Annotated in this window: 54 protein-coding genes and 1 pseudogene; 27 read left to right on the top strand and 28 right to left on the bottom strand. The window is 67.6% G+C overall.

Annotated features, from left to right (window positions below):
- The 6 genes from A5736_RS19955 to A5736_RS19930 form a co-directional block, all read right to left on the bottom strand.
- A partial coding sequence (locus A5736_RS19955) for an adenosylhomocysteinase (RefSeq protein ID WP_139333449.1) occupies positions 1-407 on the bottom strand: 407 nt, incomplete at its 3' end.
- Positions 408-526: 119 nt separating this feature from the next.
- Positions 527-1,123 (bottom strand): TetR family transcriptional regulator, encoded by a 597-nt coding sequence (locus tag A5736_RS19950; RefSeq protein ID WP_139333452.1) that lies wholly within the window; start codon positions 1,121-1,123, stop codon positions 527-529.
- A 26-nt stretch (positions 1,124-1,149) separates the two neighbouring features.
- Positions 1,150-1,332, bottom strand: coding sequence for a rubredoxin (locus A5736_RS19945; RefSeq protein WP_076057702.1), 183 nt, complete (start codon positions 1,330-1,332; stop codon positions 1,150-1,152).
- Complete coding sequence (locus tag A5736_RS19940; protein WP_076248152.1) at positions 1,329-1,502, bottom strand: rubredoxin; 174 nt, start codon at positions 1,500-1,502, stop codon at positions 1,329-1,331. Before A5736_RS19940 ends, A5736_RS19945 begins: the two co-directional genes overlap by 4 nt.
- Positions 1,499-2,755 carry an alkane 1-monooxygenase gene (locus tag A5736_RS19935; RefSeq protein WP_076248163.1) on the bottom strand — a complete coding sequence of 419 codons (1,257 nt, stop codon included), beginning with the start codon at positions 2,753-2,755 and terminating at the stop codon, positions 1,499-1,501. The genes A5736_RS19940 and A5736_RS19935 overlap by 4 nt, the downstream gene beginning before the upstream one ends.
- Before the next feature lie 89 nt (positions 2,756-2,844).
- Positions 2,845-4,341 carry an APC family permease gene (locus tag A5736_RS19930; protein WP_076248150.1) on the bottom strand — a complete coding sequence of 499 codons (1,497 nt, stop codon included), beginning with the start codon at positions 4,339-4,341 and terminating at the stop codon, positions 2,845-2,847.
- Positions 4,342-4,432: 91 nt separating this feature from the next.
- On the opposite strand from A5736_RS19930, the gene A5736_RS19925 reads away from it, so the two are divergent.
- The gene (locus A5736_RS19925; protein WP_139333451.1) at positions 4,433-5,830 is read left to right on the top strand and encodes an NAD(P)/FAD-dependent oxidoreductase; all 1,398 of its coding nucleotides are present in this window, start codon (positions 4,433-4,435) and stop codon (positions 5,828-5,830) included.
- Here A5736_RS19925 and manA read toward each other — a convergent pair whose 3' ends face one another.
- From manA to A5736_RS19905, 4 genes are all read right to left on the bottom strand, one after another.
- A complete protein-coding gene (gene manA, locus A5736_RS19920; protein ID WP_076248146.1) occupies positions 5,831-7,057 on the bottom strand; it encodes a mannose-6-phosphate isomerase, class I in 1,227 nt (408 codons plus the stop codon).
- A gap of 7 nt (positions 7,058-7,064) precedes the next feature.
- Positions 7,065-8,189 (bottom strand): TobH protein, encoded by a 1,125-nt coding sequence (locus tag A5736_RS19915; RefSeq protein WP_076248144.1) that lies wholly within the window; start codon positions 8,187-8,189, stop codon positions 7,065-7,067.
- Positions 8,186-9,583, bottom strand: coding sequence for a phosphomannomutase/phosphoglucomutase (locus A5736_RS19910; RefSeq protein ID WP_076248142.1), 1,398 nt, complete (start codon positions 9,581-9,583; stop codon positions 8,186-8,188). Before A5736_RS19910 ends, A5736_RS19915 begins: the two co-directional genes overlap by 4 nt.
- A 121-nt stretch (positions 9,584-9,704) precedes the next feature.
- Positions 9,705-10,145 (bottom strand): DUF3499 domain-containing protein, encoded by a 441-nt coding sequence (locus A5736_RS19905; RefSeq protein ID WP_076248140.1) that lies wholly within the window; start codon positions 10,143-10,145, stop codon positions 9,705-9,707.
- Positions 10,146-10,343: 198 nt separating this feature from the next.
- Between A5736_RS19905 and A5736_RS19900 the strand changes: the two genes are divergently transcribed.
- Positions 10,344-10,766, top strand: a complete 423-nt coding sequence (locus A5736_RS19900) for a metallopeptidase family protein (protein ID WP_076057693.1) — start codon at positions 10,344-10,346, stop codon at positions 10,764-10,766.
- A gap of 39 nt (positions 10,767-10,805) precedes the next feature.
- Here A5736_RS19900 and A5736_RS19895 read toward each other — a convergent pair whose 3' ends face one another.
- On the bottom strand, positions 10,806-11,141 hold the full coding sequence (locus A5736_RS19895) for a WhiB family transcriptional regulator (protein ID WP_076125646.1): 336 nt from the start codon (positions 11,139-11,141) through the stop codon (positions 10,806-10,808).
- 376 nt (positions 11,142-11,517) lie between these two features.
- Here A5736_RS19895 and cofD point away from each other — a divergent pair, with 376 nt between their 5' ends.
- From cofD to A5736_RS19875, 4 genes are read left to right on the top strand one after another with little or no spacing between them, the layout of a single operon-like run.
- The gene (cofD, locus tag A5736_RS19890; RefSeq protein WP_076248138.1) at positions 11,518-12,519 is read left to right on the top strand and encodes a 2-phospho-L-lactate transferase; all 1,002 of its coding nucleotides are present in this window, start codon (positions 11,518-11,520) and stop codon (positions 12,517-12,519) included.
- Positions 12,516-13,880 carry a coenzyme F420-0:L-glutamate ligase gene (locus A5736_RS19885; RefSeq protein WP_076248135.1) on the top strand — a complete coding sequence of 455 codons (1,365 nt, stop codon included), beginning with the start codon at positions 12,516-12,518 and terminating at the stop codon, positions 13,878-13,880. Before cofD ends, A5736_RS19885 begins: the two co-directional genes overlap by 4 nt.
- A gap of 10 nt (positions 13,881-13,890) precedes the next feature.
- A complete protein-coding gene (locus tag A5736_RS19880) occupies positions 13,891-15,480 on the top strand; it encodes a class I SAM-dependent methyltransferase (protein WP_076248133.1) in 1,590 nt (529 codons plus the stop codon).
- A complete protein-coding gene (locus tag A5736_RS19875) occupies positions 15,477-16,010 on the top strand; it encodes an NUDIX hydrolase (RefSeq protein WP_175611342.1) in 534 nt (177 codons plus the stop codon). The genes A5736_RS19880 and A5736_RS19875 overlap by 4 nt, the downstream gene beginning before the upstream one ends.
- Positions 16,011-16,085: 75 nt before the next feature.
- Here A5736_RS19875 and A5736_RS19870 read toward each other — a convergent pair whose 3' ends face one another.
- The 3 genes from A5736_RS19870 to rfbD are packed head-to-tail and all read right to left on the bottom strand — an operon-like array spanning position 16,086 to position 18,986.
- Positions 16,086-17,165 carry a sugar phosphate nucleotidyltransferase gene (locus A5736_RS19870; protein WP_076125636.1) on the bottom strand — a complete coding sequence of 360 codons (1,080 nt, stop codon included), beginning with the start codon at positions 17,163-17,165 and terminating at the stop codon, positions 16,086-16,088.
- A gap of 13 nt (positions 17,166-17,178) precedes the next feature.
- The gene (locus tag A5736_RS19865) at positions 17,179-18,084 is read right to left on the bottom strand and encodes a glycosyltransferase family 2 protein (RefSeq protein WP_076125633.1); all 906 of its coding nucleotides are present in this window, start codon (positions 18,082-18,084) and stop codon (positions 17,179-17,181) included.
- Complete coding sequence (rfbD, locus tag A5736_RS19860; RefSeq protein WP_139333448.1) at positions 18,081-18,986, bottom strand: dTDP-4-dehydrorhamnose reductase; 906 nt, start codon at positions 18,984-18,986, stop codon at positions 18,081-18,083. The genes A5736_RS19865 and rfbD overlap by 4 nt, the downstream gene beginning before the upstream one ends.
- Positions 18,987-19,070: 84 nt before the next feature.
- Here rfbD and A5736_RS19855 point away from each other — a divergent pair, with 84 nt between their 5' ends.
- From A5736_RS19855 to A5736_RS19835, 5 genes are all read left to right on the top strand, one after another.
- Positions 19,071-20,543 carry an LCP family protein gene (locus A5736_RS19855; RefSeq protein WP_371328397.1) on the top strand — a complete coding sequence of 491 codons (1,473 nt, stop codon included), beginning with the start codon at positions 19,071-19,073 and terminating at the stop codon, positions 20,541-20,543.
- Positions 20,544-20,583: 40 nt separating this feature from the next.
- Complete coding sequence (locus A5736_RS19850; protein ID WP_371328396.1) at positions 20,584-21,282, top strand: TIGR03089 family protein; 699 nt, start codon at positions 20,584-20,586, stop codon at positions 21,280-21,282.
- An 84-nt stretch (positions 21,283-21,366) separates the two neighbouring features.
- Entirely contained in the window at positions 21,367-21,642 is a 276-nt protein-coding gene (locus A5736_RS19845) for a DUF1490 family protein (RefSeq protein WP_076125628.1), read from the top strand.
- Positions 21,643-21,700: 58 nt separating this feature from the next.
- Positions 21,701-23,809 (top strand): manganese-exporting P-type ATPase CtpC, encoded by a 2,109-nt coding sequence (gene ctpC, locus A5736_RS19840; RefSeq protein ID WP_139333450.1) that lies wholly within the window; start codon positions 21,701-21,703, stop codon positions 23,807-23,809.
- Positions 23,810-23,920: 111 nt separating this feature from the next.
- The gene (locus A5736_RS19835; RefSeq protein WP_076248126.1) at positions 23,921-25,132 is read left to right on the top strand and encodes a CoA transferase; all 1,212 of its coding nucleotides are present in this window, start codon (positions 23,921-23,923) and stop codon (positions 25,130-25,132) included.
- Positions 25,133-25,142: 10 nt separating this feature from the next.
- Here the strand turns inward: A5736_RS19835 and A5736_RS19830 are convergent, their stop codons facing one another.
- From A5736_RS19830 to A5736_RS19805, 6 genes and pseudogenes are all read right to left on the bottom strand, one after another.
- On the bottom strand, positions 25,143-25,583 hold the full coding sequence (locus A5736_RS19830) for a response regulator (protein WP_076125621.1): 441 nt from the start codon (positions 25,581-25,583) through the stop codon (positions 25,143-25,145).
- The gene (locus A5736_RS19825) at positions 25,580-27,103 is read right to left on the bottom strand and encodes an ATP-binding protein (protein ID WP_254848413.1); all 1,524 of its coding nucleotides are present in this window, start codon (positions 27,101-27,103) and stop codon (positions 25,580-25,582) included. Before A5736_RS19825 ends, A5736_RS19830 begins: the two co-directional genes overlap by 4 nt.
- Before the next feature lie 74 nt (positions 27,104-27,177).
- Positions 27,178-28,341: a PP2C family protein-serine/threonine phosphatase gene (locus A5736_RS19820; protein ID WP_076125778.1), complete on the bottom strand. Its 1,164-nt coding sequence runs from the start codon at positions 28,339-28,341 to the stop codon at positions 27,178-27,180.
- 216 nt (positions 28,342-28,557) lie between these two features.
- A complete protein-coding gene (locus A5736_RS19815; RefSeq protein ID WP_076248121.1) occupies positions 28,558-29,727 on the bottom strand; it encodes an acyl-CoA dehydrogenase in 1,170 nt (389 codons plus the stop codon).
- Between the two features lie 74 nt (positions 29,728-29,801).
- The gene (purE, locus tag A5736_RS19810; protein ID WP_076248119.1) at positions 29,802-30,317 is read right to left on the bottom strand and encodes a 5-(carboxyamino)imidazole ribonucleotide mutase; all 516 of its coding nucleotides are present in this window, start codon (positions 30,315-30,317) and stop codon (positions 29,802-29,804) included.
- A pseudogene (locus A5736_RS19805) lies at positions 30,315-31,620 on the bottom strand (5-(carboxyamino)imidazole ribonucleotide synthase); the annotation flags it as partial. The pseudogene A5736_RS19805 and the gene purE, both read right to left, overlap by 3 nt.
- A gap of 109 nt (positions 31,621-31,729) precedes the next feature.
- Here A5736_RS19805 and A5736_RS19800 point away from each other — a divergent pair.
- A complete protein-coding gene (locus A5736_RS19800) occupies positions 31,730-32,386 on the top strand; it encodes a GtrA family protein (protein WP_076125611.1) in 657 nt (218 codons plus the stop codon).
- Here A5736_RS19800 and A5736_RS19795 read toward each other — a convergent pair.
- From A5736_RS19795 to A5736_RS19785, 3 genes are read right to left on the bottom strand one after another with little or no spacing between them, the layout of a single operon-like run.
- Positions 32,341-32,859, bottom strand: coding sequence for a PH domain-containing protein (locus A5736_RS19795; RefSeq protein ID WP_076118993.1), 519 nt, complete (start codon positions 32,857-32,859; stop codon positions 32,341-32,343). The two genes, A5736_RS19800 and A5736_RS19795, sit on opposite strands and share 46 nt — an antisense overlap.
- A 20-nt stretch (positions 32,860-32,879) precedes the next feature.
- Positions 32,880-33,713 carry a biotin--[acetyl-CoA-carboxylase] ligase gene (locus A5736_RS19790; protein WP_076125609.1) on the bottom strand — a complete coding sequence of 278 codons (834 nt, stop codon included), beginning with the start codon at positions 33,711-33,713 and terminating at the stop codon, positions 32,880-32,882.
- Between the two features lie 24 nt (positions 33,714-33,737).
- Positions 33,738-35,330 carry an MFS transporter gene (locus A5736_RS19785; protein ID WP_083667593.1) on the bottom strand — a complete coding sequence of 531 codons (1,593 nt, stop codon included), beginning with the start codon at positions 35,328-35,330 and terminating at the stop codon, positions 33,738-33,740.
- A 226-nt stretch (positions 35,331-35,556) separates the two neighbouring features.
- Between A5736_RS19785 and A5736_RS19780 the strand changes: the two genes are divergently transcribed.
- From A5736_RS19780 to A5736_RS19750, 7 genes are all read left to right on the top strand, one after another.
- Complete coding sequence (locus tag A5736_RS19780; RefSeq protein WP_076125604.1) at positions 35,557-37,197, top strand: acyl-CoA carboxylase subunit beta; 1,641 nt, start codon at positions 35,557-35,559, stop codon at positions 37,195-37,197.
- Positions 37,194-37,433 (top strand): acyl-CoA carboxylase subunit epsilon, encoded by a 240-nt coding sequence (locus A5736_RS19775; RefSeq protein ID WP_083667585.1) that lies wholly within the window; start codon positions 37,194-37,196, stop codon positions 37,431-37,433. Before A5736_RS19780 ends, A5736_RS19775 begins: the two co-directional genes overlap by 4 nt.
- Positions 37,430-38,086 carry a nucleoside triphosphate pyrophosphatase gene (locus tag A5736_RS19770; RefSeq protein WP_076248116.1) on the top strand — a complete coding sequence of 219 codons (657 nt, stop codon included), beginning with the start codon at positions 37,430-37,432 and terminating at the stop codon, positions 38,084-38,086. Before A5736_RS19775 ends, A5736_RS19770 begins: the two co-directional genes overlap by 4 nt.
- A 185-nt stretch (positions 38,087-38,271) precedes the next feature.
- Complete coding sequence (locus A5736_RS19765; RefSeq protein WP_139333447.1) at positions 38,272-39,708, top strand: serine hydrolase; 1,437 nt, start codon at positions 38,272-38,274, stop codon at positions 39,706-39,708.
- A 38-nt stretch (positions 39,709-39,746) separates the two neighbouring features.
- Positions 39,747-40,655 (top strand): class I SAM-dependent methyltransferase, encoded by a 909-nt coding sequence (locus A5736_RS19760; RefSeq protein ID WP_076248113.1) that lies wholly within the window; start codon positions 39,747-39,749, stop codon positions 40,653-40,655.
- Between the two features lie 155 nt (positions 40,656-40,810).
- Positions 40,811-41,740 carry an SAM-dependent methyltransferase gene (locus A5736_RS19755; RefSeq protein ID WP_076248157.1) on the top strand — a complete coding sequence of 310 codons (930 nt, stop codon included), beginning with the start codon at positions 40,811-40,813 and terminating at the stop codon, positions 41,738-41,740.
- A gap of 11 nt (positions 41,741-41,751) precedes the next feature.
- Positions 41,752-42,972, top strand: a complete 1,221-nt coding sequence (locus tag A5736_RS19750; RefSeq protein ID WP_076248111.1) for a peptidoglycan DD-metalloendopeptidase family protein — start codon at positions 41,752-41,754, stop codon at positions 42,970-42,972.
- Positions 42,973-42,984: 12 nt separating this feature from the next.
- On the opposite strand, the gene A5736_RS19745 is transcribed toward A5736_RS19750, so the two are convergent.
- The gene (locus A5736_RS19745) at positions 42,985-44,016 is read right to left on the bottom strand and encodes a hypothetical protein (RefSeq protein ID WP_254848412.1); all 1,032 of its coding nucleotides are present in this window, start codon (positions 44,014-44,016) and stop codon (positions 42,985-42,987) included.
- A gap of 144 nt (positions 44,017-44,160) precedes the next feature.
- Entirely contained in the window at positions 44,161-45,144 is a 984-nt protein-coding gene (locus A5736_RS19740) for an NAD-dependent epimerase/dehydratase family protein (RefSeq protein ID WP_076248109.1), read from the bottom strand.
- A gap of 96 nt (positions 45,145-45,240) precedes the next feature.
- Here A5736_RS19740 and A5736_RS19735 point away from each other — a divergent pair, with 96 nt between their 5' ends.
- From A5736_RS19735 to A5736_RS19720, 4 genes are all read left to right on the top strand, one after another.
- Positions 45,241-46,131: a sulfurtransferase gene (locus tag A5736_RS19735; protein WP_076125589.1), complete on the top strand. Its 891-nt coding sequence runs from the start codon at positions 45,241-45,243 to the stop codon at positions 46,129-46,131.
- Positions 46,131-46,550: a SufE family protein gene (locus A5736_RS19730; RefSeq protein WP_076057664.1), complete on the top strand. Its 420-nt coding sequence runs from the start codon at positions 46,131-46,133 to the stop codon at positions 46,548-46,550. Before A5736_RS19735 ends, A5736_RS19730 begins: the two co-directional genes overlap by 1 nt.
- A gap of 131 nt (positions 46,551-46,681) precedes the next feature.
- The gene (locus A5736_RS19725) at positions 46,682-48,478 is read left to right on the top strand and encodes an acetyl/propionyl/methylcrotonyl-CoA carboxylase subunit alpha (RefSeq protein ID WP_076248108.1); all 1,797 of its coding nucleotides are present in this window, start codon (positions 46,682-46,684) and stop codon (positions 48,476-48,478) included.
- A 195-nt stretch (positions 48,479-48,673) separates the two neighbouring features.
- Positions 48,674-49,093, top strand: coding sequence for an STAS domain-containing protein (locus tag A5736_RS19720; RefSeq protein ID WP_083667583.1), 420 nt, complete (start codon positions 48,674-48,676; stop codon positions 49,091-49,093).
- Here the strand turns inward: A5736_RS19720 and A5736_RS19715 are convergent.
- A complete protein-coding gene (locus tag A5736_RS19715) occupies positions 49,056-49,844 on the bottom strand; it encodes an RNA polymerase sigma factor SigF (protein WP_076125584.1) in 789 nt (262 codons plus the stop codon). The genes A5736_RS19720 and A5736_RS19715 overlap by 38 nt on opposite strands.
- On the bottom strand, positions 49,841-50,278 hold the full coding sequence (locus A5736_RS19710; protein WP_076125582.1) for an anti-sigma factor: 438 nt from the start codon (positions 50,276-50,278) through the stop codon (positions 49,841-49,843). Before A5736_RS19710 ends, A5736_RS19715 begins: the two co-directional genes overlap by 4 nt.
- A gap of 437 nt (positions 50,279-50,715) precedes the next feature.
- Between A5736_RS19710 and A5736_RS19705 the strand changes: the two genes are divergently transcribed.
- Together A5736_RS19705 and usfY are read left to right on the top strand one after the other, a co-directional pair.
- Positions 50,716-51,096, top strand: coding sequence for a phage holin family protein (locus A5736_RS19705; protein WP_076125580.1), 381 nt, complete (start codon positions 50,716-50,718; stop codon positions 51,094-51,096).
- A gap of 64 nt (positions 51,097-51,160) precedes the next feature.
- Entirely contained in the window at positions 51,161-51,475 is a 315-nt protein-coding gene (gene usfY / locus A5736_RS19700; RefSeq protein WP_076248106.1) for a protein UsfY, read from the top strand.
- Between the two features lie 13 nt (positions 51,476-51,488).
- On the opposite strand, the gene A5736_RS19695 is transcribed toward usfY, so the two are convergent.
- Positions 51,489-51,872, bottom strand: a complete 384-nt coding sequence (locus A5736_RS19695) for a hypothetical protein (RefSeq protein ID WP_076057658.1) — start codon at positions 51,870-51,872, stop codon at positions 51,489-51,491.
- A gap of 360 nt (positions 51,873-52,232) precedes the next feature.
- Between A5736_RS19695 and A5736_RS19690 the strand changes: the two genes are divergently transcribed.
- Together A5736_RS19690 and A5736_RS19685 are read left to right on the top strand one after the other, a co-directional pair.
- Positions 52,233-52,901, top strand: a complete 669-nt coding sequence (locus tag A5736_RS19690; RefSeq protein ID WP_076125576.1) for a TetR/AcrR family transcriptional regulator — start codon at positions 52,233-52,235, stop codon at positions 52,899-52,901.
- A gap of 39 nt (positions 52,902-52,940) precedes the next feature.
- On the top strand, positions 52,941-53,616 hold a 676-nt coding region (locus A5736_RS19685; protein ID WP_139333446.1), incomplete at its 3' end, for a DEAD/DEAH box helicase.

Here is a 53,616-nt window from a genome sequence, read left to right as displayed (position 1 = left end):
TGCTCGGCGGCCCACCAGTACTCCTCGAGCGTCTCGCCCTTCCACGCGAACACCGGCACGCCCTTGGGCTCCTCGGGGGTGCCGTGCGGGCCGACGACGATCGCCGCGGCGGCGTGGTCCTGGGTGGAGAAGATGTTGCACGACGCCCAGCGGACTTCGGCGCCCAGCGAGACGAGGGTCTCGATCAGCACGGCCGTCTGCACCGTCATGTGCAGCGAGCCCGAGATCCGCGCGCCCTTGAGCGGTTGCACTTCGGCGTACTCGCGGCGCAGCGACATCAAACCCGGCATCTCCTGCTCGGAGAGCTCGATGTCGCGCCGGCCGTACTCCGCCAGCGACAGATCGGCGACCTTGAACTCGATGCCGTTGCGAACGTCGGGGGTGAGCGCGTTTTCGGTCGTCGTCATAGCGTGTTTCATCCTTCTTGGGCTTCTTAAGGCGCACCGGATTCAAGCGGTACTTAGCTTAGGTATGTTCTTCCGCCACTGTAGTCGCCGCCGCGGCGGCCCCAGGGATCAGGGAAGGATCAGGGAACCTTGACGACCCCGTGACGCTCCGCGAAGGGCGTCATCAGCCGCGCCAGATCCCGTGCCACGTCATAGTCGGCCTCGGGGGGCATGGACACGTAGCTCATCGCGAGCCGGACGATCGCCCGCGCCAACACACCGGCGTCCTCTTCACTGGTGGCCAACCAGCTTTCGGTGAGCGCGGTGGTCAGCCGCGCCGACGCGCGCGTGATGATGGGCGCGCTGTCGGTGGTGATGATCTGCAGCAGGTCGGGCTTGGCGACGCCGGTCAGCAACGAGATCACCAACGGGTCGGCCGCCGACTCCGCGAAAAAGGAACGAAAGCCCTGCAGGAACGCTTCGTAGATGTTGCCGACGTTGGCGTCGATGGCGGCATGGACGGCGTCGACCAGGCGATCGGCCAGGCGCAGGGCGTACCCCTGCGCCAGGCCCTGCCGCGAGCCGAACTCGTTGTAGATGGTCTGCCGGCTGATGCCGGCGGCGCGGGCCACGTCGGAAAGCGTGATGGCGGACCAGTCTCGCGTCTGCAGCAATTCCCGCATCGCGTCCAGCACCGAGTCGCGCAATAGGGCGCGGGACGCCTCGGCGTACGGCATCCGCTTCACAGGCGCGACGATAGTGCTCAAGACCGGGCGACCTCCACCATTTCGAAGTCGGACTTCGCGGCACCGCAGTCGGGGCAGCTCCAGTCCTCGGGGATGTCGTCCCATCGGGTGCCGGGCGCGATGCCGTCCTCCGGCCAGCCCTTGGCCTCGTCGTACTCGAATCCGCATTGGACGCAGATGAAGAGCTTGTAGTCGCTCACTGATTCACTCCTATCTCTTCGAAATCGACCTTCTCGCGCACTGCGCAGTCGGGGCAGCACCAGTCGTCGGGGATGTCGCTGAAGGGCGTACCCGGGGGAAACCCTTCCCGCGGAGCGCCTTTCGCTTCGTCGTAGGTGTAGTCGCAACCGGGGCATCGGTAGGCGATCATGCCGCGACCCCTTGGGAGACGCCGTACCGCGCCAGCAGCTTCGCGCGCAGCCGCGGCTGCAGGTTGACCCGGGTGATGTCGCCGTCGTAGTGCTCGAGCACCCGATGATCCATCACCCTGCGCCACAGCGGCGGGAAATAGGTCAGCCCAATCATCGACGCATAGCCGCTGGGCAGGTTCGGCGAGCCCGCCATGCTGCGCAGCGTCTGGTATCGCCGCGTCGGATTGGCGTGGTGATCGCTGTGCCGCTGCAGGTGATACAGGAACAGGTTGGTGACCACGTGGTCGGAGTTCCAACTGTGCACCGGCGCGCAGCGCTCGTAGCGGCCGTTGGCGTTGCGTTGCCGCAGCAGCCCGTAGTGCTCGAGGTAGTTGACGTTCTCGAGCAGGCTGAAGCCGAAGACCGCCTGGATGACGACGAACGGGAGCAGCGCCGGCCCGAACACCGCGATCAGCGCGCCCCACAACACCAACGACATCGCCCAGGCGTTCAGCACGTCGTTGGACGGGTACGTCTTGGGATTCCACGGGCTCGAGCCCTGCCGTCGTATCCGTCGCGCCTCGAGGGAAACGGCGGAGCGCAGACTGCCAAAGACGCTGCGCGGCAAGAACTCCCAGAACGTCTCGCCGAAGCGGGCCGACGCCGGGTCCTCCGGGGTGGAGACGCGCACGTGGTGGCCGCGGTTGTGCTCGATGTAGAAGTGGCCGTAGCAGGTCTGCGCCAGGGTGATCTTGGACAGCCATCGCTCCAGCGCGTCCTTCTTGTGCCCCATCTCATGCGCGGTGTTGATGCCGACGCCGCCGAGCACACCGACGGACAGCGCCAAGCCGATCTTGCCCGCCCAGCCCAGTCCGCCGTCGAAGCCGAGCCAGTGCAGGTTCGACGCGGTGAACAGGTAGGCGGCCAGCACCACGCTGAGGTATTGGAACGGGATGTAGATGTAGGTGCAGTAGCGGTAGTACTTGTCGTTCTCCAGCCGCTCCATCATCTCGTCGGGCGGGTTCTGGCCGTCGGGCCCGAAATGCAGATCGAGGATGGGCAAAAGGACGTAGAGCAGGATCGGCCCGATCCACAGCGGCGCCTGCGCGGCGGCGTGCCAGCCGAGCTGATTCAACCCCCAGATGATCGGCAGCATCACCAACAACGCGGTCGGGGCGATCAGTCCCATCAGCCACAGGTGGCGCTTCTTGTCCCGCCAAACGGGCGCGTCAGCCGATGCTTCGGGCCCGCTCGCCGGCCTGAGTGTGGTCATATGCCAAACCTCCTTGTAGTCATGCCACGTCATGCCACATTGAAGTTGGACAATACGCCGCTCTGCGTCTCCTGTCTAGACACAGAGCGCTATTTTGTAAAGGCATCTGCCTCTGGTGCCTGCTCGACGTCCCGGCGGCCCTGCACCGAATGCCAGCGGCCGTAGCCGACGTAAATCGCGGTCCCGATCACCAGCCACACCGCGAAGCGAACCCAGGTGAGCGCGGTGAGGTTGACCATCAGCCACACGCAGGCGCATATCGACGCGATCGGAAGCCACGGCACGCCCGGGGCCTTGAATCCGCGGTGCAGGTCCGGCCGGGTCCGGCGCAAGACGATGACACCGGCGGACACCAGGACGAACGCGAACAGCGTCCCGACGTTGACCATCTCCTCGAGCTTGTTGATCGGGAACACCGCGGCCGTCGCCGCCACCACCACCGCGACCAGCGCGGTGATCCGGACCGGTGTTCCGCGCGAACCGGTCTTGGCCAGCGGGCGCGGCAGTAGCCCGTCGCGCGCCATCGCGAAGAGCACCCGGCACTGCCCGAGCATCAGCACCATCACGACGGTGGTCAGGCCGGCCAACGCCCCCACGGAGATGATTTTGCTGGTCCACGTCAACCCGTTCGCGGTGAACGCGGTAGCCAGGTTCGCGGACTTGCCGCCGGTGGCGGTCTTGAGCTGGGTATAGGAGACCATTCCGGAAAGCACCACCGAGACCGCGACATACAGAACCGTCACGATCGCCAGCGACGCCAGGATCCCCTTCGGGACGTTGCGCTGCGGTTCCTTGGTCTCCTCGGCCATGGTCGCGACGATGTCGAAGCCGATGAACGCGAAGAACACGATCGACGCCCCCGCCAGGACGCCAAACCAGCCGTAGTGACTGCTGTGCGCCCCGGTCAGCAGCGACAACACCGACTGGTTGACGCCCGACGCTTCGCCTCCGACTTCCGGCTTCGGAATGAACGGCGAATAGTTCGCCGGTTTGATGTAGAAGGCGCCGACCACCACGACCAGGATCACCACCGACACCTTGATGGCGGTGATCACCTGGGAGAACCTCGACGACAACTTGGTCCCCAAGGCGATCAGGGTCGACACCAGCCCGACGATCACCAGCGCGCCCCAGTCGACGTCGACCGATCCGAAATGCACTGTGCCCCCTGCGAATCCGAACACCGTGCCCAGGTAGCTCGACCAACCCTTGGAGACGACGGCCGCGCCGACCGCCAACTCCAGCACCAGGTTCCAGCCGATAATCCAGGCGACGAACTCCCCGAAGGTGGCGTAGGAGAAGGTGTACGCGCTGCCCGCCACCGGCAGCGTCGACGCGAATTCGGCGTAGCACAACGCCGCCAGCGCGCACGCGACCGCGGCGATCACAAACGAGATCCAGATCGCCGGCCCGGTAATGTCGCCGGCTGTCGACGCGGTGACCGTGAAGATGCCCGCGCCGATCACCACGGCGACCCCGAACACCGCGAGATCCAACCAGGTCAGGTCCTTGCGTAGCCGGGTGCCCGGCTCGTCGGTGTCGGCGATCGACTGTTCGACCGACTTCATGCGCCACCGATTGGCCATTTGCCCGCCCCTTCCGTCACCCATTGGTCCGCACCCTAGTGGGTAGTCTGCGGGGATGCCCCACAGCGCAGCAAACACGCGGAACCACGCGGTGGTCATCGGGGCGAGCATCGCCGGGCTGTGCGCCGCGCGGGTTCTCTCGGATTGCTATGGCGCAGTCACCCTTTATGAGCGGGACGAGCTGCCGAGCGTGCCGGCGAACCGCGCGACGGTGCCCCAGGACCGGCACCTGCACATGCTGATGGCCCGCGGGGCCATCGAGTTCGAGAACCTGTTCCCGGGCCTGCTGAAAGACATGGTGGCCGCGGGCGTGCCGATGCTGGAGAACCGCCCGGACTGCATCTACCTCGGCGCGGCGGGGCACGTCCTGGGGACGGGGAGCACCCTGCGCGACGAGTTCACCGCGTACGTGCCCAGCCGGCCGCACCTGGAGTGGCAGTTGCGCAGGCGAGTGGAAGACCTCGACAACGTCAAGATCGTCCGGCGCTCGGTGGCCGAGCCGCGGTTCGAGCCCGCCCGGCAGCGGGTGACCGGCGTGCTGCTGGACCCCGCCGACCGCCAGGCGGGCGAGCCGGAGTTCGTGCGCGCCGACCTCGTGGTCGACGCGGCCGGTCGGGGCACCCGGCTGCCAGTGTGGTTGTCGCAGTGGGGATATGCGCGGCCCACCGAGGAAATCGTGGACATCGGCATCAACTACGCCACCCACCAGTTCCGCATCCCCGACGGCCTGATCGCCGAAAAGGTGGTCGTCGCCGGCGCTTCCCATGACGAGTCGCTGGGGCTCGGGATGCTGTGCTACGAGGACCGGACCTGGGTGCTCACCACCTTCGGCGTGGCCGACGCCAAGCCGCCGCGGACGTTCCCCGAGATGCTGGCGCTCGCGGACAAACTGCTGCCGGACCATTTCACCGACGCACTGGCGCGGGCCGAACCCCTCGGCGAGCCGGCATTCCACGCCTTTCCGGCCAGCAGGTGGCGCCGCTATGACAAGCTGGACCGCTTCCCCGCCGGGATCATCCCGTTCGGCGATGCCGTCGCCAGCTTCAACCCCACCTTCGGGCAGGGGATGACGATGACGTCACTGCAGGCCGGTCATCTGCGGCGGGCTCTGCAATTCCCGGACAGCGAACTGGCCGCGGAACTCAACCGGGCCACGGCCAAGACCACCTTCCCGGTGTGGACGATGAACGGCATCGGCGACGTCGCGTTCCATCACGCCGAAACGAAGGAGCCCGCCCCGTGGTGGTGGCGTCCCTCGGGCGCGCTGTTCGACCAATTCCTCGGGGCCGCCGAAACCGAACCCGTTCTCGCGGAATGGTTTTTGCGCCGGTTCTCGCTTCTCGACAGCCTCTATATGATCCCGCCGCCACGGATCGTGGGCCGTACCGTGGCGCACAACATGCGGCTGTGGCTGCGCGAGCGCCGGCAAGCCGTGGCGATCGCGAGCGCGGCAGAGCCGGGCGAAGCGGGTCGCCACCATCAGGGCTAGTCACAGCCCCACGGTCGCCCTGAACAGCTTGGCGGGCTCTCGCGCCACCAGCCGGATGGGGCCGTCGTCGGCCGCCACCCACGCCGCCATTCCGCGTTCCAGCGTCAGCGATCCCGACTTTGCGTGCACCGTCGTGGAGCCCTCGCTGCACAACAGGATCTGCGGCCCTTCGTGGCTGCACGACGCGTCGACTTCGTGGCCGAGGTTCTCGCCGTCGAGCACCAACAGCGCGACCGCGAACTCGTCGGTCGGCGTTTCGTAGATCAGCCCGAGACCTTCGCGGTGGGTCGACGCTCGCAACCGCTCTTCGGCGGTGGGGGCGAAGTCCAGCACTCGCAGCAGTTCGGGCACATCGACGTGCTTGGGGGTCAACCCACCGCGTAACACGTTGTCGGAGTTGGCCATAACCTCCACCCCGAAACCGCGCAGATAGGTGTGCAGGTTGCCGGCCGGCACGAAGATCGCCTCGCCCGGTTCCAGCGTGATGCGGTTGAGCAGCAGCGCCGCCAGCACACCGGCGTCGCCCGGATAGCGCTCCCCGAGTTCGAGCACCGTCTTGGCCTCGGCGGCGAATTCCGTTGCGCCCGTGCTGACGTACTGGATGGCGCCGTCCAGCACGGCGGGCACCAGCACGTCGAGGTCGGGCTGCGGCGCGGTGATCCAGGTGGTGAACAGCGCGCGCAGCCCGTCGGCGTCGGACTGGTCGTTGAGCAGATCGATGTATGGGTCGAGGTCGGAAACCGCAAGCGCCCGCAGCAGCTCGACGGTGCGCGACGCCGGGCGAAATCCGGCCAGCGCCTCGAACGACTCCAGCGCCACCAGCAACTCGGGCTTGTGCGAGGTGTCGCGATAGTTGCGCACCGGCGAGGACACCGGAATTCCCAACCGTTCCTCACGCAGGTAACCCTCGACCGCCTGCTCGGCGCTCGGGTGGGCCTGCAGGGACAGCGGCTCGTCGGCGGCCAGCACCTTGACCAAGAACGGCAGCACATCACCGAAGCGGGCGCGCGAGCATGGACCGAGCTGTCCCTCGGGGTCGGCGACCAGCGCCTCCATCAACGAGATTTCGCCCTGCTCCGTTTCCAGCCACGCCGGGTCGCCCGGGTGGGCGCCGAACCAGAGTTCGGCTTCCGGGTGCGCGGCCGGCACCGCACGCCGGGTGAATTCGGCGATGGCGGTGCGCGATCCCCATGCGTACGTCCGTAACGCCCCGCGAAGCAGTTCCACTTGTTTTCTATCCCCGCGCCAGTCTCAAGTAAACGGCGGCCATCTCCAGCCGAACGGCTAATACTGCCAGTTGCTGCTCGGTGCGTGCGGCACCACCCGGAGCGGACGCCCCGACCAGACCGGCGGACCCGCCCACACCCCCGGGCGCTTCGGGCACATCCTCGGCCGCGATGAGGTAGACCTCGTTCAGCCCGGCGACGCGCGCGGCCACCACCGTGCGCTCGCCGGCCAACGTGAGCGCGAGCACCCGGAGTCGCTCGGGCAGTGGTCCGTCGATTTGCTCGTCATGAAAGAGAGCGTCCACGGCGGACGGCGCTTCGCCAAACCCGGACCCCGACTCCGAGCTCGCGCGCAGCGCCACCACCGCATCCGCAAGCCCGGTCGCCGCCGTGACGTGGTGGGCGATCCGCAACAGCACCGAACTGCCGTGGCGGGCCAGCGCCAGCGTCGCGGCGCAGTCGCCGGCCAGCGCCACTCGGGCGTCGGAGATGCGCGCGGCAATCATCTTGGCCGGGTTGGTGAATAGCTCGCGGGCTGCACTGTTGCGCAGCGCCTCGGCGTCCAGCTCGTCGGCGAGCAGCGCCAGATCGATGTCGGGTGCGGGGTCTACACATTTCAGCACGGCCAGGCCGGCGGCCAGGTAGCGCGGCAGTCCGAACTCGTCGGGAACCGACAGGCGCGGCCCAAGCACCGCGGCGCGCCCGGCCGTGGAGTCGCGCAGCGGGCCCTCGTACGGCGCCGCCACGACGACCCGCGCGCCGCGGCGCACCCCGGTCGCGGCGGCCCCGACCAGCGCGGGGTCGCCGGGGTCGTCGCCCGCGACGATCAGCACGTCGAGCGGGCCGATCCACGGCGGGGCGTCGTCGGCGAGCGCGATCGGCGCCGACGCTGCGCCGCCCTGCGTCGCGGCCAGCAGCGTCCCCGCGGTCTCGGCGGTCCCGCGGCCGGCCACCCAGATGATGCTGCGCGGCCGGTCGTCGACGCGCAGCGAATCCAGTGCGCCTTCCTCGGCGGCGGCGGCAACGGCGCGAACCTGCGCGCCGGCCGACGACGCGGCCCGCAGCAGGCCGGCCCGGTCGGCGCCGAGCAGGCCGTCGGTGTCCTCGAGATCGATTGCTCCGGTGGCGTTCACCGGGCGGCCTCTGGGGTTTGGGTTTCGGCGGCGATCTCGGCGCTGACCTGTTGAACCACCGCGTCGACGTCCTCGGTGCTGCGGCCCTCCACGTTGAGCCGCAGCAGCGGCTCGGTGTTGGAGCTGCGCAGGTTGAACCAGCTGCCGTCGCCCAAATCCACGGTCACCCCGTCCAGGTGGTCGATCGAGTGAATCCGGCTGCCGAACGACTTCAGCACGGCGTCCACGCACCGCGACGCGTCGTCGACTTTGAAGTTGATCTCGCCCGACGATTCGTAGCGCTGGTAGTCGGCGGTCAACTCCGACAGCGGCCGATGCTGCTCGCCGAGGGCGGCCAGCACGTAAAGCGCCGCCAGCATCCCGGAATCGGCGCCCCAGAAGTCGCGGAAGTAGTAGTGCGCCGAGTGCTCGCCGCCGAAAATCGCGCCGGTCTCGGCCATCAATCCTTTGATGTAGGAATGCCCGACCCGCGAGCGCAGTGGGGTGCCGCCGCGCTCGGTGACCAATTCGGACACGGCGCGCGAGGTGATCACGTTGTGGATAACGGTGGCGCCGATCTCGCGACCCAGCTCGCGGGCGGCCACCAGGCTGGTCACCGTCGACGGCGAAACCGGCATCCCGCGTTCGTCGACCACGAAGCAGCGATCGGCGTCGCCATCGAAGGCCAGCCCAATATCGGCGCCGGTCTCGCGCACGTAGCGCTGCAGGTCCACCAGGTTCGCCGGGTCGAGCGGATTGGCCTCGTGATTGGGGAACGAACCGTCGAGCTCGAAGTACAACGGCAACAACGTGATCGAGTCGATCGCGCCCAGCACGGCGGGCGCGGTGTGCCCGGCCATGCCGTTGCCGGCGTCCACCGCCACCCGCAATGGACGCAGCCCCGAGGTGTTCACCAGTGAGCGCAAAAACTCGCCGTAGTCCGCGAGCACGTCCCGATCGGAGATATCGCCCGGCGGCCCGTCATACGTCGGTACTCCGGCGATCACTTCGCCGCTGATCACCTGGAGCCCGGTGTCCGCGCCGACGGGTTTGGCCCCCGCCCGGCAGAGCTTGATGCCGTTGTAGGCCGCCGGGTTGTGGCTCGCGGTGAACATCGCGCCGGGGCAGTCCAACAATCCCGAAGCGAAATAGAGCTGATCGGTGGACGACAAACCGATGCGCACGACGTCGAGGCCCTGGCTGTTGACCCCGGCCGCGAAGGCCGCGGCGAGCGACGGCGAGCTATCCCGCATGTCGCGGCCGATGACCACCCGCTGCGCCCCGTCGGCGCGCATCAACCTGGCGAACGCGGCGCCGACGTCGGCGACCAACGAATCGTCGATCTCCTCGCCCACCAGCCCGCGTACGTCGTAAGCCTTGATGACACGGCGGATAGCCGCGGCGGGCCGGGACATGCGGAGGCTCCTGACGACTACTTGCTTGGACTCTTCTTGGACTCTTGGCAGCCAGCCTATCGGCCCGCCAAGGTTACGGGTCCAAACGGTGCGCGGTGCTAGTCGCCGGTGTTAATCGCGGCTAGTCACTGGGGTCGGGCAGCACGCGCAGATGCCCGCGGCGGCGTCCGGAACGCTGCTCGGGCGGCGCGAGCAGACCGCCGCTGGGCGCGGTGGCATGGGCCCCGGCGGGGCGCAGAGCCGGGTCGGCGGAGAAGCCGTTCATCGCGGTTGCGCCGCCATAGGGCACCCCGCCACCGCCCGGGACCTCGCGCACCGCGTCCGCCAGCGCCACCAGGTCGTCCTCATCGGGATTGGGCAGCGGGCCGGCGTGGCGCACCAGTTCCCAGCCGCGCGGCGCGGTGATCCGGCCGGCATGGCCGACGCACAGATCCCAGGAATGCGGTTCGCGCGCGGTGGCGAGCGGGCCTACCACTGCCGTCGAGTCCGAGTAGACGAACGTCAAGGTCGCCACGGCATAGTGCGGACACCCGGGCCGGCAACAGCGACGGGGAACGTTCACGACGAAAGGCTATCGTGGACAAACGCCGCGGAAGCGCCGGACACGCGCAACCGTTCGACCCCCGATGTTCAACCGTTACCATCGGGCCCAGTGAATGATTCCCGCGGCGATTCGCGCAGCTCCCCGCGCGGTGGCTGGTCTCAGGGCCCGTCGGGGGGCCGCTCGGCTGCACACCGGGCCACGCGGCGGGGCCGCGATATGCGCGGTCCGCTGTTGCCGCCGACGGTACCGGGATGGCGCAGCCGCGCCGAGCGGTTCGACATGGCGGTGCTCGAGGCATACGAACCCATCGAGCGGCGCTGGCAAGACCGGGTGTCGGAGCTCGACGTGGCCGTCGATGAGATCCCGCGTATCACCGCCAAGGACCCGGAGAGTGTGCAGTGGCCGCCCGAGGTCATCGCCGATGGGCCGATCGCACTGGCCCGCTTGATACCGGCGGGCGTCGACGTCCGCGGCAATGCGACACGCGCGCGAATTGTGTTGTTCCGCAAGCCGATCGAGAGACGGGCGAAGGACACCGTCGAACTTGGCGAGTTGCTGCACGAAATCCTGGTTGCTCAGGTGGCCATCTATCTGGACGTGGAACCCTCGGTCATCGACCCGACGATCGACGACGAATGACGCTGGGCGGGGTCAGATTTGGGGCGGGTCTGAAGCGGGTCAGATGATGCCGCGCTTGAGGCGACGGCGCTCGCGCTCGGACAGACCACCCCAGATGCCGAAGCGTTCGTCATGCGCCAGGGCGTATTCCAGGCACTCATGACGCACCTCGCAACCCAGGCAGATCTTCTTGGCCTCGCGGGTGGAACCACCCTTCTCGGGAAAGAAGGCCTCTGGATCGGTTTGCGCGCACAGCGCGCGGTCCTGCCATTGATCGGCGGTCGGCGGCAGGGGCTCGGGTTCGAATGCCACTGGGGCATCGGGAACCACGGTCAGGTGCGGACGCGCAATTGGCGCCGGCGTCGCACCAATGGTGGTGTGCGGTGTGCTTGTCATAACGCCCCGAAGGTGTTCATAAGACATGCGTCGTCCGCCTCCTCAGGTTGATTTTGAGAGAGTGATTTGTTGCCACTGTTCTGATGTACAGACAATTCGAACAAGTGATCGAATCTCGGTCTGCGACACCGGAACCGGCCGGCCAACCGGGAAATGACACTGATGTGATTAGACACGGGTTGAGCTGCCCGGTCAAGCACTTCGGCGCATTTCCATATCATCTCGTGATCAAATTTCGGCGTTTCTGTTGTTATTGACGCTCGGCGTGTCGGTCACAACTGTCCCAAGTTTCCCAATTGTGCTGGTCGAAATGGGCTTTTATGGCCCACTTGGTGGCCGGCATGCCGTGCGTCGCCGGCCGGTACTGTCGTGCGGTGTGAAGGTCACCGTGCTGGTCGGTGGGGTCGGTGGCGCCCGGTTCCTGCTTGGCGTCCAGCAGCTGCTCGGCCTGGGTCAGTTCGCGGCGCAACAGCGCCCCGATGCTGAAACCACCAGCCACGAGCTAACCGCGATCGTCAACATCGGTGATGACGCGTGGATCCATGGCTTACGTGTCTGCCCGGATTTGGACACCTGCATGTATACCTTAGGTGGAGGCGTCGATCCACAACGGGGTTGGGGTCACCGCGACGAAACCTGGCATGCCAAAGAGGAATTGGCGCGTTATGGCGTGCAGCCGGACTGGTTCGAACTCGGCGACCGCGATCTTGCCACCCACTTGGTGCGCACCCAGATGCTGCAGGCGGGCTACCCGCTGTCGCAGATCACCACGGCGCTGTGCGACCGCTGGCAACCCGGCGCACGATTGCTGCCGGCCACCGACGACCGTTGCGAGACACACGTGGTGATCACCGATCCGGCGGACGGCAGCCGCCGCGCGATCCACTTCCAGGAGTGGTGGGTGCGCTACCGGGCGCGGGTGCCGACCCACAGCTTCGCCTTCGTCGGCGCCGAAAAGGCCAGCGCCGCAACCGAAGCGGTCACCGCCATCGGCGACGCGGACGTCATCCTGCTGGCGCCGTCCAACCCGGTGGTCAGCGTCGGCGCCATCCTGGCCGTCCCGGGCATCCGCGGCGCGCTGCGGGGAGCCAGCGCCCCGGTCGTCGGCTATTCGCCGATCATCGGCGGAAAGCCGTTGCGCGGCATGGCCGATGCGTGCCTTTCCGTGATCGGGGTCGAATCCACCGCGGAAGCGGTCGGCCGGCACTACGGGGCGCGTCGCGACACCGGCATACTGGATTGCTGGCTGGTGCACGAGGGCGACCAGGCCGACATCGAGGGGATCGCGGTGCGCTCGGTGCCGCTGTTGATGACCGACCCGCAGGCGACGGCCGAAATGGTCGGCGCCGGGCTGGACCTTGCGGGCGTGACGGCGTGACCGACCGTTCAAAAGAGCATGGCACCGCCGCGGCGATCGAGATCCTGCCCGTGCCCGGGCTCCCCGAGTTCCGGCCCGGCGACGACCTGAGCGCGGCGCTGGCCGCCGCGGCGCCCTGGCTGCGCGACGGCGACGTCGCGGTGGTCACCAGCAAGGTCGTGTCCAAGTGCGAGGGCCGGCTGGTGCAGGCGCCGCGGGACGCCGAGGAGCGCGATCGGCTGCGGCGCAAGCTGGTCGACGACGAGGCGGTCCGCGTGCTCGCACGCAAGGGCCGGACCCTGATCACCGAGAACCGGCTCGGGCTGGTGCAGGCCGCCGCGGGCGTGGACGGTTCCAACGTCGGCGGCGACGAGCTCGCGCTGCTGCCCGTCGACCCCGACGCCAGCGCTGCCGCGCTGCGCGCCGGCCTGCGCGAGCGGCTCGGCGTCGACGTCGCCGTGGTCATCACCGACACGATGGGCCGCGCCTGGCGCAACGGTCAGACCGATGCGGCCGTCGGCGCGGCGGGTCTGACTGTGCTGCACGGCTATTCGGGGGCCGTCGACCAGCACGGCAACGAACTGATCGTCACCGAGATCGCGATCGCCGACGAGATCGCGGCCGCCGCCGACCTGGTCAAGGGCAAACTGACCGCCGTTCCGGTGGCCGTGGTGCGCGGGCTACCCAAGCGCGTCGTGTCCGACGACGGCACCACCGCCCGGCAGCTGCTGCGCCCCGGCGAGGAAGACCTGTTCTGGCTCGGTACCGCCGAAGCGATCGAGTTGGGTCGTCGGCAGGCCCAACTGTTGCGCCGATCGGTGCGCCGGTTCAGCGGCGAGCCGGTGCCGCCAAACCTGGTGGAGGCCGCCGTCGCCGAGGCCCTCACCGCGCCGGCCCCCCACCACACCCGCCCGGTGCGGTTCGTGTGGCTGCGGACTCCGGCCACCCGGGCCCGGCTATTGGACCGGATGAAGGACAAGTGGCGCGCCGACCTTGCCGGCGACGGCCGGCCCGCGGACTCGATCGAACGCCGGGTTGCCCGCGGCCAGATCCTTTACGACGCACCCGAGGTCGTCATCCCGATGTTGGTCCCCGACGGCGCGCACAGCTATCCCGATGCCAACCGCACCGGCGCCGAGCACACGATGTTCACGGTCGCCGTCGGCGCGGCCGTGCAGGCGCTGCTGGTCGCGCTGGCGGTGCGCGGGCTGGGCAGCTGCTGGATCGGCTCGACGATCTTCGCCGCCGACCTGGTCCGCGCCGAGCTCGAGCTGCCGTCCGATTGGGAGCCGTTGGGCGCCATCGCGATCGGCTACCCCGCGGAGCCGACCGGATTGCGCGACGCGGCGCCGGACGCCGGGGATCTGTTGATCCGCAAGTGATACTGGGCCGATGACGACGTTCGCGGGCAAGGCGGCGGCCTCGGCCGACAAGGTTCGCGGCGGCTACTACACCCCGGCCCCGGTGGCCCGGTTCCTGGCCCGCTGGGTGCGGGAAGCCGGCCCGCGCATCGTGGAACCGTCCTGCGGCGACGGCCGAATCCTGCGCGAGCTCGCCGCGCTCGGCGCCCGGGCACAGGGCGTCGAACTCGTCGCGGGCGAGGCGGTCAAGGCGCGGCAGTTCGCTCCAGTCGACACCGAAAACCTGTTCACCTGGCTCGCGAATACCGAGGCCGCCGACTGGGACGGGGTCGCGGGAAACCCGCCCTACATCCGGTTCGGCAACTGGGCATCCGATCAGCGGGAGCCGGCTCTGGAGCTCATGCGGCGCGAGCGCCTGCGCCCCAGCAGGTTGACCAACGCCTGGGTGCCCTTCGTCGTCGCCGCCACCGTGCTGGTGCGCGACGGCGGGCGCGTGGGCCTCGTCCTTCCCGCCGAGTTGCTTCAAGTCGGCTACGCCGCGCAGTTGCGCGACTTTCTGCTGAGCCGGTTCTCTGCGATCACGCTGCTGACATTCGAGCGGTTGGTGTTCGACGGGATCCTGCAGGAGGTCGTATTGTTCTGCGGCGTCGTCGGTTCCGGGCCGGCGCGGATACGCACGGTCCATCTCAGAGACGCCGAAGCCCTGGCCGATGCCGAGCTTGACGTCGAGTCGGCCCCGGCGCTGTTGCACGAAAAGGAGAAGTGGACCAAGTATTTTCTGGACCCCGCGGCGATCCGGCTGCTGCGCACGCTCAAGGGATCCGACACCCTGACCCGGCTCGGCTCTGTGGCCGACGTGGACGTCGGCGTCGTGACCGGGCGCAACAGCTTCTTCACCCTCACCGATGCGCAAGCCCGCGAACTCGCACTCACCCCGCACTGCGTCCCGCTCGTTTCGCGCAGCGCGCAGCTCACCGGCCTGGTATACGACACCGACTGCCGCGCAAGCGATCTCGCGGCCGGACACCGGACCTGGTTGCTCGACGCTCCCCGCGATCCGAGCGATCCCGCCCTGCTCGCGCACATCGCCGCGGGTGAGGCGGCCGGCGTGCACCGCGGCTACAAGTGCTCGATCCGCACGCCCTGGTGGGGCACGCCGTCGTTGTGGATTCCCGACCTCTTCATGCTGCGCCAGATCCACAGCGCGCCACGGCTGACCGTCAACGCCGTCGCGGCGACGAGCACCGACACCGTGCATCGGCTCCGGCTCGCCCCACACGTCCACTCCCAGATAGACGCGTGCGCGGTTGCCGCCGTGTTCCACAACAGCGCGACGTTTGCCTTCGCCGAGATCATGGGCCGCAGCTACGGCGGAGGGATTTTGGAGTTGGAGCCGCGGGAAGCCGAGCAGCTGCCCATTCCCCCGCCGGCCTACGCCGGCGCCGAACTCGCCTGCGACGTCGACCTTTTGTTGAAGGCCAACGAGATCGACAAGGCACTCGACCTGGTGGACCGTCGAGTCCTGATCGACGGGCTCGGCTGGTCGCCGGATGTGGTGGCGCAGTGCCGGTCGGCATGGGCGGCGCTGCGCGCTCGCCGGAGCAAGCGAGGCTCCCGGTGAGCGTTCGGGACTCCGCGCTCTCGATTCTCACCGAGTGGCGGGCGCCCGATCCGGGACAGGACTCGTTGCGGCACGCCGTGCTGGCGTTCGTGCACGGCCATGCCGACGCCTGCCGTCGGGAGTGCGTGCCCGGACACGTCACCGCGTCGACGTTGGTCCTCGACGACAGCGGCACCCGGGTGCTGTTGACCCTGCACCCCCGCGTCGGCCGCTGGGTGCAACTCGGCGGGCACTGCGACGAGGAGGACCCCGACATCGTGTCCGCGGCGCTGCGCGAGGCCACCGAGGAATCGGGCATCGCCGGCCTGCGCATCGCGCCCGAGCTGGCCGCGGTGCATGTGCACCCCGTGGTGTGCTCGCTGGGCGTGCCGACGCGGCACCTCGACCTGCAATTCGTCGCGCAAGCGCCGCCCGGCGCGCAGATCGCGATCAGCGAGGAGTCGGACGACCTGCAGTGGTGGCCCGCCGACGCGTTGCCGGACGGTACCGACCACGCGCTGGCCTACCTCGTCGCCCGCGCGACTCATTAACCGCCCAGCGTGCGGCTAGCCGCACATTCGACGCCGAGCGTGCGGCCAGACGCACGTTCGGCGCACAAGGGAAACCTAGACGTCGGACGAGTAGCGAATGCCGCCGTCGGGAATGGAGATGCCCGGCCAGACCCGGGCGCCGCGCAGCAACTCGCAGCGCGCGCCGATGTCGGCGCCGTCGCCGATCACGCCGTCGCGGATCAGCGCCCGCGGACCGACGCGAACACCGAAGCCGAGGATCGAACGCTCGATCACGCTGCCCGCCTCGACCTTGACGCCGTCGAAGATCACCGCGCCGTCCAGCCGCACACCCGGGCCGATCTCGGCGCCACGGCCGACGACGGTGCCGCCGATCAACAGCGCGCCGGGCGACACCGCCGCGCCGTCGTGCACCAACTGCTCGCCGCGGTGGCCGTGCAGGGCCGGCGACGGGGCGATGCCGCGCACCAGATCCGACGATCCGCGCACGAAGTCTTCCGGGGTGCCCATGTCGCGCCAGTACGTGGCGTCGACGTAGCCGCACACCTTGACGTCCGGGTCGGCCAGCAGCGAGGGGAACACCTCGCGTTCGACCGAAACCTCGCGGCCGCGCGGAATCCGGTCGATGATGTGGCGTTCGAACACATAGGTGCCCGCGCTGATCTGATCGGTCGGCGGATCCTCCGACTTCTCGACAAAAGCGACGACCCGGTTCCGCTCGTCGGTGGTCACACAGCCGTAGGCCCGCGGGTCGCCCACCCGCACCAGGTGCAGGCTGACGTCGGCGGAGTTGGTCCGGTGGAAATCCAGCAGCTGGCCCAGGTCGGCGCCGGAGAGCACGTCGCCGTTGAACACCATCACGGTGTCGTGCCGCAGCTGGCCGGCGATGTTGGCGATCGCGCCGCCGGTGCCCAGGGGGCGCTCCTCGGTCACGTAGTCGATCTGCAGGCCCAGCTTGGAGCCGTCGCCGAACTCGGCCTCGAACACCGCGGCCTGATACGACGTGCCCAGGATGACGTGCTCGATGCCCGCCGCTGCGATCCGCGACAACAGGTGGGTGAGGAACGGCACCCCCGCGGTCGGCAGCATCGGCTTAGGCGCCGACAGGGTCAGCGGCCGCAGCCGGGTGCCCTTGCCGCCGACCAGCACCACCGCGTCGATTTGATTGCCTGCCAACGGGTTAGCCAACTCAGTGCCGCCCTTCTGCCAGTCGCTGCCTGCGGGACGTGCGCCGTGAACTGCGCACCATCAGACGAGAACGAACCGCGAGCGATCCCCGCAATGTCCAGCGCAGGGGCGCGCGCAACCAACCCGCGTGTCGGTCGGCGAGAAAAAGGTAGGTGCTCTTGTGGTGGGCCGCGAGGTGGCTGGCCGGGTCATGCCCGGTGGAGTGGCCGCGATGGTGCAGGACTTCCGCCGACGGGACGTAGACGCTCGACCAGCCCGCCTTGCCGAGCCGGTCGCCGAGGTCGACGTCCTCCATATACATGAAGTAGCGCTCGTCGAAGCCGCCGACGCTGCTGAACGCCGACCGGCGCACCAGCAGGCACGAGCCCGACAGCCAGCCCACTGGCCGTTCGCTGGGCTCGAGCCGCTCCTGGCGGTATGCGGCCGTCCACGGGTTGCGCTTCCAGAACGGCCCGACCACGGCGTGCATGCCGCCACGGATCAGGCTGGGCAGATGCCGCGCCGACGGATACACCGAGCCGTCCGGATCCCGAATGAGCGGACCCAGCGCGCCCGCGCGCGGCCAGCGGGTCGCGGCGTCCAGCAGCGCGTCGATGCTGCCCGGACCCCACTGCACGTCGGGGTTGGCCACGATCACCCAGTCGTCGACCCACGGCTGGCCGACCTCGTCGAGGTGGGCGACGGCGCGATTGATCGCGGTCCCGTAGCCGAGGTTGGCGCCCGTATCGAACAGCCGGACGTTGGGATAGCGCTCGACGGCGGCCTGCGGCGTTCCGTCGGTGGAGCCGTTGTCGGCCAGCACCACGCTGACCGGACGCTCGGTGGCCAACGACAACGAGGCCAGGAACCGCTCCAGGTGCGGGCCCGGCGAGTAGGTCACCGTCACGACCGGCAGGACGTCAGTCACGCGTAGAGCGTATCGGTCGATCCCTGGCCCGAGGCCGCCAGCGCCGCGACAAGCGCTGCACGCCAGTGCCTTAGCGGCCGCAGGCCCGCCGCCGCCGACTGCCGGCTCGACAGGGCCGAATAGCTCGGCCGCGGCGCCGGCCGTGGAAAGTGTGCGCTGCTGACCGGGCGCACCCGCGCCGGATCGGCGCCGCATTCCTCGAAGACCGCGCGGGCCAGCTCGAATCGCGAGACCGCGCCCTCGTTGGCGGCGTGCAGGACGGGGCCGGGCACGCGGTCGTCGGCGATCTGCAGCAGCGCGTCGGCCAGGTCGCCGACGTAGGTGGGCGAGCCGACCTGGTCGTCGACCACGTCGACGGGGCCGTCCCCGGCGGCCAGCCGGCGCATGACGGCGACGAAGTCCCGGCCGGTGCCGCCGGTGTACACCCAGGCGGTGCGCACCACGACCGCGTCGGGCAGTGCCGCCAGCACGGCGCGTTCCCCGGCGAGCTTGGTGCGGGCGTATACGCCCTGCGGCGCGGTGTCGTCGCCGGGTTCGAAGGGGCGGGATGCGGCGCCCTCAGGGCCGAGGTCGGCGTTGAACACGAAGTCGGTGGAGACGTGGATCAGTCGGGCGCCGGCGCCCGCGCAGGCCCGGGCGATGTGTTCCGGGCCGGTGGCGTTGACCGCGTACGCGGCCGCCTCGGCGCTCTCGGCACCGTCGACGTCGGTGTACGCCGCGCAGTTCAGCACGACGTCGCCGTCCCGCACGATCCGCTCGGCCGCGGCCGGGTCGGTGATGTCCCATTGCGACGAGCTCAGCGCCAGCACGTCGCGGCCCTGGGCGGCGGCCCGGGCCGCCAGGCGGCTGCCGAGCTGCCCCCCGGCACCGGTGATGACTAGCCTTCCTGAGCCGCCCGACATGCCTCGAGTCTGGCATGCGCCGAGAAGCCCGGGCCACGCCGCGGCCGGCTACCCGAGAAGCGGGTGTGTCACAAGTAACCTAATGTGATGCCTGTGCAACGTGTGGTTCGTGCGGTTGCCACTGCCCTGGCCGTCCTGGTCGTCATCGGCACGGGGGTCGCCTGGAACAACGTTCGGTCCTTCGAAGACGGCATCTTCCACATGTCGGCACCCTCGCTGGGCAAGGGCGGCGACGACGGCGCGATCGACATCCTGCTGGTCGGCATGGACAGCCGCACCGACGCCCACGGCAACCCGTTGTCCGCCGAGGAACTGGAAACGCTGCGCGCCGGCGACGAGGAAGCGACCAACACCGACACCATCATCCTGGTCCGGATACCGAACAACGGGAAGTCGGCCACCGCGATCTCGATTCCGCGGGACTCCTACGTCGCCGCCCCCGGATTGGGCAAGACGAAGATCAACGGCGTCTACGGCCAGACCCGGGAGGCCAAGCGGGTCAGCCTCGTCAAGGCCGGCGCGTCCGCCGCCGAAGCCGCGGCGCAGGGCACCGAGGCCGGCCGCGATGCCCTGATCAAGACCGTCGCCGACCTCACCGGGGTCACCGTCGACCACTACGCCGAGATCGGGCTGCTCGGGTTCGCGTTGATCACCGACGCGCTCGGCGGCGTCGACGTCTGCCTCAAAGAGCCTGTGTTCGAACCACTCTCGGGCGCCGACTTTCCCGCCGGCCAGCAAAGGCTCGACGGTCCGCAGGCGCTCAGCTTCGTCCGCCAGCGCCACGAGCTGCCGCGCGGCGACCTGGACCGCGTGGTGCGTCAGCAGGTGGTGATGGCCTCGCTGGCCCACAAGATCATCTCGAGCAAGACGCTGTCCAGCCCGGCGACGGTGAAGCGTTTGCAGGCCGCCGTCCAGCGCTCCGTGGTGATCTCCCAGGGCTGGGATGTCATGGATTTCGTCCAGCAGATGCAGAAGCTGGCCGGGGGCAATGTCGCGTTCGCCACCATCCCGGTCCTCGACGGCGCCGGCTGGAGTGACGACGGCACGCAAAGCGTGGTGCGGGTGGACGCACACCAGGTCGCGGACTGGGTGGCCGGCCTGCTGAACGATCAGGCTCAGGGCAAGACCGAGGAGCTCGCGTACACGCCCGCCAAGACCACGGCCAGCGTCGTCAACGACACCGACATCAACGGGCTGGCCGCTGCGGTGGCAGATGTGTTGAGCTCCAAGGGGTTTGTCACCGGTACCGTGGGCAACAACGACGGCGGGCATGTGCAGGGCAGCCAGGTGCGGGCCGCCAAGACCGACGACCTGGGCGCGCAGGAGGTGTCCAAGGAACTCGGCGGGTTGCCGGTCGTCCCGGATACGTCGCTGGCACCCGGAGCGGTCAAGGTGGTGCTGGCCAACGACTACACCGGTCCGGGCTCCGGGCTGTCCGGCAGCGGAACGATCATGCCCGCCAAGCTTTCCGACCAAGCGGCCGCCGCCGACCCCAATGTCCCGGCGCCCTCGCCGATCCTCACCGCCGGCTCGGACAAGCCGGAGTGCATAAACTGACCAAGCGGTGCATGAATCGACGCTAACAACACTTTCTGGGATGATCCTGGATCCGATGTTGCGGGCCGACCCGGTCCGTCCGCGCATCACTTACTACGACGACGCCACCGGCGAGCGCATCGAGCTGTCCGCGGTGACGCTGGCGAACTGGGCCGCCAAGACCGGCAACCTGCTGCGCGACGAGCTCGGCGCCGGCCCGGCCAGCCGGATCGCGATCCTGTTGCCGGCCCACTGGCAGACCGCGGCGGTCTTGTTCGGGGTGTGGTGGATCGGCGCCGAGGCGGTGCTCGGCGCGGGCGACCCGGCTGACTTGGCGCTGTGCACCGCCGACCGGCTGCAGGAGGCGGACGGGCTCGTCGAGCCCGGGGCCGAGGTGGCGGTGCTGTCGCTGGATCCGTTCGGCCGCGCGGCACCCGATCTGCCGATCGGTGTCACCGACTATGCGACCGCGGTGCGGGTGCACGGCGACCAGATAGTTCCGGAGCACCATCCCGGTCCCGCACTGGACGGCCGGGCCGCCGAAGAAATTCTGACCGACTGTGAGAGTTCCGCGGCGGCAAGCGGTTTGACGTCGAAGGATCGCGTGCTGTCCACCGCGTCGTGGCCCGGGCCTGCCGAGTTGGTGGATCACCTGCTGGCCATCATGGCCGTGGGCGGGTCGCTGGTGCAGGTCGCCAATCCCGATCCCTCGGCTCTGCAGCGCCGGATCGAGACCGAAAAGGTAACCCGCGTCCTCTGAACCCAATCCATATTGATATCGCAATATTTCGATGTTACGGTCGGGAAAGCAGCGCTGAGGCCGTGGCGACAGGGAGGTAAGGCAATGGCGGGGTTCGGGCTATTGGCAAAGGCGGCCGGGACGGTGTTCACCGGACTGGTCGGCGTGACGGCCTACGAGGTGGTGCGCAAGGCCGTGGCCAAGGCGCCGTTGCACGAGACCGCGGTGTCGGCGGCCGAGCTTGGTTTGCGCGGCACCCGCAAGGCCGAGGAAGCCGCCGAGTCGGCCCGCCTCAAGCTCGCCGACGTCATGGCCGAAGCCCGCGAGCGCGTCGGCGAGGAGGCGCCCACCCCGTCCATCAGCGACGCTCACGAGCACTGATCGCTTGATACAGGCGAACGATCCTGCCCTGGCGGTGCTTTCGGACGCGGCCGGACGCATGCGGGTTTCGGTCAGCTGGGTCCGCGGCAACTCGCGGCGCGCGGTCGCGGTCGAAGAGGCCGTCGCCAAAGAGAACGGCGTGCGCACCGTGCACGCCTACCCGCGCACCGGGTCGGTCGTCGTGTGGTATTCGCCCCAGCGCTGCGACCGCCCCGCAATATTGGCGGCGATCAGTGGCGCCGAACGCGTTGCCGCCGAACTGATCCCGGCCCGGGCACCGCATTCGTCGGAGATCCGCAACGCCGACGTGCTGCGCATGGTCATCGGCGGTGCTGCGCTGGCGCTGCTCGGCGTGCGCCGCTACGTGTTCGCCCGGCCGCCGCTGCTGGGCCCGAGTGGCCGGCTGGTCGCCACCGGCGTCACCGTCTTCACCGGCTACCCGTTCCTGCGCGGCGCGTTGCGCTCGCTGCGTTCCGGTAGGGCCGGCACCGATGCGCTGGTGTCCGCCGCGACCGTGGCCAGCCTGATCCTGCGCGAGAACGTGGTCGCGCTGACCGTGCTGTGGTTGCTCAACATCGGTGAGTACCTTCAGGATCTGACGCTGCGCCGGACCCGGCGGGCCATCTCCGACCTGCTGCGCGGCAGCCAGGACACGGCGTGGATCCGGCTCACCGAGGGCCCGCGCGCGGGCACCGAGATACAGGTGCCGATCGACAGCGTGGAGATCGGCGACGACGTGGTGGTCCACGACCACGTCGCGATACCCGTGGACGGGGAGGTGGTCGACGGCGAGGCGGTCGTCGACCAATCCGCGATCACCGGGGAAACCCTGCCGGTCAGCGTCGTGGTGGGCTCGCGCGTGCACGCCGGTTCGGTCGTGGTGCGCGGACGCCTCGTGGTGCGCGCGGAGGCCGTCGGCAACCAGACCACCATCGGCCGCATCATCGCCCGCGTCGAGGAGGCGCAGCACGACCGTGCACCCATCCAGACGGTCGGCGAAAACTTCTCTCGCCGTTTCGTTCCCACCTCGTTCGTCGTGTCGGCGATCACCCTGGCGATCACCGGTGACGTCCGCCGGGCGATGACCATGCTGCTGATCGCGTGCCCGTGCGCGGTCGGCCTGGCCACCCCGACGGCGATCAGCGCCGCGATCGGCAATGGCGCGCGCCGCGGCATCCTCATCAAGGGCGGCTCCCACCTGGAGCAGGCCGGCCGGGTCGACGCAATCGTCTTCGACAAGACCGGGACCCTGACCGTCGGGCGCCCGGTCGTGACGAATATCGTTGCAATGCATAAGGATTGGCAGCCCGAGCAGGTGCTGGCGTATGCGGCCAGCTCGGAGATTCACTCGCGCCACCCGCTGGCCGAAGCGGTGATCCGCTCGACCGAGGAACGCCACATCACCATCCCGCCGCACGAGGAGTGCGAGGTGCTGGTGGGCCTGGGCATGCGGACCTGGGCCGACGGCCGGACGCTGCTGCTGGGCAGCCCATCGCTGCTGCGGGCCGAAAAGGTGAAGGTGTCGAAGAAGGCCTCGGAGTGGGTCGACAAGCTGCGAAACGAGGCGGAGACCCCGCTGCTGCTCGCGGTGGACGGCACCCTGGTCGGGCTGATCAGCCTGCGCGACGAGGTGCGACCCGAGGCGGCTGCGGTGCTGAAGGAGTTGCGGACCAACGGGATTCGCCGCATCGTCATGCTCACCGGGGATCATCCCGACATCGCCCGGGTCGTCGCCGCCGAGCTCGGGATCGACGAGTGGCGCGCCGAGGTGATGCCGGAGGACAAGCTCGAGGTGGTGCGCGAACTGCAGGGCGAGGGTTATGTCGTCGGGATGGTCGGCGACGGCATCAACGACGCCCCGGCGCTGGCCGCCGCCGACATCGGCATCGCGATGGGACTGGCCGGCACCGACGTCGCCGTCGAAACCGCCGACGTCGCCCTGGCCAACGACGACCTGCATCGGCTGCTCGACGTCGGGGACCTGGGTTCCCGGGCGGTCGACGTGATCCGCGAGAACTACGGCATGTCCATCGCCGTCAACGCCGCCGGGCTGGTCATCGGCGCGGGCGGGGCGCTCTCCCCCGTGCTGGCGGCGATCCTGCACAACGCGTCGTCGGTTGCGGTGGTGGCCAATAGCTCCCGTCTCATCAGATATCGCCTCGACTAAGCGACTGCACAGCCACGGTCGGGCCCCGGGGACCGTATCGTTATTCTGTCTAATCATGGCGCGAACCGACAACAACACCTGGGTTCGCAGGAACTACTACTAGAGGCCGACATGCCAGACAGCGAGCCCAACAGCAAGCCCGCGAAGCCCCTCGACGGATTCCGGGTACTCGATTTCACCCAGAATGTGGCCGGGCCTCTGGCCGGGCAGGTGCTGGCCGACCTGGGTGCCGAGGTCATCAAAATCGAGGCGCCCGGCGGCGAGGCGGCCCGCCAGATTACCGCGGTCCTTCCCGGTCGCCCGCCGCTGGCCACGTATTTCCTGCCGAACAACCGCGGCAAGAAGTCGGTGACGGCGGATCTTACCGACGACGACGTCAAGGAACAGATACTGCGGCTCGCCGACACCGCCGACGTCGTGCTGGAGGGGTTTCGTCCCGGCGTCATGGAACGAATGGGGTTGGGGCCCAAAGACTTGCAATCGCGCAACCCCAAACTGATCTATGCCCGCCTGAGCGCTTTCGGCGGTAACGGCCCGCACGGCACGCGCCCGGGCGTCGACCTGATGGTCGCGGCCGAGGCGGGCATGACCACCGGGATGCCCACGCCCACGGGTAAACCGCAGATCATCCCGTTCCAGCTTGTCGACAACGCCAGCGGTCACGTGCTGGCCGAGGCGGTGCTGGCCGCGCTGCTCAACCGCGAGCGTCACGGGGTGGCCGACGTGGTCCGGGTCGCGATGTACGACGTAGCGGTGGGGCTGCAGGCCAACCAGCTCACAATGCACCTGAACAAGCCCAGCGAGCCGCCCAAACCCAAGCCAGAAATCAAGCCAGATACCAAGAAGCGCAAGGGAGTTGGTTTCGCCACGCAGCCGTCGGACGCCTTCCGGGCATCCGACGGCTATCTTGTCCTGTCCGCGTATGTGCCCAAGCATTGGGCCAAGCTGTGCGAGATCATTGGTCGGCCCGATCTGCTGGACGACGAGCGATTCGTTGATCAGCGCGCGCGGGCGCTGAACTACCCGGAGCTGACCGAGGAACTCGAGTCGGCCCTGGCCGCCAAGACCGCCGCGGAATGGGTCGAGCTGCTGCACGAGGGCGGGCTGATGGCCTGCCTCGCCTACAGCTGGAAGCAGGTCGTCGATACCCCGCTGTTCGCTGAGAACGACCTGGCCCTGCGCGTCGGCAGCGGTGACGAGGCCATCACGGTGATCCGCACCCCGGCGCGCTACTCCAGCTTCGACGCGGTGAACACCGATCCCCCGCCCGCCGCCGGAGCACACAACGGCACGTATCTCAGGGCACCGGAGACAGCAAGGTAGGTGTGCGCGCTCAGAAGCCCGGCAGCCGGACGACCTGAACGAAGAACTCGTCGATCTGCCGGACCGCCTTCATGAACTGGTCGAGGTCGACCGGCTTGGTGACATAGGCGTTGGCGTGCAGCTTGTAGCTGCGCAGGATGTCTTCCTCCGCCGAGGAGGTGGTCAGTACGACGACGGGAATGCGGCAGAGGTCGGAGTCGGACTTGATCTTTTCCAGCAGTTGGCGCCCATCGTATTTCGGCAGGTTCAGATCGAGCAGGATCAGGTCCGGGCGCACCGCGTCCTCGTACCCGTTGCGCTGATAGAGGTAGTTCAGGCCCTCTTCGCCGTCGTGTGCGACGTGCAGATTGTTTTGAAGTTTGTTGTGCTCGAACGCTTCCCGAGTGATGAGCTCGTCTCCTGGATCGTCTTCGACGAGCAGGATGTCAATTGGTCTGCCTGCATGTGTCAAGGTCGCGCTCCCTCTAAGGTTTCCCGATGTTGTGCGCCGAGGACAATCGGCAGAGTGAATTCGAAGCGGGTCCCGCCGGTGTAGGACGTGTCGATTCGGATCGTGCCGCCATGGTGCTCGACGATTTTCTTGCACATGGCAAGACCCATGCCCGTCCCGGCGTACTGCTCACGGCCGTGCAGGCGTTGAAAGATGGTGAAGACCTTCTCGGTGAACTCCTCGGCGATGCCGATGCCGTTGTCCGACACGCTCAGCACCCATTGGCCATCGCGCTCACCGCTGCCCGCCTGGCATTCGATGACGATGCGCGGCGTGCGTTCGGCGAGCCGGAATTTCACCGCATTGCCAATGAGGTTCTGCCACAGCATGCTCAGCAGGGTGGGGTCGCCGACGATCCGCGGCAACCGCTGTGTGGGCCGCACGATCTCGGCGCCCGATTCCTGGATCGCGACGGCCAGGTTCTCCAGTGCTGTGTGCAGCGCGGCATCAAGGTCAACCTCGGTGTGCACGCTGCCCAGCCGGCCGACGCGGGAGAAGGTGAGCAGGTCGTTGATGAGCACCTGCATCCTCTTCGCGCCGTCGACCGCGTATCCGATGTACTCGAGGCCGCGCTCGTCGAGCTGGTCGCCGTATCGCTTCTCCAGCAATTGGCAGAACGACGCGACCTTTCGCAGAGGTTCCTGCAGATCGTGCGACGCGACGTAGGCGAACTGCTCGAGTTCGGTGTTCGAACGGCGCAATTCGACCGCCCGCTCGTGCAATTGCGTTCGGGCCGAATGGATTGCGTCGAGTTCCTCCACCAGCCTCTGCCGCATGTTCTCCACGTCGGTAGCGATGCCGCGAATGTCCTTCGGCCGCCGCGGGGGCACGATGACTTCGCCGAAGTCCCCCTTGGTGATCCGCCGGCAGGCGGCGGCCAGCGCGGCCAGCGGTAGGGTGACGGTGCTTCGAACCAGGGCGGCCAGGGCTCCCGCGGTCACGACGAACAGCAGCAGGATCGCGACCAGTACCCCGTTGCGCCAGTCCTGGGCGCTCTTCAGCTCAGCGGCGGTATTGTCCCACGTCTGGAACAGGTGCGTGTTTTGCATGTCGAAAAGCTCACGCAGATGGTCGAATTCGGCCTTGCCACGTTCCGCGGCGGCACCGCTGATGACGGTGGGAGTGTTGGGGGCCACGCTGGCGATGAGCGGCTCGGTGTAATTCGCCCGCCAGACGCCGGCAGCCCTCTCGATGGCATCGAGGTCGGCCATCAGGTCGGCGTGCCGGCCAAGGTGGCGCCGGATGTCTTCGGCCGCAGCCACTTCGGCGCGTTGCCCGTCGTAGTAGGGCGCCAGGAACTGGCGATTGGCGGAGATCAGATACCCGCGGACGCCGATTTCCTGGTCGCGCAGCGCCGCCTGCAATTGGCTTGCGGCCAGGCGAGCCGGCCGAATGTTGTCGCTCAGCTCGCGCGACACCCCGTCCGTACGATTGAGCAACACATATCCGGTCAGAGCGCCGACGAGCACCACTGCGCCCATGATGGACAGGACCACGACCTGCCATCCCAGCACGGTGAGCCGTGGTTCGCGCACCGGAGTGTCGGGGTCGGTCGTCACCTGGTGGTCCGCTCGACGCGGAGCACCGCGATATCGTCGGTCAGCCCGCCGTGGGATCGGGCACATTCCTCGGCGCCGTCGATCAGCGCGTCGACGAACACCGGGCCCGGCAGTCCCGCGAGCGACCGGCCCAGCTCGAGCAGGCCGTCCTCGCCGAGGCGCCGGTCGCCTTGCCCCGAATGTCCCTCGAACAGTCCGTCGGTGAGCAGCAGGAGCGCATGATCGACGGGCAGCTCCACCTTGTGCTCGGGCCAGTCGTCGGCGCGCAGGCCCAGAGCCGGCCCGAAATCCGGCTCGACCCATTCCACCGTGCCGGGGCCGTGCAGCAACATCCCGGGATGACCGGCCCGCACCGTGACAATGGGTGAGCCGTCGGGCGGTATCGCGAGGCTGAGCACCGTCGCGAAGAGGCCGATCTCGGCGCGTTCGGCGTGCAGCACCCCCTCCAGTTGCCGCATCCGGTCCGCACCGTGGACGCCGGCGAATGTGAGCGTGCGCCAGGCGATCCGCAGCGCCGCGCCCAACGCCGCCTCGTCCGGCCCGTGCCCGGCGACGTCGCCGATCAGCACGTGCACCACCCGGTCGGGAGTTTGTACGACGTCGTAGAAGTCACCGCACAACAGCGCCTTCTCGCGGCTTGGGCGGTAGCGGGCGATGATGTCGACGCCCGGGTCGTCGAGCAGCAGCGCGGACGGCAGTAGGCCGCGCTCGAGCAACGCGTTCTCCCGCGCGCGGACCTGGCTGGCACGCAGGTCCGCGGCGATGAGCTCGGCACGTTTTCGCTCGATCGCATACAGCAGCGCGCGGCGCAGCATCTCGGGCTCGACGGACCCCTTGATCAGGTAGTCCTGCGCGCCGGCGGCGACCGCCTTCGCACCGAACAGCTCGTCGTCGCGCCCGGTCAGCACGACGATCGGGACGGTGGGATCCCGTGTGGCGATGCGGTCGAGCGCGTCGATTCCGCTGGCGTCGGGCAGGTTCAGGTCCAGCAGCACGCAATCGGGGCGCGCGGCCGATAGCTCCTGCTCCGCGTGCGCCATCGATTGCGCCCAGACCATCTTGATGTCGGTGACGGCGTCCGATATCAGCTCGTCGACCAGCACCGCGTCCGATCGATCATCCTCGACGAGCAGCAAAGACAGCGTCCGCCGATCCACCATGAAGTCGGCGGCCGCGGCCCGCGCCGGGATCAGTTGGCGGTCATGTGGTGCACGCACGGACGACCGTGTCCCTCATTCAGACCCCCTGGCCGCCGCGGCAAACCTGCGCTGGCTCGAGTGTTATGACGTTCGCGATAATAACCGGGGCCGCCGGTGTCCCACGTGCGATTTGGAGAATGTCTAACGAATTGCCGATCAGCCGGCATCAGCACCGAATCAGCGCAGCAGCGCCCGCGACATCACGACGCGCTGGATCTGGTTGGTGCCCTCGTAGATCTGGGTGATCTTGGCATCGCGCATCATCCGCTCGACCGGGAAATCGGTGGTGTATCCGGCGCCCCCGAACAGCTGCACGGCCGCCTCGGTCACGTCCATCGCGGTGTCCGAGGCGAAGCACTTCGCGGCCGCGGAGATGAATCCGAGATTCGGCTCGCCGCGTTCGGCGCGCGCGGCGGCGCTGTACACCATCAGCCGGGCCGCTTCGACCTTCATCGCCATGTCGGCCAGCTCGAACTGCACACCCTGGAACTCGGAGATCGACTTGCCGAACTGCTTGCGGTCCTTGGTGTAGGCGACGGCGGCGTCCAACGCGCCCTGCGCGAGGCCCACGGCCTGCGCCCCGACGGTGGGGCGGGTGTGGTCGAGTGTCTGCAGTGCGGTCTTGAACCCGGTGCCGGGTTCGCCGATGATCCGATCGCCCGGTATGCGGCAGTTCTCGAAGTACAACTCGGTGGTGGGCGAACCCTTGATGCCCATCTTCTTTTCCTTCGGGCCGACGCTGAATCCCTCGTCGTCCTTGTGCAGCATGAACGCCGAGATGCCGTTGGCGCCCCGGTCCGGATCGGTCACCGCCATCACCGTGTACCAGGTCGACATGCCGCCGTTGGTGATCCAGCACTTGGTGCCGTTGAGAATCCAGTGATCGCCGTCGGCCTTGGCCCGGGTCCGCATGGACGCCGCGTCACTGCCGGCTTCGCGCTCGCTCAGGGCGTAGGAGGCCATCGCGCCCTCGGTGGCGAGCGACGGCAGCACCTGCTTCTTCAGCTCCTCGGAACCCTGCAGGATCAGGCCCATGGTGCCCAGTTTGTTGACAGCGGGAATCAGCGAGGCGGACCCGTCGACGCGCGCGACTTCTTCGATCACGATGCACGCGGCGACCGAGTCCGCGCCCTGACCGCCGTACTCCTCGGGGATGTGGACGGCGTTGAACCCGGACGCGTTCAGCGCGTCGAGGGCCTCCTGCGGAAATCGCGAATTCTCGTCCACGTCGCCGGCGTGCGGCGCGATCTCTTTTTCCGCCAGCGCTCGAATCGCCGCCCGCAGCTCCTGGTGCTCCTCGGGCAATTGGAACAGGTCGAATGTGGGGTCTCCGGCCCACTGAGCCATCTTGGCCTCCTTGCACTCTGCCAAATTTGCCCGGCTGTCCCACGGGCCATTACCCAGCTCGCCTCGTCGCCGGGCTACTGGCCGGTAACTTTACCCTGACCCTTCCGCAGCGCCGCATCCTTGGCCCGCACGCTCTCGGCCAGCTCCTCGGCAAAAGCGACGAGCCGCGCGCGCAGCGCCGGGTCGGACGATCCGAGAATCCGCACGGCCAGCAGGCCCGCGTTGCGGGCGCCACCGATGGAGACCGTCGCGACCGGCACGCCCGCCGGCATCTGCACGATCGACAGCAGGGAATCGAGGCCGTCCAGCCGTGCCAGCGGCACCGGCACGCCGATCACCGGCAGCGGCGTCGCCGAGGCGACCATCCCGGGCAGGTGGGCCGCGCCGCCGGCGCCGGCGATGATCACCTCGATGCCGCGGTCGGCCGCGCCGCGGGCGTAGTCGAGCATCTCCGCCGGGGTGCGGTGCGCCGAGACGACCCGCACCTCGGTCGGTACGTCGAACTCGGCCAGCGCCGCCGCCGCGTCGCCCATCACCGGCCAGTCGCTGTCGCTGCCCATGATCACCGCTACGCGCGGATGCTCGGTCATTCGGCGCCACTCCTCTCCCCCGCAAGCGGGAGGTGCCCCCACATCGCTCTTTTGTTCTGCATCGTCGCTGGCGCTAGCCATGTGGATCCCATCCGTCAGCCCATTGCCCGTGTGACAACCAGTGTGCGGCCAGCTCGGCGCGTTCACGCAGCTTCGCCAAGCCGGCGGCATCGGAGCCCGGGAAATCGCCCAGGAAATTGATGTGCCCGACCTTGCGTCCGGGGCGTTCGGCCTTGCCGTACAGGTGAACCCGGGCGTCGGGCATGCGCGCAAAGAGATGGTGCAACCGTTCGTCGACGGTCATCGCCGGCGGCTGCGCGGCACCGAGCACGTTGGCCATCACCGTGACCGGCGCGATGGCGTCGGTGTCGCCCAGCGGATAGTCCAGCACCGCGCGCAGATGCTGTTCGAATTGGCTGGTGCGGGCCCCGTCCATGGTCCAGTGCCCGGAGTTGTGCGGGCGCATCGCGAGCTCGTTGACCAGCAGCGCGCCGTCGACCGTCTCGAACAGCTCGACCGCGAGCACGCCGATCACGCCGAGGTCGGCGGCCAGCCGCAACGCCAGCCGTTGCGCGGCCGACGCGAGGTCCTCGGGCAGCTCCGGCGCGGGCGCGATGACCTGCACGCAGATCCCGTCTCGTTGCACGGTCTCGACGACCGGCCACGCCGCCCCCTGACCGAACGGCGAGCGCGCCACCAGAGCCGACAGTTCGCGGCGCAGGTTCACCTGCTCCTCGGCCATCACCGGCACCCCATCGGCAAGGAAGGTGGCCGCGATCTCGCGGGCGTGCGACGGGTCGCGGGCCATCCGCACCCCGCGCCCGTCGTATCCGCCGCGGACCGCTTTCACGACCACGGGGCCGGATATGCGCCGCGCGAAGGTGTCGAGTTCGTCGACGCTTCGGATCTCGGCATAGCGGGGCACCGGAGCGCCGAGTGCCTCCATTCGCCTCCGCATGACGAGCTTGTCCTGGGCATGTATCAGCGCCTGGGGCGGCGGCGCCACATTGACGCCTTCCGCGACGAGCTTGTCCAGCAGTTCGGTCGGGACGTGCTCGTGGTCGAAGGTCAGCACGTCGGCTCCGGCGGCGACCCGGCGCAGATCTTCGAGATCGGCGTGCGAGCCGATCACCACGTCGGGACTGACCTGCGCGGCCGATTCGTCGGCCGCGGTCGCCAGCACGCGCAGCGTCTGGCCCAGCGCGATGGCGGCCTGATGCGTCATCCGGGCCAACTGCCCGCCGCCGACCATGGCGACGACGGGCGCGGTGCGCGGCGGGCGTGAACTCGGCACGGCCATCATGGTGTCATGGCGCACAGGCCCGTGCTCGAGGCGTGTTGACCGGCTCTGACACACAATCGTTATGTACCATTTTGCGTCGATTTTGCGTCCGTCCGTACACTGACGTGTTGTGTCCTTCGCCGAAGCCACAATCGCGCGCTTGCCCGGGGTCATTCAGCCGTATGCGCAGCGCCATCATGAACTGATCAAATTCGCCATCGTCGGCGGCACCACGTTCATCATCGACTCGGCGATTTTCTACACGCTGAAGCTCACGATCCTCGAGCCCAAGCCGGTGACCGCCAAGGTCATCGCGGGCATCGTCGCCGTCATCGCGTCCTACGTGCTGAACCGGGAGTGGAGCTTCCGCGACCGCGGCGGGCGCGAGCGCCACCACGAGGCGCTGCTGTTCTTCGCGTTCAGCGGCGTCGGTGTGCTGCTGTCCATGGCCCCGCTGTGGATCTCCAGTTACGTCCTGCAACTGCGGGTGCCGACGGTGTCGCTGACGGTGGAGAACATCGCCGACTTCATCTCGGCGTACATCATCGGCAACCTGCTGCAGATGGCGTTCCGGTTCTGGGCGTTCCGGCGCTGGGTGTTCCCCGACGAGTTCGCGCGCAGCCCCGACAAGGCACTCGAATCCGCCCTCACCGCGGGCGGTATCGCCGAAATCTTCGAGGACGAAATCGAGGGCGGCAACGTCACGCTGCTGCGGGTCTGGCGCAACAGGGCGCGGGCGCGTCAGCTCGGCGATTCCTCGGAACCCAGGGTGTCGAAGACTTCGTGATACAGCAGCGCGTGCACCTCGCGCAGGCGCGGAATGTCGTAGAACTCCAACGGATCTTGTGACGCCGACTCGATAATCAGCGTGCCGGTGCGAAACATTCGCTCGACGATCTTGTCCCGGAATTCCACGCTGTTGATCCGCGCCAACGGGATGTCGATCCCGCTGCGGGTCAGCACCCCGTGCCGAAACATCACCCGCCGGTTGGTGACGACGAAATGTGTGGTCAGCCAGCTCAGGAACGGCCACAGCGTAAGCCAGCCGACGATCACCAGCCAGATCCCCCAGATGACGCCGTAGATGATGTTCTTGGCGAGCTGCCCCCAGTGCGTCGAGTTGAGATAGCCCGACCCGAACGCCGCGAGCGCGGTCACCACGATGAGTACGACGACGGGCCAGATCAAGCGCTTCCAGTGCGGGTGGCGGTGTATGACGACCTGTTCGCCGGCGGCCAGGGCGTTGTCCGGGTAGCTCATGGTCGCGAAGTTACCGCTTCCTAACGTAGATGCACCACGTCGCCGGCGGAAACGACGACGGTCTCCCCCTCCGTTTCCACGCATAACCTGCCCTGGTCGTCGACGGCGCTCGCGGTCCCGACGACTTCCCGGCCGCCCGGAAGTTCGGCGCGCACCCGCGTGCCGATAGTCAGGCTGCGGGCTCGGTAATCCGCGGCCAGCTGCCAGTCGGCCCCGCGTGCGAGCCGCCAGGCGGTGATGCGGCTGCCGAGCTCGCGCAACACGGCGCGGACCAACGTGTTGCGGTCGGGCGCGGCCACGCCGAGGTTGAGCAGCGACGTGGGCGCAATGGTCCCGGGCTCGTCGACCTCCTCTGGGGCCTGAGTGACGTTGAGCCCCAAGCCAATTACCACGACCGGCCGCGTCACCTCGGCGAGGATTCCGGCCAGTTTGCCCCGCGAATCGGGTGGACCGGCCAACACGTCGTTGGGCCATTTCAGCCCGGCCTGCACGCCGATGCCGTCGAGCAGCGGGGCCAGCGCGTCGACGACGGCCACCCCGGTGGCCAGCGATAGCCAGCCCCAGCCCTCGGTCGGGACGTCCACGACGCTGACGCCGACCGACATGGTGATCTGCGCGCGCGGGGAGGCCGACCAGCCGCGGCCGTGCCGCCCGCGGCCGGCGGTCTGATGCTCGGCGATGAGCACCGCCCCCGCGACGTCGTCTCCCGCGGCAGCGCGGGCCAGCAAATCGGCGTTGGTGGAACCGGTTTCGTCGACGACGTCGAGCCGTCGCCAGCCCAGCCCGGTGCCGATCAACTCGGCGCGCAGTGCGGCGGCGTCCAGTGGCGTTCTGAGCTCATCGGAGTCTGTCACCGGACCCAGCCTAGAACGCGCGGCTCATCGAGGGCTCTGGTCGCGCGCGTCGAGGACCGGATCCCTGGTGCCGCTGTTGAGCTGCTGTCCACCGAGATCGCCGCGGGTGCGCGGAAACCGCCTCCAACCAAGAATGAAGCCTGCCGTGAGCAATGCCGCCCCGCCGGCGACCGCTAGCCGGACGCCGCCGATGAAGTCTTTGTCGGCAGCGCGCACCACCAGACGCTCCTGCGCTGATGTCATTGGATGGCCTGGCCCAATGTTTGCGGGGTGGGCGGACGGATTCGCGCCTTCCACTACGGCCCCGATGACCGCTTTGCGTTCGGCGGGATCGGCGATGACCGTGTCCAGCCGGGTCGGCAACGTCGCGCTTAGCCAGACCGCGAGGACGGAGCCGAAAAGTGCGACGCCGAAAATGCTGCCCAGCGACCGTTGCAGATTGATCAGGCCAGCGCCCATACCGGCTCGGTGATCGTCAACCTCGGTCATAGCAAGCTGCAACAGTGGCGTGGCGCAGCCCCCATACCCCGCACCGAATAGCGCCAGGCCAATGATCACCACGGGGATTGCGCGGCCGATGGCGACCGCGAATAGCGCCAACCCGATGATCGACGCCGCCAGACAGACCAGCGCCGGCAGTCGGGGGCCCGAATCTTCTACCGCGCGGCCAGCCAGTACGCTCGCGACCCCAAATGCCACCGGGACCGGCAACAGCAGCAGACCCGCGTGCATGGGAGAGAACGCGCGTACGTTCTGGAAATGCTGGGTGGCCACCATCAGCAAGCCAAAAAAGCAGGATGTCACCAGGAAGTAGATCAGCAGCGCCGATCGGTACACCGGCTGGCTAAGCAGCTGAAGTTCGATCAAGGGGAATGCCGCACGGCGTTCGTGCCGAACAAACAGCCATAGCAGCACGACAGCCAGCAGCAGCGCCGGCCCTACTACGTTCAGCTCCCGATGCATCCGCGGGACCTCGATGAGTCCGTAAGCGATCATTGCGATCGCGGGGGCGAACATCAGCTGACCCGGCCAGTCGAGTTGGGTCGGGTCGGGATCCCTGGACTCAGCGGCAGCAACCAGCGTGAGGAGCCCGACGATTGCTCCCATCGGGAGGTTCACCGCAAAGACGCTGCGCCATCCGAGGTCCTGGACCAGGAACCCGCCCAGCGCCGGGGAAACCGCTGCACCGACACTCCCCATGGCCATCCAGCCGGCTATCGCCCGCGCTTTCAACCCCGGGTCGGGAAACGCGTGACTGAGCAGGGCGAGAGACAACACCGAGATGAAGGCCGCTCCCACGCCCTGAATAATTCGCGCCACCGTGAACAGTCCAAGACTGACGGGTAGCGCGCACACGACGGAGGAGGTGACGAATACCGCGAGCCCGATCAAAAACCCGCGCTTGCGACCGTACCGATCACCCAGCAAGGCACAGCTCATCAACGCGGCAGCCATGCCCAGGCTATAGCCTGCGACGGCCCACTGAAGACCTCGCTCACCCGCCCTGTACGCCGCCTGGATGCTGGGCAGCGCGACGTTGACGACGTTGACGTCCACACACACGATGAAGATGCCCAGCCCGGCCGCGACCACGGTCATCCGCTGGCGCGCCGTCATCGCCGGATGGGCATGCTGCACCCCGGTCATTGCGACAAGCTTTTCGCGACGGGTTCGGGACAATGGCCCATCAGGCCCTCCTTGCTCTCGCGCATCTAATTTTGCTCACTTCGGCTGCTTTGGACTCAGATTCGGGGATCTTCACGATCGCTCGACCCGAGACCTCACCCTCATGGGCAGGCCCTTCATGGGGAAGACGGGATAACCGCCGCTAAGCTCGACACCCATGACGAGCGTTACCGACCACACCGCGGAACCCGCGGCCGAGCACAGCATCGACATCCACACCACGGCGGGCAAGCTGGCCGAGCTGCACAAGCGCCGGGAAGAGGCACTGCACCCGGTCGGTGAAGAGGCCGTCGAGAAGGTGCACGCCAAGGGCAAGCTGACCGCCCGGGAGCGCATCCTCGCCCTGCTGGACGAGGACTCGTTCGTTGAGCTCGATGCGCTGGCCAAGCACCGCAGCACCAACTTCGGCCTGGAGAAAAACCGCCCGCTCGGCGACGGCGTCATCACCGGCTACGGCACCATCGACGGCCGTGACGTATGCATCTTCAGCCAGGACGCCACCGTGTTCGGCGGCAGCCTCGGCGAGGTGTACGGCGAGAAGATCGTCAAGGTCCAGGAGCTGGCGATCAAGACCGGGCGCCCGCTGATCGGCATCAACGACGGTGCCGGGGCGCGCATCCAGGAGGGCGTCGTCTCGCTGGGCCTGTACAGCAAGATCTTCCGCAACAACATCCTGGCTTCCGGTGTCATCCCGCAGATCTCGCTGATCATGGGGGCCGCGGCGGGCGGGCACGTGTACTCGCCGGCCCTGACCGACTTCGTGGTGATGGTCGATCAGACCAGCCAGATGTTCATCACCGGACCCGACGTCATCAAGACCGTCACCGGCGAGGACGTCACGATGGAGGAGCTCGGCGGCGCCCACACCCACATGGCCAAGTCCGGCACGTTGCACTACGTGGCCTCCGGTGAGCAGGACGCCTTCGAATGGGTCCGCGACCTGCTGAGCTACCTGCCGCCCAACAACGCGACCGATCCGCCCCGCTACGCCGCGCCCATCCCGGTGGGCGCCATCGAGGAGAACCTCACCGACGAGGACATCGAGCTGGACACGCTGATCCCCGACTCCCCCAACCAGCCGTACGACATGCACGAGGTGATCACCCGCATCCTCGACGAGGACGAGTTCCTGGAAATCCAGGGCGGTTACGCCCAGAACATCGTCGTCGGGTTCGGTCGGATCGAGGGCCGGCCGGTGGGGATCGTGGCCAACCAGCCGACGCACTTCGCCGGCTGCCTGGACATCGACGCCTCCGAGAAGGCGGCGCGGTTCGTGCGGACCTGCGACTGCTTCAACATCCCGATCGTGATGCTGGTCGACGTGCCCGGCTTCCTGCCCGGCACCGGCCAGGAATACAACGGCATCATCCGGCGCGGCGCCAAGCTGCTGTTCGCCTACGGCGAGGCCACGGTCCCGAAGATCACCGTCATCACCCGCAAGGCCTACGGCGGCGCCTACTGCGTCATGGGCTCCAAGGACATGGGCTGCGACGTCAACATCGCCTGGCCGACGGCGCAGATCGCGGTGATGGGCGCCTCGGGCGCCGTCGGGTTCGTCTACCGCAAGCAGTTGAGCGAGGCCGCCAAGGAAGGCAAGGACGTCGACGCGCTGCGGCTGCAGCTGCAGCAGGAGTACGAGGACACGCTCGTCAACCCCTACGTCGCGGCCGAGCGCGGATACGTCGACGCGGTGATCCCGCCGTCGCACACGCGCGGCTACATCGGCACGGCGCTGCGTCTGCTGGAGCGCAAGATCTCGCACCTGCCGCCCAAGAAGCACGGGAACATCCCACTGTGAGCCCGGATATCCAAGAGACTCAGAAGCCGCACGAGCCGCACATCCAGATCCTCAAGGGGCAACCCACCGCCGAGGAGCTGGCCGCACTGATCGCCGTGCTGGGCGCCGCCGGCGCTGCGCCGGAGCCGCCACCGGCCGAGCGCACCCGCTGGGGCCTCCCGGTCGACCGGTTGCGTTTTGCGATGACGAATTACCAGCGGCTCACCATGCAGCAGATGACTCATATGAAGCAGTGACCCGGCTGGTGCTGGCGTCGGCCTCGGCCGGCCGGCTCAAGGTGCTGCGCCAGGCCGGCGTCGATCCGCTGGTCGTCGTCTCCGGTGTGGACGAGGATGCAATCGCCGCGGCCCTGGGCCCGGACGCATCACCCGGTGACGTCGTCAACGCGCTGGCGGTGGCCAAGGCTGATGAGGTCGCCGGCAGGCTGGATGGCGGCATCGCCGCGGATTGCGTTGTCATCGGCTGTGATTCGATGCTCTACATCGACGACCGGTTGTGCGGTAAGCCGCAATCCGTCGCTGCCGCTCGTCAGATGTGGCAGTCGATGGCGGGCCGGGCCGGCCGGCTCTATACCGGCCACTGCGCTATCCGATTGGTGGACAGCGAAATCGTTCATCGTGACGCGGAAACATCTATCACCACTGTGCGGTTCGGTAATCCATCACCCGATGACCTCGAGGCCTACCTTGCCGTCGGGGAGTCGTTGCGGGTCGCCGGAGGGTTCACGCTCGACGGCCTGGGCGGCTGGTTCATCGACGGTGTCGACGGCGACCCGTCGGCTGTGGTGGGCCTCGGGCTGCCGCTGACGCGATCGCTGCTCGGCCGCGCGGGCCTGTCGATCGCCGCGCTGTGGGCGGACAATCCGCTCGGCCAGCACCGCCCGCGGTAAAACCGGGTCCCGCGGGAGCGGGCGAGGCCCCAAGCGCTGCAACCGAATCCACTCCCACTCCTGGGCTTCAGGATGTTTCGGGTACGTTCAGTTATATTTAATGGCCATGTGGACGTTACCGCCGCCCACGAACCCATTCAGATCAGCCGCCACGGGCCGGGTCGCCGCGGTCACCGCCGCAAGAAATCGCCGCTGCCGTGGTTGAAACCGCTAACCGCACAGACCTTGGCGTAGCGTTCGACGAGCTCGATGCCAAGATCAACGCGGGCATGAAGGCCTATGCGATTCCGGGCGTCGCGGTTGCCGTGTGGGCCGGCGGCCAAGAATACGTCAAGGGCTACGGGGTCACCAACGTCGACCATCCGTTGCCCGTCGACGGCGACACCGTCTTCCGAATCGGTTCTACCACAAAGACTTTCACAGGCACGGCGATGATGCGGCTGGTCGAGCGGGGCGAGGTAGACCTGGATTCACACGTGCGTCGCTTTATCCCCGACTTCGCGGTGGCCGACGAGTCAGCCAGCGCCGTGGTGACCGTGCGCCAACTGCTCAACCACACTGCGGGCTGGGATGGTCGCAATGGGCAGGACTTCGGGCGCGGCGATGACGCGGTGGGGCGCTACGTCAACTCGATGACACGTTTACCGCAGCTGACTCCTCCGGGAACCGCGTTCTCGTACAACAATTCGGGCCTTGTGGTGGCGGGCCGCATCATCGAGCTTGTCACCGGAACAACCTACGAGTCTGCGATGCAGAAACTGGTGCTTGACCCGCTGCAGCTGGCGCACACCCACTACTTTTCCGACCAGATCATCGGTCTGAATGTGGCGGCACCTCACCGGGTGGTCGACGGCAAACCCCTGGTCGATACCGACTTTTGGGCATTCCCGCGCAGCTGCAATCCCACCGGTGGGTTGATGTCCACGGCGCGAGATCAGCTGCGCTACGCACAGTTCCACCTCGGCGACGGCAGGGTGCCCAATGGCGAGCGGACCCTGAGCCGACAGTCGCTGGAGGCGATGCGTTCGAACCCGGGCGCGGGCGGAACACTTTTTGTCGAGCTGACCGGGATGGGCGTGACCTGGATGCTGCGGCCCTCCGCGGAGAATGTGACCATCGTTGAGCACGGGGGGACCTGGAAGGGGCAACGCTCCGGTTTCGTCATGGTGCCCGATCGCAACTTCGCCATGACCGTGCTCACCAATTCCGATGGTGGATTTCATCTGATCAACGACCTCTTCGCCTGCGACTGGGCGTTGCGGAGATTCGCCGGGGTCACCAACCTGCCCGCCACACCACAACACCTTGGCGCCGCCGAGCTCGAGCCCTACCAGGGCAGGTACCTTGCCGAGCAAGTCTCGCAAGATGGCAGCGTCGAGCAAACGGTCATCGAATTCCGGGCAAGGCACGGCCAGCTCGCCGGCACCATGGGCGCCGGCGATGCCGACCCGGATGGCGAAAACAGCGTCGAACTGGGCCTCGCCTTCTACCGGCCCGACTACGGGCTCGACCTCGGACCCGACGGCCAGCCCACCGGCAGTCGATCAAACTTCGTCCGCGGTCCGGACGGCAACATCGCCTGGTTCTGTAGTCAGCACGGGCGTCTGTTCCGACGCCAATAACACCGCACCGCAGAATTAGGCGGCGCTAAGGTGGGCCGATGCCCCGCACCGACGACGACAGCTGGGACGTGGCGTCTGGTGTCGGCGTCACCGCCACCATTGTCGCGGCCGGGCGCGCGCTGGCCACCAGGGATCCGCGCGGCTTGATCAACGATCCGTTCGCCGAGCCGCTGGTCCGTGCGGTGGGCCTGGATTTCTTCACCAAGCTGATGGACGGCGAACTCGGCATGTCGGCGATCGCGGACGTCTCGCCGACCGTGGCGCAGGCGATGGTCGACGGAAACGCGGTGCGCACGAAGTACTTTGACGACTACGTCCTCCACGCCACCGATGGGGGTATTCGGCAGGTGGCGATCCTCGCTTCCGGGTTGGACGCCCGGGCCTACCGGCTGTCGTGGCCGGCCGGGACGGTGGTGTACGAGGTCGACCAACCACGGGTGATGGAGTTCAAGACGACGACCTTGGCCGACCTGGGCGCGGAGCCCTCCGCCACTCTGCGCGCCGTGCCCATCGACCTGCGCGCGGACTGGCTCACGGCGTTGCGAGCCGCCGGCTTTGACTCGTCAGCACCGACGGCGTGGCTGGTCGAGGGGCTACTGATTTATCTGAAGCCGGAGGCCCAGGATCGGCTGTTCGACGACATCACCGCACTCAGTGCGCCCGGGAGCATGGCAGCCACCGAATTCGTTTCCAGTATCGTGGATTTCGGCGCCGAGCGAGCGCGGACCATATCCAACCCATTCCGCGACCATGGCGTCGACGTCGACTTGGCTTCGTTGATCTACCCCGGCGAACGCAACCACGTCCTCGACTACCTGACCGCCTTGGGCTGGCAGCTCGAGGGCGTGCCGCTCGCCGAACTGTTCCGGCGCAGCGGCCTCGATGCGCCCGCCGGAGACGACGACACCATCTTCATCAGCGGCACCCTGACCGACCAGCCGCGGTAACCAACCCCCGCCGTGTCCCCCGATCGGGGGACGACGCGTTCATCACCATTGCGGGCCGATCGGCGGAGTTCCGCCAGACCAAATCTTCCTAGATTCGAAGTGTGCAGCTCGGCCGTCCCTCGGGCGCCGAGATCCCACACCAGAAAGGCGGAATCGTGATGCGCCAAGACCGCGATAGCTGGGATCTGGCCAGCCATGTCGGCGCGACCGCGACGCTGGTGGCCGCGGGCCGCGCCAGGGCCACCAATTCGCCCGAGCCGCTGATCGAGGACCCGTTCGCCGAGCCGTTGGTCCGCGCGGTGGGTATCGAATTCCTTGTCAAATGGGCCACCGGAGAGCTCCGCGCGTCCGACGTCGACGAGCCCGGAGCGGCCTGGGGTCTGCAGCGAATGACCACCGATTTGGTGGCCCGCACTCGCTATTTCGATCAGTTCCTTACCGACGCGACCGCGACCGGTATCCGGCAGGTGGTGATCCTGGCGTCTGGGCTCGACGCGCGGGGCTACCGGCTGCCGTGGCCGCCGGGCGTGGCGGTGTTCGAGATCGATCAGCCGGCCGTGCTTCGGTTCAAGGCCGAAACGCTGGCAAGGCTGGGCGCCCAGCCCACGGCGCGGCTGCAAATGGTGCCGGCCGACCTGCGGGACGATTGGCCGGTCGCGCTGCTGCGTAGCGGATTCGACCCCGCGTTACCGACCGCCTGGATCGCCGAAGGATTGTTCGGTTATCTCCCCCCTGAAGCCCAGGATCGCCTGCTGGACAACGTCACCGGGCTCAGCGCGCCGGGAAGCCGGATGGCCATCGAGGCGTTCGTGGGGTCGGCGGAGCTGGACTCCGGGCGGGTCCAAGAGATCATCCGCGGTGCGACTCGCACCTGGCGCGACCACGGATTCGATCTGGACATCTGCTCGCTGAACTATCCCGGGGCCCGCAACGAGGTCGCCGGGTATCTCGACAACCACGGGTGGCAGTCGACGGGGACCACGGCCGCGCAGCTCCTGGCCGATCACGGCCTGCTCGGGACGCCTGGCGATTACGACTCGCCCTCCGACAAGCCCAGCTATTACACTTCGGTTCTGGCGGCTTAAAGGGGAACTCGTTGCGGATTCTGGCGGTCACGCGTGCCCACAACGCCGGCAAGACGTTGGCCGAAACGTTGGACTCGCTGGCCACCTTCAGCGACGACATCTACGCGATCGACGACCGCAGCACCGACGACACCGCCGCGATTCTCGCGAACCACCCCGCGGTCACCAATGTTGTTCGCGCCCGGGCAGATCTACCGTCCACACCATGGCTGGTCCCCGAGTCCACCGGGCTGGAGCTGCTGTACCGGATGGCCGATTTCTGTCGCCCGGACTGGATGGTGATGGTGGACGCCGACTGGACTTTCCAGATCGACGTGGACATCCGTGAGGTGCTTGCGCGCACACCGGACGACGTAGCCGCGCTGATGTGTCCGATGGTTTCCCGCTGGGATGATCCGGAATATCCGGACATGGTGCCGGTGATGGGCACCGCCGAGGCGATGCGCGGGCCGTTTTGGCGCTGGTACCCGGGCCTGTATGCGGGGCCCAAGTTGATGCACAATTCGCACTGGCCGGCCAACATCACCGAGCACGGTCGGATAGGGCAGCTGGACGGAATCCGCTTGACGCACAACGGCTGGGCGACGTTGGAGGAACGGATCTCGCGAGTCAAACACTATCTGCGGCTCGATCCGGATTTTCGGCACAACTTCGGCGTGGCCTACGATCGGTCGCTGTTGTTCGGCTATGCACTCGACGAGGTCGACCTCCTCAAAGCGGACTACCAGCGGCGAGTGCGCGGCGACTTCGACCGGATCGAGCCGCGGGCGCGGCTGCCGATCGAGGCGGAGCCACGCGCGATTGGCCGCGGATACGGGCCCCGCGCGGACGGTTTCCATCCCGGCGTCGACTTCGCCGCTGACCCCGGCAGCCCGATCTACGCGGTCATATCCGGAACTGTTTGCCGCGCAAGCGATGTCGGTGATCTTTACTCAGTGATCATCTCGAACGGCGATACCGAAATCCGCTACGTGTTCCGGCCTGGTGGCGACACACAAATCGCGCGCGGTGATCGGGTAAGCGCGGGAACCCGGATTGGCAGCATCGGTGCGGAAGACCAATCGACGGACGGTTATCTGCATTTCGAGACGCGGGTTGGGCGTGCACACGTCAATCCCCTGCGCTATCTGGGCAACATGGGGCTGCGGCCCTGGCCGCCGCCGGGGCGGCTGCGCGCGGTATCGGGCAGCTATCCGCCCGCCACACCATGCACGATCACCGCCGACGAGTAATCCTGGGCGACGTCAGCGCGGAGCGTGGGCTGTTCGTTGGCAAGCCTCGATCCGTTCCAGCAGACTGCGGCCTGCGCGGATCGTCGAGCGGACCTCCTGCAACAGTTTGGCGGGATGCTGCAGGTCCATGTCGTGTAGTCCTTCGTAGCGGTCGATGCCGAAACCCGCGGTCTCGATACGAATTCCGAACGGCAGGGCCAGAGTTCGCAGCGCGTCGAAGTGCTGATAGGGGACGAACGGCTGACCGGTCACCAGTAGACAACTCGATTGGTTCATATCCAGGGTCCGCGCGGTAAAGGTGAAGGTATCCGCGGAGGTGGCACGGCGGATGTCGGGGTCCGGCGACGGTGCCTCGATGAGTGTGATGGGCAGCCCGAGGCCATTGCTGTCTTCGTCGAAGCGCCAGACCATCTGGCCTCGATGCGGGTCGCCGCCCCGCTGACGCCCATGCCGTACGGCTTCGCGAGTATCCACCCCAAACGCGTCGGCCGCGGCGGCGGCCAGCAAATCGAATTCGGAACGCGCGCCTGGCGCGCAGGATGCGACCGCGTCGTCTTCGGACGGCAACAGCCGCCGAGAAGCGGCGGCCAACACGACATGACCGACGCGGTTCTCTGCAGCCAGGTCCCGCGCCAACCGGGCCCTGAGCATGTTCGAGTAACGTCCGGTGCCGATCACCAGCATGTAGTCGAATCTTGTTTCAGTGGGCCATGTTTCATCTGTAAGGCCCAGCCGTCGCGCCAGCGTCGTGATCGTGTTCAGCTGCCGGTCCGGCAGGTCTAGACGGGGGATCATCCACCGCGCTCCGCCGCCGGCGTCTTGGCACCGCACCTGTTCCCCGTAACGTGCCCGCGTCCGGCTCCGGTAATCCCATACCTCGCTGAACTCGTCCAGGTAGGCCAACCGGTCCGCCAGACTGTCGTGCCGCGGGAAATCTCCGCCGAACATCGCAACCAACTGCGCCAGCGCGTCGTGGGCGCTCCACGCGTCGACATCCCCGTGCAGCGACGTCAAGAACTCGCCATCCCACTCGCCGCCACGCATCGACACCTCAGCCGGACCGTTCACGTCAATTTCTCGCTCCCTGAACACGACACAACACCCGCCGCATGTGGAATGCAGCCTTTCATCAGCCTAACTGCGGTGAACTGGGTCAAGATGCGCTTTTTTTACCCGCAATGATGGGGCTCACTGGAAAGACAAGACGCCGCCGACCCCGTCTTGTTCGTAGGCGTATTGCGGCTGATCCTTCGCCCATTGGATATAGCGGTCGATGCCTTCCCAGATACCGACTTCGGGCTTGAATCCGATGCTCTTTGCGAGATCGATGTTGGCCGGGAAACTAGCGACTTCTCCGGGGCGTGCCTCGCGATAGGCGATCTTGGCGCCGAACTTTTCCGCGATGTACTCAACGATGTCCTTCACCCGGGTGTTTTTGCCGCTCGCGAAATTGATCGCCTGTCCGCGAAGCCCGGTGTTTTGCAACACAAGGTTGTAGGCACGAACGATGTCGCTGACGTATAGATAGTCGCGTGTCGCCGAGCCGTCGCCGAAGATCGTGAGGCTTTCGCCGTTGATGGCCTGGCGGACGAGTCGTGGAATCAGCGCGCCGAATCGCCCGGTTTTCTGCCGCACCCCGAAGATGTTGAATGGCCGAACAATCGTGACGTCAAGGCCATAGGAGCGGTAGTAGGAGTAGCACAACCGATCGGCCGCCGCCTTGGAGGCACCGTAGGGGCTGTTCGGTTTCAGCTCCGCTCTCTCGTCGAGAAGCTCGCCCTCCCGCAGATTGTGTCCGTCGCCATACACTTCGCAGGTTGACACGTAGATCAGCCGGTTCTTGTAGCGTCGGACCGCCTCGAGCACGCGGTAGGTACCCATGACGTTGGTTTCGAGAAAGCTCTCTGGTTCGCCGAGAGACTGGTCGACGTTGATATTGGCGGCCAGATGAAAAACGACGTGGTGATCGCGCACCGCGCGATGCACCGTTTCCCCATCAGTCACCGAACCCGAAATAAAGGCGGCGCGCTCGTGCGAACGAAAGTCACTCGTGTTTCGGGTTGCGCTCTTCGACGATGTATTCAGGACAGTGACCCAATGCCCGTTCGCGAGTAGCGACTCGGATAGATGACTTCCCTGGAAGCCCGCGCCCCCCGTGACAAGTATTTCCATCTGGTTCGCCCCTCGGGTGTTATTGGTAAGCCGTAAGTTTAATCGGTACTCGCGGGTCAATAACCCGCTTTTTTTCCTGGCGGTAGGCTCGACGTTGTGCCGCTACCTCCTGATCCGAGCCCCACGCTGTCGGCCTACGCCCACCCCGAACGGCTGGTCACCGCCGACTGGTTGTCCGCCAACATGGGCGCCCCGGGCCTGGCGATCGTCGAGTCCGACGAGGACGTCCTGCTCTACGACGTCGGCCACATTCCGGGTGCGGTGAAGGTCGACTGGCACACCGACCTCAACGACCCGCGCGTGCGCGACTACATCAACGGCGAGCAGTTCGCCGAGCTGATGGACCGCAAGGGCATCGCCCGCGACGACACCGTGGTGATCTACGGCGACAAGAGCAACTGGTGGGCGGCTTACGCGCTGTGGGTGTTCACGTTGTTCGGCCACGCCGACGTGCGGCTGCTCAACGGCGGGCGCGACCTATGGCTGTCCGATCGCCGGGACATGACGCTCGAGGTCCCCACCAAGACTTCGTCGGGCTATCCCGTCGTGCAGCGCAACGACGCGCCGATCCGCGCGTTCAAGGACGACGTGCTGGCCAACCTCGGCAGCCAGCCGCTGATCGACGTGCGCTCGCCCGACGAGTACACCGGCAAGCGCACCCACATGCCCGACTACCCCGAAGAGGGCGCGCTGCGCGCAGGCCACATCCCCACCGCCCGGTCGATCCCGTGGGGCAAGGCGGCCGACGAGAGTGGCCGCTTCCGCAGCCGCGAAGAGCTGGAAGAGCTGTACGGCTTTGTGCAGCCGGACGACAAGACCATCGTCTACTGCCGCATCGGCGAGCGGTCCAGCCACACCTGGTTCGTGCTCACCCATTTGCTGGGCAAGCCCGGGGTGCGCAATTACGACGGGTCGTGGACCGAGTGGGGCAACACCGTGCGGGTGCCGATCGTCGCCGGCGAGGAACCGGGAGCCGTGCCGGTCTGATGAGTCTGCCCGCGCCGCTGGCCGAGGTGGTGTCCGACTTCGCCGAAGTGCAGGGCCAGGACAAACTGACGTTGCTGCTCGAATTCGCCAACGACCTGCCGGAGCTGCCCGCCGACATGGAACAAGCGGCCATGGAGCCGGTCCCCGAGTGCCAGTCACCGCTGTTTTTGCATGTCGACGCGCACGACCCGGATCGGGTGCGGCTGTACTTCAGCGCGCCCGCCGAGGCGCCGACGACCCGCGGGTTTGCCTCGATCCTGGCCGCCGGGCTCGACGAACAACCCGCCGCCGACATTCTCGCGGTACCCGAGGATTTCTACGCCGAGCTGGGTCTGGCCGCTCTGATCAGCCCGCTGCGGTTGCGCGGCATGTCGGCGATGCTGGCCCGCATCAAACGGCGGCTGCGCGAGGCGGCGTGATCGCAAACGTGATCTTCAAACGGATCGGAGACCGGGTATCAGCGCCCACGGCGCGGCGCATAAACTTCCCCGGACAAGACTTGTAAGAAATTCTCTTAGACAAAGAGACGTCCAGCCAAACAGGAGGCGAAGTGGCCAATCACGCCAGCTCGAGGATCGCCAAGGTGCTCGTCGCCAACCGTGGCGAGATCGCTGTCCGGGTGATCCGGGCGGCCCGCGACGCGGGCCTGCCCAGCGTGGCGGTGTACGCCGAGCCCGACGCCGAGGCGCCGCACGTGCGCCTGGCCGACGAGGCGTTCGCCCTGGGCGGTCAGACGTCGGCGGAGTCCTACCTGGACTTCGGGAAGATCCTCGACGCGGCAGAGAAGTCCGGCGCCAACGCCATCCACCCCGGGTACGGATTCCTTTCGGAGAACGCCGACTTCGCCCAGGCGGTCATCGATGCCGGCCTGATCTGGATCGGCCCCAGCCCGCAGTCCATCCGCGACCTGGGCGACAAGGTCACCGCCCGCCACATCGCCGCCCGCGCGCAGGCGCCGCTGGTTCCCGGCACCCCCGACCCGGTCAAGGACGCCGACGAGGTGGTGGCCTTCGCCAAGGAATACGGCGTGCCGATCGCGATCAAGGCGGCCTTCGGCGGCGGCGGCAAGGGCATGAAGGTGGCCCGCACCATCGAGGAGATTCCCGAGCTGTACGAGTCGGCGGTGCGCGAGGCGGTGTCGGCGTTCGGCCGCGGCGAGTGCTTCGTCGAGCGCTACCTGGACAAGCCCCGCCACGTCGAGGCGCAGGTGATCGCCGACCAGCACGGCAACGTCGTCGTCGCCGGCACCCGCGACTGCTCGCTGCAACGCCGCTTCCAGAAGCTGGTGGAGGAGGCGCCGGCGCCGTTCCTGACCGACGCCCAGCGCAAGGAGATCCACGAGTCCGCCAAGCGGATCTGCAAAGAGGCCCACTACTACGGCGCCGGAACCGTCGAATACCTGGTCGGCCAGGACGGGTTGATCTCGTTCCTGGAGGTCAACACCCGCCTGCAGGTCGAGCACCCGGTCACCGAGGAGACCGCCGGCATCGACCTGGTGCTGCAGCAGTTCAAGATCGCCAACGGCGACAGGCTGGAGCTCACCGAGGATCCCACGCCGCGCGGGCACGCCATCGAATTCCGCATCAACGGTGAGGATGCGGGCCGCAACTTCCTGCCGGCCCCCGGCCCTGTGAACAAGTTCCACCCGCCCACCGGTCCGGGCGTGCGGCTGGACTCCGGCGTCGAGACCGGCTCGGTGATCGGCGGGCAGTTCGACTCGATGCTGGCCAAGCTGATCGTCTACGGCGCCGACCGCAACGAGGCGCTGGCTCGGGCGCGGCGCGCGCTGGACGAATTCGAGGTCGAGGGCCTCGCCACGGTGATCCCGTTCCATCGCGCCGTGGTGTCCGACCCGGCGTTCATCGGCGACGACGACGGATTCTCGGTGCACACCCGCTGGATCGAGACCGAGTGGAACAACACCGTCGAGCCCTTCACCGGCGGCGAGCCGCTGGACGACGAGGACGCGCGGCCGCGGCAGAAAGTGGTGGTCGAGGTCGGCGGCCGGCGGCTCGAAGTCTCGTTGCCGGCGGACCTCGCGCTGTCCAACGGCGCCACCACCGACGCCGTCGGCGCCATCCGCAAAAAGCCCAAGCCCCGCAAGCGCGGTTCGCATTCCGGCGCGGCGGCGTCGGGTGACGCGGTCACCGCACCCATGCAGGGCACGGTCGTCAAGGTGGCGGTCGAGGAGGGCCAGGAGGTCGCCGCCGGCGACTTGGTCGTCGTCCTCGAGGCGATGAAGATGGAGAACCCGGTCACCGCGCACAAGGACGGCACCATCACCGGACTCGCGGTCGAAGCCGGCGCCGCCATCACCCAGGGCACGGTGCTCGCCGAGATCAAGTAAGGGTCCGACCGGCAATACTCGCGAAACGTTGTCGGGCCGTCCAGGCACGGGTAGGGTTCGGGACAGGTTGAGTTCACAGCCACCCGGAATACGTCGGTGACGTCGAGGTAGGCGAATTCCCTGCCCCCAAGCGTTTTAGGACGCGCGGCTGGCGTATTCCACAGCACGAATCCTCCGGTAGCGAGGGAGTACGCAATGCCTGTGACCCAATCTTGGCAACAAAGCCACACCGCCCAATTCAGCGCCCGCTGGGAGCCGGGGGGCATGGTGATCACCGTCGACGGTGAGCTCGATGCCGCCAACTCGGATCAGCTCGCCGAGTATGTGCGCCGCAGCGCCAGCCCTTCCCAGCGCGTGATAGTGGACCTGCGCGGACTGGAATTCATTGGTACAGCCGGTTTTTCGGCGCTGCATCGCATTAACGTGGTGTGCTCGGCCGCCCAGACATCCTGGGCGATGGTAACGAATGCGGCGGTCTCGCGGTTGCTGCGTGTCTGCGACCCGGACGGCACCCTGCCGGTGACGTCACCGGCCGACGAGCCGCTGCTGCAGTCGACGACCTGGGCCGCCGGTGGCGCTACCGCAACTGGTCGCGCAATCGGGTTAGCGATTTAGACAGCAGCCGAGACACGTGCATCTGTGAGATGCCGACCCGGTCGGCGATTTGCGTCTGGGTCATCGATTCGAAGAAGCGCAGCACCAACACCGTCCGCTCCCGCTCGGGCAGCGCCTCGAGCAGCGGTCGCAGCGATTCGCGGTTCTCGATCTGATCCAGGCCGGTATCCACGTCGCCCAGAGTGTCGGCGATCGCGCGGGCGTCGTCGTCGTCGCTGCCGCCGCCGCTGTCGATGGACAACGTGTTGTAGGAGCTGCCCGCCACCAGGCCCTCGATGACCTCGTCGCGATCCATTCCCAGTTCGCCGGCCAGTTCGGTCGCGGTCGGGGCCCGGCCGAGCCGCTGGGACAGATCGGCGGTGGCGGTGCCCAGCCGCAGGTGCAGTTCCTTAAGCCGCCGCGGAACCTTGACCGACCAGCTGTTGTCGCGGAAGTGCCGTCGGACCTCTCCCATGATCGTGGGCACGGCGAACGAGACGAAGTCCGACCCGGCGTCGATGTCGAAGCGGACCACCGCGTTGACCAGCCCGACCCGGGCGACCTGAACCAGGTCGTCGCGCGGTTCCCCCCGCCCCTCGAACCGCCGGGCGATGTGATCGGCCAGCGGCAGGCACCGCTCGACGATCTTGTCCCGCTGGCGCTGGAATTCCATGGAGTCGGCGGGAAAAGTAGCCAATTCCCGGAACATGTCCGGAACATCGGCGTATTCGTTCGGCCGCGTATCCGAACCGCCGGCATCTCGGGCCGTCACCGGGTGGCGGCCGCCTTTCGCGCCGTCAGCGCGATACCGAAAACGCTGCCGGCTTCACTGGGTTCGCGACCGTCATGGAAAGTCTGGACGTCGTCGGCCAACGAGGTCAGCACGTGCCAGCTGAAGCTACCCGGGGCCACCACGTCGTGAGTGTCGCACGCCGCGGACGCCTCCACTATCAATTCGTCGTCGAGCGGGTCGACCAATACGACGAGCGTGGCATCGGGGGTGGCCGACCGGATCAACCGAGTGCACACTTCGTCGACCGCGAGCCGTAGGTCCGCCACGGCGTCGAAATCGAGATCCTCGAAGGTGCCGATGGCACCGACCAGGGTGCGCAGCATCGCCAGGTTTTCCAGGCGTGCAGCAACGTGTACCTCGACGGCGCGGTGGCCTCGCTGGCGCTTGCTCCCGTGCAATCGCGCATCGGTCATATGGTCTCCCGGCAATGTTTGACTGACACTACTTCCGCTTCGCAGCCCGCCTTCGACCGCGTGATCGAGCCGGTTAGTCACGATTCCCGCCGGGTATTCCACCCGATATGAACGGGCCTGACACGACCGACACAGTGCGGACGCGCCGGCTCAAGCGCGTCGCAGTCGTCGCCGGGATCACGCTGGTCGTATTGGTCGTTATCGCGATAGCCATCTATGTCGGTGCCTTCGTGATTTTGTCTCCCATGATGGGATAACCACGCTAACGCAGCATCGCGGCACTCATTCATGGTCTAGTCCAGATACCCGCTCCGCGCGCCCGGTAACCGCAACGACCGGGTTTTCTGGCGAACCCTCCGAAGCGGTTTGCGATTGGCGATCGCGGTCCGTAATCGCGGCCCTTAACGGCGGCAACCGCGAGACCTACACTTGTCGTCATGAGGCAAATTCTGCTTCGGGCAGTTGTGCTTCTGGGATCGTGGGCGATCGGCCTGGCGGTGGCCGCCTGGGTTGTCCCCGGCGTTCGGGTGTCGGTGTCCGGATTCGTGGTCGCGGTGGTGGTGTTCTCGGTGTTGCAGGCGATCCTGTCCCCGTGGATTTTGCGGTTGCCGCGCGCGTACGCGTCGCTGCTCTTCGGCGGCACCGGGCTCGCGCTGACGGTCGTCGCGTTGGGTCTGGCGTCGGGGTTCACTCACGGGCTCACCATCCACGGCGGCGCGTCCTGGATTGCCGCGACGACCGTCGTCTGGCTCGTGACGACGGTGGGGGCGATCACGCTGCCCGAGGCGCTGGTTCGCGAGGCGCCAGGCCCTATCTGACGGCGTTTTACAAGGTTGGTTATCTCATCCGTCATTGGCGGAGGGAGAGGCGGAGGGAGAGGTGATGGGAGACAGGCATCACGATCCGACGGACCATTTCCGGACCACGCAACCTCACGCTGGTATCACGATGAAGGACAACCTGTTCTGGCCGGGATTCATCCTGTTCGTCGTCGCAGTCGCCGGGATGATCGCCACCGCGGCGGCCGCCGCGTACGGACACTACGAATGGCTGCCCACGACGGTCCTCGTCGCGGTCCTCGGCACCGTGGCCGGGGCGCTGTGGTTCGTCGTAGAGCTTCGCCGCGTGAGCCGCATCGACGAGCAGTGGCACGTCGCGGGCGCCAAGAGCCCGCCGCGCCAGCGCGCCGTCAGCTAAGCGCCGGAAGCGGCTAAAGGGCCAGAACCGGTCCCGCGATCGCGGGCACCCCCATAGAGACCGTCACCGCGGTCAGCGTCAGCAGAAACCAGCCCGCGCCATGCCATCCCCACCAGGTCCCCTCGTGGCGCCATACCTGGTAGGTGCGCAGGAATGCCCAGAGCCCGCCGGCCAGGAGAATCAGCGGTCCCCCCAATGCCAGCACCGTCCGCTGGGGCGCGCCGCACGCCGCGGTGTCGACGCCCGTCCCCGGGCACGTGCTGACCCACAACGCGGCCAGGACGATGAACCCGACGCCGGCGGCCGTGGCCAGGGCGGCAAAACGGATGGCGGCGTGTACCTCGCCGTCTTCCTGGCCTAAGCGATCACCTCGTGATCGCTCATCCGCTTTTGGCATCTGAGAACCTCATATCTCCGGCTGCTCTTGATCCATCGTTCGTTACGCGGCATTTATTACCGCGTTATTGAAATTTCCTCCCGCCCGGTCCTGCCGGCCCGGCGAGAAGGCGCATGGGAGCAGATACCCCGCGCTAAACCCGGGTAAACCGCTTACCGCCTCGATATCGCCTGCGTCGCCGGCCCAGCAGCAGCCACCAAAGCGGCGCGCGAAATGGCGGGGGTCGGCAGCGGGAAGGCCTCCGCGCGCCGAAGTACCAACACCGTCAATTACTCAGGCGAGTTACCGCTGGCCAGGGGGGAAGTTCGAATAACGCGCAGTCGGCGAGTGATCTTGAACACCGTGAGTACTATCTGACACATGCCGACAGCCAGGAGGCGGTTATCCCCAGAGGATCGGCGCGCCGAGCTGCTCGCGCTAGGTGCCGAAGTCTTCGGGAAGCGGCCCTACGACGAGGTCCGTATCGACGAGATCGCCGAGCGCGCCGGCGTGTCCCGGGCCCTGATGTATCACTACTTCCCCGACAAGCGCGCGTTCTTCGCCGCCGTCGTCAAGGACGAGGCCGACCGGCTGTACGAAACCACCAACAAGGACACCGCCACCGGACTGACGATGTTCGAAGAGGTGCGCAGCGGTGTGCTCGCCTACATGGCCTATCACGAGCAGAACCCGGAGGCGGCGTGGGCCGCATACGTCGGCCTGGGCCGGTCGGACCCGGTTCTGCTGGGCGTGGAGGACGACGCCAAGAACCGGCAAATGGAACACATCATGAGCCGCATCGCCGAGCTCGTCCACAAGCTGGGGACGAAGCTGGAACCCGACGTCGAACGGGACCTGCGGGTGATCTGCCACGGCTGGCTCGCGTTCACCTTCGAGACGTGCCGGCAGCGCATCATCGACCCCAGCACCAACGCCGACCGCCTCGCCGATTCGTGCGCGCACGCGTTGTTCGACGCGATCGCCCGGGTGCCGGAGATCCCCGACGAGCTGTCCCACGCGATGGCGACCGCTCGTCTCGAACCGCGCTAGCCGATCGTTTTTGTCGGTGCCTGTTGGCACCATGGCTAGATGACCACTCGCGACCCGCTAGGCCGGTTCAGCGCGATCACGCGTGAGTGGTTCGGCAGCACCTTCGCCACTCCGACCACCGCGCAGGCGGACGCGTGGGACGCGATCGCCGACGGCGACAACACTCTTGTGATCGCGCCCACCGGGTCCGGTAAGACGCTGGCGGCTTTCCTGTGGGCCCTGGATAGCCTCGCCGGCGGCGCCGAGCGCCCGTCCGGGACCCGGGTGCTCTACGTGTCACCGCTCAAGGCGCTGGCCGTCGACGTCGAGCGCAACCTGCGCACCCCGCTGGCCGGCCTCACCCGGATCGCCGAGCGCCACGGCCAGCCCGCACCGAACATCAGCGTCGGGGTCCGTTCCGGCGACACCCCGCCCGCCGTCCGTCGTCAGCTCATCAACTCCCCGCCCGACGTGCTGATCACCACGCCGGAGTCGCTGTTTTTGATGCTGACCTCGTCCGCGCGCGAAACCCTGGCCGGCGTGCGGACCGTGATCGTCGACGAGATCCACGCCATCGCCGGCGGCAAGCGCGGCGCGCACCTGGCCCTGTCGCTCGAGCGCCTCGACGACCTGTCACGCGACGTCCCCGGGGGCCGGCCCGCCCAGCGCATCGGGCTCTCGGCGACCGTGCGTCCGCCCGAGGAACTCGCCCGGTTCCTGTCCGGCCAGGCGCCGA

The organism is Mycobacterium sp. SP-6446 (genome assembly GCF_001954045.1).
GTDB lineage: Bacteria > Actinomycetota > Actinomycetes > Mycobacteriales > Mycobacteriaceae > Mycobacterium.
Note: the sequence above shows the minus strand (reverse complement) of the source record. Positions and strands in the feature narration are given on the sequence as shown.

Excerpts from the sequence above, each read along its gene's own strand:
- A5736_RS19935 (WP_076248163.1), bottom strand. The coding sequence starts at position 2,755 with ATGACCACACTCAGGCCGGCGAGCGGGCCCGAAGCATCGGCTGACGCG.
- A5736_RS19690 (WP_076125576.1), top strand. The coding sequence starts at position 52,233 with ATGCCGACAGCCAGGAGGCGGTTATCCCCAGAGGATCGGCGCGCCGAG.
- A5736_RS19730 (WP_076057664.1), top strand. The coding sequence starts at position 46,131 with ATGAGTCTGCCCGCGCCGCTGGCCGAGGTGGTGTCCGACTTCGCCGAA.
- A5736_RS19740 (WP_076248109.1), bottom strand. The coding sequence starts at position 45,144 with ATGGAAATACTTGTCACGGGGGGCGCGGGCTTCCAGGGAAGTCATCTA.
- A5736_RS19910 (WP_076248142.1), bottom strand. The coding sequence starts at position 9,583 with ATGTCCCGGCCCGCCGCGGCTATCCGCCGTGTCATCAAGGCTTACGAC.
- A5736_RS19705 (WP_076125580.1), top strand. The coding sequence starts at position 50,716 with ATGAGGCAAATTCTGCTTCGGGCAGTTGTGCTTCTGGGATCGTGGGCG.
- A5736_RS19760 (WP_076248113.1), top strand. The coding sequence starts at position 39,747 with ATGCCCCGCACCGACGACGACAGCTGGGACGTGGCGTCTGGTGTCGGC.
- usfY (WP_076248106.1), top strand. The coding sequence starts at position 51,161 with ATGGGAGACAGGCATCACGATCCGACGGACCATTTCCGGACCACGCAA.
- A5736_RS19820 (WP_076125778.1), bottom strand. The coding sequence starts at position 28,341 with ATGGTGGATCGGCGGACGCTGTCTTTGCTGCTCGTCGAGGATGATCGA.
- A5736_RS19785 (WP_083667593.1), bottom strand. The coding sequence starts at position 35,330 with ATGACGGCGCGCCAGCGGATGACCGTGGTCGCGGCCGGGCTGGGCATC.
- A5736_RS19825 (WP_254848413.1), bottom strand. The coding sequence starts at position 27,103 with ATGGGCGCAGTGGTGCTCGTCGGCGCTCTGACCGGATATGTGTTGCTC.
- A5736_RS19795 (WP_076118993.1), bottom strand. The coding sequence starts at position 32,859 with ATGAGCTACCCGGACAACGCCCTGGCCGCCGGCGAACAGGTCGTCATA.
- rfbD (WP_139333448.1), bottom strand. The coding sequence starts at position 18,986 with ATGTCGGGCGGCTCAGGAAGGCTAGTCATCACCGGTGCCGGGGGGCAG.
- A5736_RS19930 (WP_076248150.1), bottom strand. The coding sequence starts at position 4,341 with ATGGCCAATCGGTGGCGCATGAAGTCGGTCGAACAGTCGATCGCCGAC.
- A5736_RS19745 (WP_254848412.1), bottom strand. The coding sequence starts at position 44,016 with ATGCGTGGCGGCGAGTGGGATGGCGAGTTCTTGACGTCGCTGCACGGG.
- purE (WP_076248119.1), bottom strand. The coding sequence starts at position 30,317 with ATGACCGAGCATCCGCGCGTAGCGGTGATCATGGGCAGCGACAGCGAC.
- ctpC (WP_139333450.1), top strand. The coding sequence starts at position 21,701 with ATGCGGGTTTCGGTCAGCTGGGTCCGCGGCAACTCGCGGCGCGCGGTC.
- A5736_RS19895 (WP_076125646.1), bottom strand. The coding sequence starts at position 11,141 with ATGACAAGCACACCGCACACCACCATTGGTGCGACGCCGGCGCCAATT.
- A5736_RS19695 (WP_076057658.1), bottom strand. The coding sequence starts at position 51,872 with ATGCCAAAAGCGGATGAGCGATCACGAGGTGATCGCTTAGGCCAGGAA.
- A5736_RS19720 (WP_083667583.1), top strand. The coding sequence starts at position 48,674 with ATGCCTGTGACCCAATCTTGGCAACAAAGCCACACCGCCCAATTCAGC.
- A5736_RS19845 (WP_076125628.1), top strand. The coding sequence starts at position 21,367 with ATGGCGGGGTTCGGGCTATTGGCAAAGGCGGCCGGGACGGTGTTCACC.
- A5736_RS19900 (WP_076057693.1), top strand. The coding sequence starts at position 10,344 with ATGCGCGGTCCGCTGTTGCCGCCGACGGTACCGGGATGGCGCAGCCGC.
- A5736_RS19835 (WP_076248126.1), top strand. The coding sequence starts at position 23,921 with ATGCCAGACAGCGAGCCCAACAGCAAGCCCGCGAAGCCCCTCGACGGA.
- A5736_RS19880 (WP_076248133.1), top strand. The coding sequence starts at position 13,891 with ATGACGACGTTCGCGGGCAAGGCGGCGGCCTCGGCCGACAAGGTTCGC.
- A5736_RS19940 (WP_076248152.1), bottom strand. The coding sequence starts at position 1,502 with ATGATCGCCTACCGATGCCCCGGTTGCGACTACACCTACGACGAAGCG.
- A5736_RS19950 (WP_139333452.1), bottom strand. The coding sequence starts at position 1,123 with ATGCCGTACGCCGAGGCGTCCCGCGCCCTATTGCGCGACTCGGTGCTG.
- A5736_RS19780 (WP_076125604.1), top strand. The coding sequence starts at position 35,557 with ATGACGAGCGTTACCGACCACACCGCGGAACCCGCGGCCGAGCACAGC.
- A5736_RS19815 (WP_076248121.1), bottom strand. The coding sequence starts at position 29,727 with ATGGCTCAGTGGGCCGGAGACCCCACATTCGACCTGTTCCAATTGCCC.
- A5736_RS19850 (WP_371328396.1), top strand. The coding sequence starts at position 20,584 with ATGATCCTGGATCCGATGTTGCGGGCCGACCCGGTCCGTCCGCGCATC.
- A5736_RS19710 (WP_076125582.1), bottom strand. The coding sequence starts at position 50,278 with ATGACCGATGCGCGATTGCACGGGAGCAAGCGCCAGCGAGGCCACCGC.